The 57,671-nt window shown below is 36.6% G+C and carries 58 protein-coding genes (1 of these 58 running past the window's edge); 43 read left to right on the forward strand and 15 right to left on the reverse strand.

Annotated elements, in window-relative coordinates:
- The 4 genes from QEZ38_RS03375 to QEZ38_RS03390 form a co-directional block, all read left to right on the forward strand.
- Positions 1–2,352: mucin-binding protein (locus QEZ38_RS03375; protein WP_281335032.1), on the forward strand; the 2,352-nt coding region annotated here is incomplete at its 5' end.
- Between the two features lie 445 nt (positions 2,353–2,797).
- A complete protein-coding gene (locus QEZ38_RS03380) occupies positions 2,798–3,133 on the forward strand; it encodes a type II toxin-antitoxin system RelB/DinJ family antitoxin (RefSeq protein ID WP_281335033.1) in 336 nt (111 codons plus the stop codon).
- Positions 3,126–3,413 carry a type II toxin-antitoxin system RelE/ParE family toxin gene (locus QEZ38_RS03385; RefSeq protein WP_050234555.1) on the forward strand — a complete coding sequence of 96 codons (288 nt, stop codon included), beginning with the start codon at positions 3,126–3,128 and terminating at the stop codon, positions 3,411–3,413. Before QEZ38_RS03380 ends, QEZ38_RS03385 begins: the two co-directional genes overlap by 8 nt.
- Before the next feature lie 11 nt (positions 3,414–3,424).
- The gene (locus QEZ38_RS03390) at positions 3,425–3,709 is read left to right on the forward strand and encodes a hypothetical protein (protein WP_281335034.1); all 285 of its coding nucleotides are present in this window, start codon (positions 3,425–3,427) and stop codon (positions 3,707–3,709) included.
- Positions 3,710–3,816: 107 nt separating this feature from the next.
- On the opposite strand, the gene QEZ38_RS03395 is transcribed toward QEZ38_RS03390, so the two are convergent.
- Together QEZ38_RS03395 and QEZ38_RS03400 are read right to left on the reverse strand one after the other, a co-directional pair.
- On the reverse strand, positions 3,817–4,242 hold the full coding sequence (locus tag QEZ38_RS03395) for an ImmA/IrrE family metallo-endopeptidase (RefSeq protein WP_281335035.1): 426 nt from the start codon (positions 4,240–4,242) through the stop codon (positions 3,817–3,819).
- Entirely contained in the window at positions 4,229–4,576 is a 348-nt protein-coding gene (locus tag QEZ38_RS03400; protein ID WP_281335036.1) for a helix-turn-helix domain-containing protein, read from the reverse strand. Before QEZ38_RS03400 ends, QEZ38_RS03395 begins: the two co-directional genes overlap by 14 nt.
- A 1,057-nt stretch (positions 4,577–5,633) precedes the next feature.
- Between QEZ38_RS03400 and QEZ38_RS03405 the strand changes: the two genes are divergently transcribed.
- From QEZ38_RS03405 to tig, 26 genes are all read left to right on the forward strand, one after another.
- Complete coding sequence (locus tag QEZ38_RS03405) at positions 5,634–6,053, forward strand: helix-turn-helix transcriptional regulator (RefSeq protein ID WP_281335037.1); 420 nt, start codon at positions 5,634–5,636, stop codon at positions 6,051–6,053.
- A gap of 7 nt (positions 6,054–6,060) precedes the next feature.
- The gene (locus tag QEZ38_RS03410; RefSeq protein WP_281335038.1) at positions 6,061–6,360 is read left to right on the forward strand and encodes a hypothetical protein; all 300 of its coding nucleotides are present in this window, start codon (positions 6,061–6,063) and stop codon (positions 6,358–6,360) included.
- A 14-nt stretch (positions 6,361–6,374) separates the two neighbouring features.
- Positions 6,375–6,590: a hypothetical protein gene (locus tag QEZ38_RS03415; RefSeq protein ID WP_261021101.1), complete on the forward strand. Its 216-nt coding sequence runs from the start codon at positions 6,375–6,377 to the stop codon at positions 6,588–6,590.
- A 64-nt stretch (positions 6,591–6,654) separates the two neighbouring features.
- The gene (locus tag QEZ38_RS03420; protein WP_425445016.1) at positions 6,655–8,685 is read left to right on the forward strand and encodes an SEC10/PgrA surface exclusion domain-containing protein; all 2,031 of its coding nucleotides are present in this window, start codon (positions 6,655–6,657) and stop codon (positions 8,683–8,685) included.
- 162 nt (positions 8,686–8,847) lie between these two features.
- Positions 8,848–11,970, forward strand: a complete 3,123-nt coding sequence (locus QEZ38_RS03425) for an SspB-related isopeptide-forming adhesin (RefSeq protein ID WP_281335040.1) — start codon at positions 8,848–8,850, stop codon at positions 11,968–11,970.
- A 91-nt stretch (positions 11,971–12,061) separates the two neighbouring features.
- On the forward strand, positions 12,062–12,364 hold the full coding sequence (locus tag QEZ38_RS03430) for a hypothetical protein (protein WP_261013272.1): 303 nt from the start codon (positions 12,062–12,064) through the stop codon (positions 12,362–12,364).
- The gene (locus QEZ38_RS03435; RefSeq protein ID WP_281335041.1) at positions 12,364–12,825 is read left to right on the forward strand and encodes a hypothetical protein; all 462 of its coding nucleotides are present in this window, start codon (positions 12,364–12,366) and stop codon (positions 12,823–12,825) included. Before QEZ38_RS03430 ends, QEZ38_RS03435 begins: the two co-directional genes overlap by 1 nt.
- A 19-nt stretch (positions 12,826–12,844) precedes the next feature.
- On the forward strand, positions 12,845–14,599 hold the full coding sequence (locus QEZ38_RS03440; protein WP_281335042.1) for an FtsK/SpoIIIE domain-containing protein: 1,755 nt from the start codon (positions 12,845–12,847) through the stop codon (positions 14,597–14,599).
- A gap of 278 nt (positions 14,600–14,877) precedes the next feature.
- Positions 14,878–16,107, forward strand: a complete 1,230-nt coding sequence (locus QEZ38_RS03445; RefSeq protein WP_281335043.1) for a replication initiation factor domain-containing protein — start codon at positions 14,878–14,880, stop codon at positions 16,105–16,107.
- Positions 16,104–16,424 carry a hypothetical protein gene (locus QEZ38_RS03450; protein ID WP_281335044.1) on the forward strand — a complete coding sequence of 107 codons (321 nt, stop codon included), beginning with the start codon at positions 16,104–16,106 and terminating at the stop codon, positions 16,422–16,424. The genes QEZ38_RS03445 and QEZ38_RS03450 overlap by 4 nt, the downstream gene beginning before the upstream one ends.
- A gap of 3 nt (positions 16,425–16,427) precedes the next feature.
- Positions 16,428–16,871, forward strand: coding sequence for a helix-turn-helix domain-containing protein (locus tag QEZ38_RS03455; RefSeq protein WP_281335045.1), 444 nt, complete (start codon positions 16,428–16,430; stop codon positions 16,869–16,871).
- Between the two features lie 74 nt (positions 16,872–16,945).
- Entirely contained in the window at positions 16,946–17,218 is a 273-nt protein-coding gene (locus QEZ38_RS03460) for a hypothetical protein (protein WP_281335046.1), read from the forward strand.
- 56 nt (positions 17,219–17,274) lie between these two features.
- Positions 17,275–17,643 (forward strand): hypothetical protein, encoded by a 369-nt coding sequence (locus tag QEZ38_RS03465; protein WP_281335047.1) that lies wholly within the window; start codon positions 17,275–17,277, stop codon positions 17,641–17,643.
- A gap of 19 nt (positions 17,644–17,662) precedes the next feature.
- The gene (locus QEZ38_RS03470) at positions 17,663–17,875 is read left to right on the forward strand and encodes a hypothetical protein (protein ID WP_281335048.1); all 213 of its coding nucleotides are present in this window, start codon (positions 17,663–17,665) and stop codon (positions 17,873–17,875) included.
- A 17-nt stretch (positions 17,876–17,892) separates the two neighbouring features.
- Complete coding sequence (locus QEZ38_RS03475; RefSeq protein ID WP_281335049.1) at positions 17,893–18,366, forward strand: antirestriction protein ArdA; 474 nt, start codon at positions 17,893–17,895, stop codon at positions 18,364–18,366.
- Positions 18,363–18,836: a hypothetical protein gene (locus QEZ38_RS03480; protein ID WP_281335050.1), complete on the forward strand. Its 474-nt coding sequence runs from the start codon at positions 18,363–18,365 to the stop codon at positions 18,834–18,836. Before QEZ38_RS03475 ends, QEZ38_RS03480 begins: the two co-directional genes overlap by 4 nt.
- Positions 18,837–18,852: 16 nt before the next feature.
- Positions 18,853–19,782 (forward strand): conjugal transfer protein, encoded by a 930-nt coding sequence (locus QEZ38_RS03485; protein ID WP_281335051.1) that lies wholly within the window; start codon positions 18,853–18,855, stop codon positions 19,780–19,782.
- A 5-nt stretch (positions 19,783–19,787) separates the two neighbouring features.
- On the forward strand, positions 19,788–20,006 hold the full coding sequence (locus QEZ38_RS03490) for a TcpD family membrane protein (RefSeq protein ID WP_281335052.1): 219 nt from the start codon (positions 19,788–19,790) through the stop codon (positions 20,004–20,006).
- A gap of 9 nt (positions 20,007–20,015) precedes the next feature.
- Entirely contained in the window at positions 20,016–20,408 is a 393-nt protein-coding gene (locus tag QEZ38_RS03495; RefSeq protein ID WP_124788019.1) for a TcpE family conjugal transfer membrane protein, read from the forward strand.
- Positions 20,392–22,896, forward strand: a complete 2,505-nt coding sequence (locus QEZ38_RS03500) for an ATP-binding protein (protein ID WP_281335053.1) — start codon at positions 20,392–20,394, stop codon at positions 22,894–22,896. Before QEZ38_RS03495 ends, QEZ38_RS03500 begins: the two co-directional genes overlap by 17 nt.
- Positions 22,897–22,906: 10 nt before the next feature.
- Entirely contained in the window at positions 22,907–24,955 is a 2,049-nt protein-coding gene (locus QEZ38_RS03505) for a hypothetical protein (protein ID WP_281335054.1), read from the forward strand.
- On the forward strand, positions 24,955–26,058 hold the full coding sequence (locus QEZ38_RS03510; protein WP_281335055.1) for a phage tail tip lysozyme: 1,104 nt from the start codon (positions 24,955–24,957) through the stop codon (positions 26,056–26,058). Before QEZ38_RS03505 ends, QEZ38_RS03510 begins: the two co-directional genes overlap by 1 nt.
- 21 nt (positions 26,059–26,079) lie before the next feature.
- Entirely contained in the window at positions 26,080–26,862 is a 783-nt protein-coding gene (locus QEZ38_RS03515) for an LPXTG cell wall anchor domain-containing protein (protein ID WP_281335056.1), read from the forward strand.
- 78 nt (positions 26,863–26,940) lie between these two features.
- The gene (locus QEZ38_RS03520; protein WP_281335057.1) at positions 26,941–27,246 is read left to right on the forward strand and encodes a hypothetical protein; all 306 of its coding nucleotides are present in this window, start codon (positions 26,941–26,943) and stop codon (positions 27,244–27,246) included.
- 65 nt (positions 27,247–27,311) lie between these two features.
- Positions 27,312–28,451 (forward strand): tyrosine-type recombinase/integrase, encoded by a 1,140-nt coding sequence (locus QEZ38_RS03525; RefSeq protein WP_281335058.1) that lies wholly within the window; start codon positions 27,312–27,314, stop codon positions 28,449–28,451.
- Positions 28,452–28,623: 172 nt separating this feature from the next.
- Complete coding sequence (gene tig, locus QEZ38_RS03530) at positions 28,624–29,907, forward strand: trigger factor (protein WP_281335059.1); 1,284 nt, start codon at positions 28,624–28,626, stop codon at positions 29,905–29,907.
- A 47-nt stretch (positions 29,908–29,954) separates the two neighbouring features.
- Here tig and recD2 read toward each other — a convergent pair whose 3' ends face one another.
- From recD2 to rnhC, 3 genes are all read right to left on the reverse strand, one after another.
- Entirely contained in the window at positions 29,955–32,321 is a 2,367-nt protein-coding gene (gene recD2, locus QEZ38_RS03535) for an SF1B family DNA helicase RecD2 (protein WP_281335060.1), read from the reverse strand.
- Between the two features lie 100 nt (positions 32,322–32,421).
- Positions 32,422–33,036, reverse strand: a complete 615-nt coding sequence (gene lepB, locus QEZ38_RS03540) for a signal peptidase I (RefSeq protein ID WP_281335061.1) — start codon at positions 33,034–33,036, stop codon at positions 32,422–32,424.
- A gap of 3 nt (positions 33,037–33,039) precedes the next feature.
- Positions 33,040–33,921: a ribonuclease HIII gene (gene rnhC, locus QEZ38_RS03545; RefSeq protein ID WP_281335062.1), complete on the reverse strand. Its 882-nt coding sequence runs from the start codon at positions 33,919–33,921 to the stop codon at positions 33,040–33,042.
- Between the two features lie 87 nt (positions 33,922–34,008).
- On the opposite strand from rnhC, the gene QEZ38_RS03550 reads away from it, so the two are divergent.
- The 3 genes from QEZ38_RS03550 (at position 34,009) to QEZ38_RS03560 (ending at position 37,309) form a co-directional block, all read left to right on the forward strand.
- A complete protein-coding gene (locus tag QEZ38_RS03550; protein ID WP_281335063.1) occupies positions 34,009–34,311 on the forward strand; it encodes a cell division protein ZapA in 303 nt (100 codons plus the stop codon).
- Positions 34,308–34,856, forward strand: coding sequence for a CvpA family protein (locus QEZ38_RS03555; RefSeq protein WP_281335064.1), 549 nt, complete (start codon positions 34,308–34,310; stop codon positions 34,854–34,856). Before QEZ38_RS03550 ends, QEZ38_RS03555 begins: the two co-directional genes overlap by 4 nt.
- A 116-nt stretch (positions 34,857–34,972) precedes the next feature.
- On the forward strand, positions 34,973–37,309 hold the full coding sequence (locus QEZ38_RS03560; RefSeq protein ID WP_281335065.1) for an endonuclease MutS2: 2,337 nt from the start codon (positions 34,973–34,975) through the stop codon (positions 37,307–37,309).
- A gap of 23 nt (positions 37,310–37,332) precedes the next feature.
- On the opposite strand, the gene QEZ38_RS03565 is transcribed toward QEZ38_RS03560, so the two are convergent.
- The 3 genes from QEZ38_RS03565 to QEZ38_RS03575 all read right to left on the reverse strand — a co-directional run bounded on the left by QEZ38_RS03565 (position 37,333) and on the right by QEZ38_RS03575 (position 40,160).
- Positions 37,333–37,587 (reverse strand): helix-turn-helix domain-containing protein, encoded by a 255-nt coding sequence (locus QEZ38_RS03565; RefSeq protein WP_281335066.1) that lies wholly within the window; start codon positions 37,585–37,587, stop codon positions 37,333–37,335.
- 270 nt (positions 37,588–37,857) lie between these two features.
- Complete coding sequence (locus QEZ38_RS03570; RefSeq protein ID WP_281335067.1) at positions 37,858–39,696, reverse strand: N-acetylmuramoyl-L-alanine amidase; 1,839 nt, start codon at positions 39,694–39,696, stop codon at positions 37,858–37,860.
- A 110-nt stretch (positions 39,697–39,806) separates the two neighbouring features.
- Positions 39,807–40,160, reverse strand: a complete 354-nt coding sequence (locus QEZ38_RS03575) for a DUF3397 domain-containing protein (protein ID WP_065427051.1) — start codon at positions 40,158–40,160, stop codon at positions 39,807–39,809.
- A 251-nt stretch (positions 40,161–40,411) separates the two neighbouring features.
- On the opposite strand from QEZ38_RS03575, the gene QEZ38_RS03580 reads away from it, so the two are divergent.
- Both QEZ38_RS03580 and QEZ38_RS03585 read left to right on the forward strand, forming a co-directional pair.
- Positions 40,412–41,662: a dicarboxylate/amino acid:cation symporter gene (locus QEZ38_RS03580; protein WP_281335068.1), complete on the forward strand. Its 1,251-nt coding sequence runs from the start codon at positions 40,412–40,414 to the stop codon at positions 41,660–41,662.
- Between the two features lie 14 nt (positions 41,663–41,676).
- Complete coding sequence (locus QEZ38_RS03585) at positions 41,677–42,618, forward strand: ATP-grasp domain-containing protein (protein ID WP_281335069.1); 942 nt, start codon at positions 41,677–41,679, stop codon at positions 42,616–42,618.
- A 226-nt stretch (positions 42,619–42,844) separates the two neighbouring features.
- On the opposite strand, the gene QEZ38_RS03590 is transcribed toward QEZ38_RS03585, so the two are convergent.
- The 5 genes from QEZ38_RS03590 to mnmL are packed head-to-tail and all read right to left on the reverse strand — an operon-like array spanning position 42,845 to position 47,541.
- The gene (locus tag QEZ38_RS03590; RefSeq protein WP_281335070.1) at positions 42,845–43,708 is read right to left on the reverse strand and encodes a YihY/virulence factor BrkB family protein; all 864 of its coding nucleotides are present in this window, start codon (positions 43,706–43,708) and stop codon (positions 42,845–42,847) included.
- A 31-nt stretch (positions 43,709–43,739) separates the two neighbouring features.
- Positions 43,740–45,794 (reverse strand): cation:proton antiporter, encoded by a 2,055-nt coding sequence (locus QEZ38_RS03595; RefSeq protein ID WP_281335071.1) that lies wholly within the window; start codon positions 45,792–45,794, stop codon positions 43,740–43,742.
- Positions 45,795–45,805: 11 nt separating this feature from the next.
- A complete protein-coding gene (locus QEZ38_RS03600; RefSeq protein ID WP_075231833.1) occupies positions 45,806–46,060 on the reverse strand; it encodes a hypothetical protein in 255 nt (84 codons plus the stop codon).
- Positions 46,053–46,610 carry a tRNA 5-(aminomethyl)-2-thiouridylate-methyltransferase MnmM gene (mnmM, locus tag QEZ38_RS03605; protein ID WP_281335072.1) on the reverse strand — a complete coding sequence of 186 codons (558 nt, stop codon included), beginning with the start codon at positions 46,608–46,610 and terminating at the stop codon, positions 46,053–46,055. The genes QEZ38_RS03600 and mnmM overlap by 8 nt, the downstream gene beginning before the upstream one ends.
- Entirely contained in the window at positions 46,594–47,541 is a 948-nt protein-coding gene (gene mnmL / locus QEZ38_RS03610) for a tRNA modification radical SAM protein MnmL/YtqA (protein ID WP_281335073.1), read from the reverse strand. Before mnmL ends, mnmM begins: the two co-directional genes overlap by 17 nt.
- 200 nt (positions 47,542–47,741) lie before the next feature.
- On the opposite strand from mnmL, the gene QEZ38_RS03615 reads away from it, so the two are divergent.
- The 6 genes from QEZ38_RS03615 to QEZ38_RS03640 all read left to right on the forward strand — a co-directional run bounded on the left by QEZ38_RS03615 (position 47,742) and on the right by QEZ38_RS03640 (position 54,492).
- The gene (locus QEZ38_RS03615; RefSeq protein ID WP_281335074.1) at positions 47,742–49,928 is read left to right on the forward strand and encodes a PTS transporter subunit IIBC; all 2,187 of its coding nucleotides are present in this window, start codon (positions 47,742–47,744) and stop codon (positions 49,926–49,928) included.
- Positions 49,929–49,979: 51 nt separating this feature from the next.
- The gene (locus QEZ38_RS03620; RefSeq protein ID WP_153225620.1) at positions 49,980–50,798 is read left to right on the forward strand and encodes an endonuclease/exonuclease/phosphatase family protein; all 819 of its coding nucleotides are present in this window, start codon (positions 49,980–49,982) and stop codon (positions 50,796–50,798) included.
- Positions 50,799–50,947: 149 nt separating this feature from the next.
- The gene (locus tag QEZ38_RS03625; protein WP_281335075.1) at positions 50,948–51,673 is read left to right on the forward strand and encodes a CppA N-terminal domain-containing protein; all 726 of its coding nucleotides are present in this window, start codon (positions 50,948–50,950) and stop codon (positions 51,671–51,673) included.
- Positions 51,670–52,602, forward strand: a complete 933-nt coding sequence (locus tag QEZ38_RS03630) for a serine hydrolase domain-containing protein (protein WP_075231838.1) — start codon at positions 51,670–51,672, stop codon at positions 52,600–52,602. Before QEZ38_RS03625 ends, QEZ38_RS03630 begins: the two co-directional genes overlap by 4 nt.
- A gap of 9 nt (positions 52,603–52,611) precedes the next feature.
- Positions 52,612–53,523: a DMT family transporter gene (locus QEZ38_RS03635; protein WP_075231839.1), complete on the forward strand. Its 912-nt coding sequence runs from the start codon at positions 52,612–52,614 to the stop codon at positions 53,521–53,523.
- 270 nt (positions 53,524–53,793) lie between these two features.
- Entirely contained in the window at positions 53,794–54,492 is a 699-nt protein-coding gene (locus tag QEZ38_RS03640) for a CPBP family intramembrane glutamic endopeptidase (RefSeq protein WP_261676350.1), read from the forward strand.
- Positions 54,493–54,601: 109 nt separating this feature from the next.
- On the opposite strand, the gene QEZ38_RS03645 is transcribed toward QEZ38_RS03640, so the two are convergent.
- Both QEZ38_RS03645 and rsmG read right to left on the reverse strand, forming a co-directional pair.
- Positions 54,602–55,885 (reverse strand): uracil-xanthine permease family protein, encoded by a 1,284-nt coding sequence (locus QEZ38_RS03645; protein WP_075231856.1) that lies wholly within the window; start codon positions 55,883–55,885, stop codon positions 54,602–54,604.
- A gap of 409 nt (positions 55,886–56,294) precedes the next feature.
- Entirely contained in the window at positions 56,295–57,008 is a 714-nt protein-coding gene (gene rsmG, locus QEZ38_RS03650; protein WP_281335076.1) for a 16S rRNA (guanine(527)-N(7))-methyltransferase RsmG, read from the reverse strand.
- Positions 57,009–57,102: 94 nt separating this feature from the next.
- Between rsmG and QEZ38_RS03655 the strand changes: the two genes are divergently transcribed.
- Together QEZ38_RS03655 and htpX are read left to right on the forward strand one after the other, a co-directional pair.
- Positions 57,103–57,663 (forward strand): LemA family protein, encoded by a 561-nt coding sequence (locus tag QEZ38_RS03655; protein ID WP_281335077.1) that lies wholly within the window; start codon positions 57,103–57,105, stop codon positions 57,661–57,663.
- Position 57,664: 1 nt separating this feature from the next.
- Positions 57,665–57,671: the start of a zinc metalloprotease HtpX gene (htpX, locus tag QEZ38_RS03660; protein WP_281335078.1), read on the forward strand. Its footprint extends 893 nt past the window's final position; only the first 7 of its 900 coding nucleotides appear in the window; the start codon lies at positions 57,665–57,667; its stop codon lies off the right edge, out of view.

The following is a 57,671-nucleotide window of genomic DNA, read 5'->3' on the forward strand; positions in this document are numbered from 1 at the left end:
GATCCAATCAATCCAAAGGATCCAAAGAGTCCAAAATATCCTGCGGAAGATCAATGGAAGAAAGATGTAACATCAACAGTTCATTATGTGGTATCAGACAGTAATGCAACTGCTCCAGCTGATAAGGTTCAAAATGCACAATGGACACGTACCTTGATACTTGATAAGGTGACAGGTGAAGTTCTCTCATCTACTCAATGGGCAGCTAATAAGGCTAACTATGATGCAGTTCCAACACCAGGATTGACAGGTTACTACGCTGATAAAGGAAGTGTTGCTTCTAAGACAGTCACTCAAGAAAATCTTGAAGAAACTGTAACTTACAACCCACTTGGAAACTTGGTTCCAAAACCAGAGACACCAAAAGATCCAAACTTCCCATCAACACCAGAAGTGAAGTATCCAAATGATCCAACTGATCCAACCAAACCAGGTCAACCAGTTGTGCCTAATGTACCAGGCTACAAACCATACTTGCCAGATCCAAAAGATCCAAGCAAACCAGGTAAACCAGTAGAACCAGGAAAACCAATCACTCCTGATAAACCAGGTGACGACACACCAATCATCTACGTACCAATCGTAAATGATGTGAAGAAACCAACTAAACAAACAGTTAAGTTTGAAGGAGCAGGCGATAAGACTCCAGGAGACAATGTCCAAGATGACTTTACGTTTACTGGTAAAGAAAACAAAGCTTCTGGAACTACAACATGGAATGAGAAGAGTCATACTTACGGTAAGGTATCTGTACCAGTAATTCCAGGTTACTACGCTGATAAGACAGAAGCTGGTGGTAAGACAGTTACTCCAGAAAATCCTGAAGCAACAGACACAGTAACCTACAAACCACTTGGAAAATTGGTTCCAAAACCAGAGAAACCAAATGATCCAAACTTCCCATCAACACCAGAAGTGAAGTATCCAAATGATCCAACAGATCCAGGTAAACCAGGTAAACCAGTTGTTCCTAATGTACCAGGCTACAAACCATACTTGCCAGATCCAAAAGATCCAAGCAAACCAGGTAAACCAGTAGAACCAGGAAAACCAATCACTCCTGAAAACCCAGGTGACGACACACCAATCATCTACGTACCAATCGTAAATGATGTGAAGAAACCAACTAAACAAACAGTTAAGTTTGAAGGAGCAGGCGATAAGACTCCAGGAGACAATGTCCAAGATGACTTTACGTTTACTGGTAAAGAAAACAAAGCTTCTGGAACTACAACATGGAATGAGAAGAGTCATACTTACGGTAAGGTATCTGTACCAGTAATTCCAGGTTACTACGCTGATAAGACAGAAGCTGGTGGTAAGACAGTTACTCCAGAAAATCCTGAAGCAATAGATACAGTTACTTACAAACCGCTTGGTAGCTTGGTTCCAAAACCAGAGAAATCTGATGATCCGAAATTCCCATCAACACCAGATGTGAAATATCCAAATGATCCAACAGATCCAGGTAAACCAGGTAAACCAATCGTTCCAGACGTACCAGGCTACAACCCATACTTGCCAGATCCAAAAGATCCAAGCAAACCAGGTCAACCAGTAGAACCAGGTAAGGAGCTTCCAAACCTTCCAACAAACCCAGGTGAAGACACACCAATCATCTACGTGCCAATCGTAAATGATGTGAAGAAACCAACTAAACAAACAGTTAAGTTTGAAGGAGCAGGTGATAAGACTCCAGCGGACAACGTTCAAGATGATTTTACGTTTACTGGTAAAGAAAACAAAGCTTCTGGAACTACAACATGGACTGAGAAGAGCCATACTTACGGTAAGGTATCTGTTCCAGTAATTCCAGGTTACTACGCTGATAAGACAGAAGCTGGTGGTAAGACAGTTACTCCAGAAAATCCTGAAGCAACAGATACAGTAACCTACAAACCACTTGGAAAATTGGTTCCAAAACCAGAGAGACCAAATGATCCAAACTTCCCATCAACACCAGAAGTGAAGTATCCAAATGATCCAACAGATCCAGGTAAACCAGGTAAACCAGTCGTTCCAGACGTACCAGGCTACAAACCATACTTGCCAGATCCAAAAGATCCAAGCAAACCAGGTAAACCAGTAGAACCAGGAAAACCAATCACTCCTGAAAACCCAGGTGACGACACACCAATCATCTACGTTCCAGTTAAACCTGACACTCCAGTAGTCCCTAATCCAGAACCACAAACTCCTGCAAAACCAGATCCGAAACCTTTGGATCCTGAAAAAGTAGTGCAGGAATTACCAAATACTGGTACGGATTCAAATACGGTTATGACTGGACTTGGAATCATTGGAATGGCAACAACGCTATTAGGTTTAGCCCGTAAGAAAAAAGAAGATTAGAATAAATATTTAATCCTATTGAAATTACTTTGGACTAGATGATCGAGTCTATAGCATTAAGAGGGCAAACATTTTAAGAATGTTTGTCTTCTTTTTATATAATGGATTGAACCTAGAATAGTACGCGCCAACTCACCCAAAATGTGTTTTAGCCAGATTTGTCTACATTAGTCTAGCTTTTATCAATGGAAAATGTTATAATAGACTGTATTTAAAGAGGGAGTCAGATTTCTTGATTCTAAAAGGTTTTTAGCGTTAAGAAATTGAATAAAAAAAGAAATTAACCAAAAACTAACCAAGGAATGTATATTTTTAGTCAATGAATATAGAATAAAGTAGATCAGGAAACTGGTCTATTTTATTTTGTATTTATAGATAGAAAAAATTGAATTGTCTTTCTAAAAGTGATACAATAGACATACAGAATAAATTAAGGAGAATTACTATGTCACAAATTGCTGTAAGAGTAGATGATAAATTAAAAAAAGATGCGACTGAAGTTTTTAGTGAATTGGGTTTAGATATGACAACTGCTGTGAAGTTGTTTTTAAAACAAAGTGTGTTGACGAGAAGTATTCCTTTTGAATTGAAACTTAATGCAGATTATGAAATTGAGTTAGAAAATGGTGATTATATTCGTACAAGAAGTCTAGATGAATATAATGAAGTTACTCAAAATGCTTTCAAAGAGAGTATAGAGAAATATGAAAATGAAGGAATAACAAAATGTTCTGAAAGTGTAGATGAATATTTTGAAAGAATGGTAAGAGAAAATGCTTAGTTATGAGTTCTCGAATAGATATAATAAAGATTTGGCTAAAATAATTAAGCGTGGAATAGATGTAACTCCTATCAACGAAGCTGTTAAGAAAATAATAAATGATGAAGAATTAGGTTATGAGTATAAAAAGCACGTTTTAGAGCCTAGAAAAAGAATACCGAAGTTATGGGAAATCCATATTGGTGGAAGAAAGTCTGATTTACTTATGATTTATTATTATTTAGAGAGAGGTACTCATGTTGTTTTTGAACGTGTAGGTACTCATTCGGATTTATTTTAAGGAGATAGAATATGGAAATTAAAGAAATAAGTTATCAGGATAGAGTTCCCAAAAACATGATTTCAAAATTTAATTATTTTGTAAGAGATTTTCTGAAGGAGTATTCGGATCAGCTAGAAGAAATGGAAGCTGGTACAAGTATGACGGTTAAGAAAGAATATGAAGCTGATTTAGAAGTCTATTTTGTTGAATTTGATTTCAATAAAAAAGGTGGGGGATTTTTTACAGGGAATTTAGACAATCATTTATTTGTGACTTGTAATAATGAATTTTGGGGGAAAGTTATTTTAGAATAAAAAGCGAAGGAAAATTAAATGTTCCTGGATATTTGATTCGTTTTTTAGGTCAAAATGGGCGACCAGGTATTTGAAATTTGTTCGGAAATAGAAAAATAACACTATCATTAGATAATGTTATTTTTTTTGTTTTCATTATAAAAATTTGTAGCTATTTCTTTAACGTAGTTTTCATAGCTGGCTGGAATTTCAGCATTTTTAAGGTAGTCTTGATAGTTGAAGTGTTCATCTATTGGATATTCACTATTCACTAAACTCATAAAATCAAGGATTCGTCCTTTTTCACTGTTGTTTTCAATGTGATTTTTAAAAGTATCAATTTGAGAAAGTGAATTGTTGCAATCATCATTGATTAGATGGTGTTTTTCATGAAGAAGTACATTTATTTTTTCAATATCGCTTGTGTCGGAACGAAGAAAAATAAAGTGCTGGTTATTTACAAGAACATATCTTCCTTTAGAGTTTAAGTTTTTAAGAGTGATCACTTTACAATTTAATTGTTCTATCTCTTTTATAACTTTATTTAGGTTCATACTTATTTTTGTTTGCAAAATAGTCTTTTAGGAAGTCTTTGATGATTTCTCTATCGTTATCTGTGATTGGTGTACCATCATAAGCGACTGAATTATCAATAGCAGAATCAAGGTCAATATCTGATTCAGGTTCAGGAATGTCAGTTTTACCTAGAAGGTAGTCTGTTGAAACATTGAAGAAGTTTGCTAGTTTTTCAACCATATCATGTTTTGGTTTTCGTTCTCCTTTTTCATAAAAAGCGATATTTTGTTGACTTGTGTTTATAGATTCTGCAAGTTCCTTTTGAGTTATATTAGCTTTATTACGAAGTTCTTTTAGTCTGATTTCAAGCATATTTTATCTCCGAAAAAAAATAAAAAAATTTTAAAAAAACTATTGACTTCAAACAACAAAAGTAGTATTATATATTTAACAACAAAAGTTGTTAAAGAAAAAAGTTCTTTGAAAATTTAATAAAAAACGTGTCAGACAACAACGAATCATTGACTAACACGATTAAATGTAGCAATTTAATTATATGTGAATTTTGGTAAAATGTCAAGTTGTGTTTGATTGTAGATATTTGTCTACAAAACTTTATAGATTCTAAACTCTTTGCTGACTTTTCTTAGTAGGACTAAGGGAAAAACAGATAACGTACAATCGTATAGATTGTGCAAAAAGTTGTCATTTTTGGGTAGTATTCAAAAGATTTAATGTAAAGACGGACTAACAACTTCATAATGTTGTAAATGATGGATATTGTTTTAGTAATAATTTCAACCATAATGTTCTCTTTTCTAATTTTTTGAAAACAAAAATCCAGCAAAGTGTGTTTCCATCTTACTAAGCTGTTTACGATATTTTGTTTTTTTGTTGAATTGGTATTATTATACCATAAGTAAATGGAGTTGGTAAAGAGTTTAGAGTTTGTAAGGTTCATGTTGGGTTTTTCGTCCTTTCGCCTTAGTAGATAAGAAAAGGGAACTGATGGCTGTGGTGCAGTCAATGATACTTTGAAGAGGTAGCTAGAGTGAGATAGTGAGGCTTTATCGTATGGTCGGTGTGTAAGATGTAATTCTTGCTAATGCCTTTGGGTAAGGAAGAGGGGGTATTGAGTTATCCTTAAATCTGTGACCGTGGCGAAGGTAGTAAGCTGAAAAGCTGAAAGTATGCGAAGATAAGAGCATACATTTTATAATGCTATATTCTATTAAAAACATAAAAAGGCTTTGAAAATAAGCCTTTTTATTTTTGCAAAAATTAACAATAACTAGATTTTTATAAAACAGGTTATGTCCTGATAAAGATTGAAAGTATTGTTAGTTTTCACAAGAGAATAGAGAAGTATTCTTTTATGTAAACTAACAATATGAGTAGAGGTATAGAAAAAGAAAAAAGAGGTAAAAAAATGGTAAGTGTTTCAATGGCTCTTCGATTGCATAGAGAAATGTATAACAAGTCGAAAGAGGATTTAGCTAAGTATTTAGGGATTCAACCGAAAGCGTATGCTCGATATGAAACTGGAGAACGTGAACCAAGTCTTGAAAAGTTATATAAATTGGGAATGCTCTATAATTGCAAGGTTGATGATTTCTTTAATGTTGAAGAAAATTTTAGTGTTGATCGAGACGAGGTTATGTCAACTAAAGACTTAGACAATTTAGGCTGTCATCATCAGTTTTCTCATGGTTTGGTAACCATGTTGACAGAAGGTAAAAGCCATGAAGAAATGATTCGGTTTATTAAAGATGATAAGACTAAGTATGTTTTAAAATCTGAAGTAAAACAGTATTTATTGAATTTGGCAGATAAGATTGATAAGAATTAGAGGAGAGGTGAGTAAAATCGTATCTGTAGAATGGAAAGGGGAAGATGATGTAAAAACATATTCTGAGGAATGGATCAGGAAGGAATATTTAAGGATATACAGTAGATTCTGCTGGAATTTGAAAATATATGCTCATGTGAAAAGGGGCGCTGATGTTTATGCATCATCAAAAAAATGTTGTGAAGATTTATATAATAGATTGTATGCAATGGGTCAATTAACGAATAGATATTATCAGAAGATAGATCAGAAGATAGATCGTACTTATAATTGTTTTTTAGAAACAGGAGTGATTAAGGAATATTAGTTGGAGGTTATGGGATGAAATTGTATCCTTGTAAAAAATGTGGTGGAACAGTAGCAGTTATGAAACAAAAGATGTCTGGTTTCTCATATTATAGAGTAAATATTGATGGGAGTGTTGAAGATAATAGTGATATGTATGATGATTTAATGGTTAAGAATTGTTGGAAAAAATATAGATGTGAAAATTGTGGTTCAGTTTTGCCTGTTACAGGAGTGATTAAGGAGTTTTAGCAAAAAGTAGATAAGTTAAAGTATATTTGGTATAATGAATTTAATAATTCAAAAGGAGAAAATGATGAAAATTAAAGGTTCGATAGCATTACTTTCAACGGTAACATTACTTGCATTTAGCAATAGTGTAGTTCATGCTGATTCTGTAAGAGAAGCAAGAATTTCTCAATTAGAGAAGCAGAAAGATAGTCTTTATAGTGCAAATGCTTCTAGTGGTGTAACTGCAGATGGTCGCTGGTATTCATTAACACAAAGTGAAAACAAGATTAAAGAATTAGAACAACAAGTTTCTCAGTTAAATGTACCTTATTCAGAAAAGAATACAATCAAAGTAAGTGCTGAGTATGCAAAAGCTCTTAAAGATTATTTCAATTATGATAAAAGTGATGCTGAAAGAGATCGAGCAGAACAAATTTTGAAGTCAGAAAGCAGTAAATTACGTTATCAAGAAGACAATTTTATTTCTAGCGCTTCAGATCAAGTAGAAGTTTATGATATCAACAACCTTCCTAAAGAAGTTGTAGTTGAATTGAATTACTTTGCTTTAGATATGCTTAATCAAGTTCGTAGACAGATGGGGATGCCCCAGGTTTCATTAGCTAATTCATCTATTGATTTTTCTGATAAACTTTCAAAAAAAGTTCTTGAAGCTAATAGAAGTATTTATGATTGGCACTATGTAAAAGGTATCAATGATGTAGCTAGAGAATACGGCTTGCCTACTTCTAGTAAGAAAGATGAAGTAAGCGAATATGGAGGTCAGTACTATGAGAATTACTTTGCTGTAAGTGGAGTCTCAAGTGAAATGACTAAGGCTAAAATGAAACAATGGATTTATTATTCTATTGTAGATTTTTTATTTGATGGTACGGAGTTTCTTCATGCTCAATCTATTGCTGGTGTAAATTATGGAACTACTTATCAGAATGAGTATCTTGGAGTTTCACTTCATTATTTAAAAGATGGCTTAGGAATTAGTTATATTAAAGTTTCTAATGAAGATTTATCTAAAGCAACAAAGAGCGTTTTTAACACTTCTAGTCCGTCAAATACAACAGAAGGCAATCGACAAGCAACTTTAGCTAAAAAATCAAAAGAATTACAAGATGAAAAAGGTAAGTACGAGAAGTTACAGAGTGCTTATAACGAATATAGCAAAATTTCCAAGGAAATTGATTCTCTAAAAGCTCAGGAAGAAAAGGAGAAACAAGAAAAAGCTAAGAAGGATAAGGAAAAACAAAATACAAGTCCTGCTAAGCCATCTAGTCCTGCTCAAAAACAAGACAAGGATAAATCGAATAAACCTTCTCAAAAACAAGATACGAATAAACCGAGCAAACCTTCTCAAAATCAAAGTAAACCTTCTTCAAGTAAGAATGGTTGGGTTAAGGAAAATGGTTCGTGGTATTATTATTTGAATGGTAAGCCTGTTTCTAATCAGTTTCAAGATTCATATTATCTGAAGTCTGATGGTAAAATGGCAGAAAAAGAGTGGGTTTATGATTCATACTATGGCTCATGGTTCTATTTGAAGGAAGGTGGAGCTTATGTAACCAGTCAATGGTATAAAGTAGATGGTTCATGGTACTACTTTAAGTCAGGTGGCTATATGGCAAGAAATACCTGGCAAGGATCATATTATCTGAAGTCTAGTGGGGCTATGGCAGAAAGTGAATGGATTTATGATTCAAACTATAAATCATGGTATTATTTGAAATCTAATGGTGTTTATTTACGAAGTGCATGGCAAGGATCATATTACTTGAAATCAGATGGTAAGATGGCAGATAAAGAATGGATTTATGATTCTAATTATGGTTCATGGTTTTATTTGAAACAAGGTGGAACGTATGTAAATAGTCAATGGTATAAAGTAGATGGTTCATGGTATTACTTTAAGTCAGGTGGCTATATGGCAAGAAATACTTGGCAAGGATCATATTATCTGAAATCTAGTGGTGCTATGGCTGTAAATGAATGGATTTATGATTCAAACTATAAGGCATGGTATTATTTGAAATCAGATGGCTCTTATGCTCGTAATGAAATTGTTCAAGGCAAATACCGTGTTGACAATTCAGGAAAATGGGTTTGATATAGATAAAAAAGTCAGTTTAGTAAAAACTGGCTTTTTTGTTTGGAAAGGAAAAAGAAATGATTGAAATGATTTTTAAAAGATCTCGTTCCCCTTCGTGTCAACGGTAGTGAGTTCAAGATAATAAGAAAAATATTTTTTTAAAAAAGGAGAAAAGAAAGTATGTTTAAAACACAAGAAACAAAAGCGTTTGGTTCAATTCGCAAAATGAAGCATTATGGTGCTTGTGGTGTAATTTTGGGTATGGCTGCTCTTGCTATGGCATTTGCATCAGGTGGTGTTTCTGCTGATGAGGTGAATAGTAATAGCAATGTTGCTGTAGAAAAGAAAGCAGAATTTGAAGTTCCTATTTCACACGAAAAACTTGACAAAGCAGTTGCAGAAGCTAAAGATGCAGGTGTTAAAGTTGAGGTTGGAGTAGTTCAGGACAAAGGTGTTGCAACAACTGAAACAGTTGCAAGTAAGCAGAAAGAAGTCGAAGCTGATTATGTGAAGCAGGAAAAAGAGGTTTCAAAAGTTACTAGTGATTATTCTGCTAAAGTTGATCAAGTCACTAACGAACGTAGAGTGATTCAAAATGAAAATCAAGCGAAGCAAAAAGCGTACGAAGAAGCTGTAAATGAATATGAAGCAGAAGTTAAACGTATTGAAGCTGAAAACAAAGCTATTCTTGCTGATAATGATAAGAAGAAAAATGAAACTGAAGCTGAAAATGCACGAATCGAACGTGATAACGCTAAGAAGTTGGATGATTATAAGCAAGCTCAGTTAGATCAAGAAAATGCGAATAAGCAGATTGAAGCTAGCAATAAAAATGCTCTTGAAAAGTATGATGCTCAGTTAGCAAATTATGAAAAACAACTTTCAGCTTATAATAAACAGAAAGAAGAACTTGCTAAGAAAGGATTGAAGGCTGAAAAACATCATATTCAAATTTATGGTGATTATGATGAAAGTCAGCGTGGTAGTGTTAACTACTATAAGAATCTGACTGCTTCATTTGAAGGTGTTGATGATCTGATTGCTGTTAAAGATTATATTGGTTTGCATTCTGATACTACTATCAGTGGAAGTCGTGCTGGATTGCTTGCTGATAATGATGGAGTTTTTGCTGAAATTGTAAATCCAAAAGCTGGTGATTCATTTACGATCCATAATATTGCTGAAAGTAAAGATGGTAAGAAGATTTCTGCTAAGTTTACTTTTAAAGATGTTGAAGCTGAATGGGTAAAAGATGGAAAATCACTTAGTTCGACTAAAATCTTTATCAATAAGGATAATGGTAGTGGTTCTATTAACTTTGTTTATGGGAATTTAGTTCAATTTGATACAAAAATTGATCTTTTTTATGAAAAAACTGGAAAGAATACCATGATGGCTATTGCTTCTGTGTTTAATGATATTGATTATGGTCAAGAATTGAGTTTGACTTATCAAGATGGGTCAGAGGGAATTGTATTGAATCCTGATGGTTCAGAAGTTAAGAAGGTAAGTCGTGATGGTCGTTCCTATTATAAGGGTGAATATAAGACACCTTGGACTTATGATGTACCTGAATTGGGAGTGAAAAAAGGGGATCTTGGCTATGCTGGTGTAAGAGATGAAGCTGATATTCCTTTAGGTTCAATTTTGTCTGTTGGGTACGGTTCTAGTTTGAATTTTGCTTATCATAATGGGAGAGGAGTCCATAATGATAAAGAAATAGAAGAAAAACGCAAGGAAGTTGAAAGTATTTATGCTTCTGAAGGTAAAGATGTTCCTTCTGATGAAACAATTTTTACTGGTTATGGTTGGGCTGTAGGTATCTTTGGTAAATCAAGTGCAACTGTTCCTGTTAGTATTTTGACTAAGCCTCCTGTTAAACCTGAATTGAAACAAAAGGATACCAAGGAAATTCCTAAACCTAAATTGGAGCAACCAAAAAAGTTTGTACCTCGTACAACACTTCCAATTCCATTACCTCCAACTCCACCAAAGGAGAATAAAATTCCTGAAATGCCTTTAGTTCCTACTGTAAAAGTGAATTATTCACGTTTACGTGTTCAACCTTCAACTCCAAAACCTGTGAAGGATATTACTGATAATTTTGGAAACAACATTGATGGCGCAAGTACATTTGACAAGAATGTGAATTTCCGTTTGACAACTGATTATAGCCCTTATTCCACATTTACTGTTGATTCAAAAACTTATGGTAAGATTTTTGGGATGTTAGATGATGTACAAGACGGAGCATATACGGTAGATGATTCTAAAATCACTATGAATGATTCTGTTGGTAAAGATGTTAAGGCTTTGTTTAATATGTACCATGTTCTTTCTGAAGAGCAACGTACAAAAGAAATTCAAAACATTTTGAAAGAAGCTGGTTTGACACCTAAAGGCGAGTTTTACCTTTGGGTAGCGAAAGATTCTGCTTCATTCTATCAAAATTACGTTAAGCAAGCTAAGAATATCACGATTGATCTTCCTGCGCGTTTGCTGGTAGAAAAAGGACAGATTGTTAAAAATGATTTCCATCAAATTGATTTTGGAAATAGTTTTGTATCTAATTTAGTAACTGTTGAAGTTCCTGATATTAAACCTGAAAAACATGCTTTGGATCACAAAGATAACTCTAAAGTTCGGGATGGTCAAGAAATTCAAATTGGCGAATACCTACGTTATCTTTTGGACGGTGTAACTGTTCCTGCTAAACATGATACTCTTTACCAATATGACGGTGTTGATATGCTTGATTTGAAGCATGACAGATACACAGGTAATTGGTCTGGTGTTATTCGTGGTACAGAATACGTTGCTGAAAAAGACCTTACATTGAATTATGATGTAGTGCTTAAAGATGGTAAAGTGGTTAAGGCAGGAGATAAGATTTCCAAAGGTACAGCTTATGCCTTCTTATTTGAAGTGAACCAGGATACGGATCCTAACTTCCTTAAGAAAATTGTGACTGTTAAATGGGACGAAAAAGTAGGCAAATGGTCTTATGTTATCAACCAGGACTTCCTAAACTCTTTAGGAGTTAAGGGGAGCTTCGATGCGGACTTCTACATCGAAGTAGAACGTATCTCGGCTGGGAAGGTTGAAAATAAATTTGTGAACATTATCAACAGTCAAGAAATGGAAGCGAAAGTAACGACTCATACTCCTGAACCTGAAAAACCACAAGAGCCTAACAATCCATCATTGCCGAATACTGGTGCAGCAGCAAGTTCTCTTGGATTTGTTGGTACTGGAATTTTGTCTATGCTTGGTTTATTTGGCTTGAAGCGCAAAAAAGATTAAGATATTGTTGTTAGGACGATAATAAAACAGGAATTATCGTCCTTTGTTCTTTAAAAGAAAAAAATGTAAATAGAAAAGGAAATCTAAAAAAATGAAAATCGAAAAATTTAAATTCAATCCTGAAGCTATTGGGAAGGCAAATTATGTACGTTCTGAAAAAGCACCTTCTATTATTGAAGGTAAACCCTTTGATGGAACACGACATATTGTGATGAATGCGAAACATGGTATGTTTTCAATCATTACTCCAAAAGATATGGCAACTTATAAAGTAAATGAGGAAGTTGAAGCTATTGAACCAACTTTTTTGGAAGATTATGTTGAAGGTACAAATTTTTCTGCTTCGACAAATGTATTGGCTAAAGGACTTAAACGTGTAGGGGGTAACAAATAATGGCTAAAAATGGACTTGAACTTGGACAACGTGTAGAAATTTTCTCAAAGAAATATCGTATTTTGAATGATCTTTTGTTGAATCCGAAGGAAATTTTGGGTACTTGTAAATTTATTAAGAATGAAGGTGCGCAATTTGTAAATGTTGATCTTGAAACTGGTGAAGGTGATTATGATGGTGTTGAAGTTCTTGTATATTCAGAAGGACAAGAAGATACTGTTTTCTTGAAAGTGACAGAACAATCAGAAGAAGAAATCAATGCTTTGAATCTTGGCTATCAAGAAGCTATTGATTTTGATACTTTGCTGGTTGCTTATCATGGTATGCGTAAGGCAGATCGTAATCAAGTTGAACCTAACAAGCACCGTTTTGTGTTTGTAGTTGATAAACTTAAAAAAGTTGGTGGAAGTCAACCTAGACAAGAACAGAAACATGAACAAAAACAAGAACATAAAGGATAAGTTCTAAAGGAGAAAAGATATGAGTTTACTTCCTGCGTATAGAGGGGTTAAGATTAAGCCTTATATGGAAAATCTAAGATATTTTATCTTTTCTTTTTTCTTTTTGTTATTTAGTCCAATATTAGGATTTTATATTTATCAAAATTTAGAAAAACTAAAAAATGCTGATGTTCCTTCGATAGTGATTGTTAGTTTGATGGTGATAGTATTTAGTTTGATTAGTCTTTATTTGACTTGGTTTTCACAAGAACGTTTTTTCTTTTTTCAAAAGTTAGAAAGGCTTGCTAAACTTGCTTTTTTTCTGAAAGAAAATGGATATTCTTACACTAAGAAGATTAAGACGGATTCAGGAACAAGGGATAAAGTTGTTTTTCCATCAGTTTATATGAAGCAGAATCGCTATGATTTGGAAATTGCTTTTAAAATGGCTGGGAATAAGTTTCAAGATAAGTTTAAGAAGATTGGTTCAGATTTAGAAACAACCTTTTTTATGGACTTTATGGAAGTTCAGGACGATATTAAATTTAAAACTTATAAAATGGCTTATTCAGCGTTTCAAAATCGTATTAAGGTTAGTGATGTTGAATGTTCTAGTAAAGGTATTCAACTGATGAAAAACCTTTGGTGGAATCCTATTGATGATCCTCATTTGTTAGTTGTCGGTGGTATTGGTGGTGGTAAGACTGTACTATTAAGAACATTGATTCGTGCATTGGCAAAAGTCGGTGTCGCTGATATTGGTGATCCGAAACAAGCCGATTTTGTAACAATGGCTGAACAGAAAGCTTTTGAAGGGCGAATTTCATATAAGGCAGAAGATATAGTAGCTATGATTGAAAGAGGAGTAGATATTATGTTTGCTCGATATGCCTATATTCGTCAAAAGCGTGCTGAAAATGGCGACAAGGATATGAAGAAGTTCTATGAGTATGGTCTTGAACCTTATTTTTTAGTCTGTGATGAATATAATGCTTTGTGCGCTATGCTTGATTTTCAAACTAGACAGCGTTTGGATAATGCGATGGGACAATTTTTGCTTCTTGGAAGGCAAGCTGGCTGTTTTGGAATAATAGCTATGCAGAAGCCTTCACGAGAAGATTTAGGCTCAAAGTTACAAGCGAATATCAATTTCAGGATTTCTGTTGGTCGATTGGACGAGGTTGGATATGATTTAGCCTTCGGAGAAGTCAATAGGAATAAGGAATTTAAGTATGTGAAATATCTAGCTGGTAAGCGAGTATATGGTCGAGGTTATGCCTGTGTGTATGGAGAAGTAGCAAGGGAGTTTTACTCACCATTACTTGAAAAGAAATTCTCTTTCTATGATGAATATGAGAAGATCGAGCGAAGAGAAAATCCTTTCAATCCTTTAGAAAATCCTAGTGCTGTACTTTCAGAAGAAGAAAAACAAGTATTGCAGGAAGAAATGCAGGCTAAAGAAGAACTTGAAAAAGGAACTGTAAAAAAAGCTAGTTCTGAATTGGTTCAAGAATTGCTTTCCAGCAAACAAGAAGAAAAAGAAGGAGATGATGTTCCTTTGATGAAAGCAAGTGAGTTTTCTAATAAAATCGGTGTAAGTTTTTCATCTGTTCAGAATCTATTGAAAAAATTGGAAGAACTCAATAAAATAACGATTCTAAAAGAAGATGGGCTTATTGTATTGGATCGGTCACAAATTATTTTGTTGACTGACTTATTTGAATTAAAGGAAAGTGGAAGTCAGAAGTGGTCTGAAATTTTGGAAGATTTTCCTTTTGATGAATATGGACTGTGAGAATAGGGGGAGTTCTCCCTTTTCTCTATTTTATGGAAATTGGTATAGTCTAGCACTCTAGTAGCTAGTAGCAGAAGTGAGGAAGCGAAGCGACGAACGCCTGCGCTCACTAGCGCTCACTAGAGTGCTAGACTATGCTAATGAACCCACCTATTCTAATAGGTGGGTAACAAAAGTTACAAAATGCACTTCACGCTTACAGCGACAAGGGTTACACTTGTGTCCCTTTTGAGTTTTTTTGTGTCCCTTTTGGTAAAAAATGGAGTTTTGAAGGAGAAATGGAAGGAAAAGAGTTAAAAGATTTTAGAAATGAGCGAAAAATGACTAGAAAAGAGTTATCAATTAAGACTGGTATTCCTGTTTCTACGATAAAGGCTTATGAGAATGGTTATAGGACTTTGAAGAAAGAAGATTTCCTAGAGATAAAAAACCATTTTAGTTTGAAAAAGTGTGATACAGAATTGACAAGGTATATGATAGACTATTTCAGATTTACGCTTCATAAGGAGAATGATGTTTATTATGTAGCTAAAGAATTTTTTGGATTCGATATTATGTTGAATCCTGAAACAACTTCATTTATGAAATATGAATTGTTGTATCGTTATGGCGATATTTGGTTTTTTGGTTTTAATTCTTCGTATAGCGAAAATGGAGAAGATAAAAATAGAATTACAGTTCAGTTGAGTGGTCAAGGTTGCAGACAATTAGAAATGTATCTTGAAAGTAAAAATATAACGTGGATTGACTTTATAAAAAGGTTTCAAAAACGATATGGCGATAATTTTAGTGTTACTAGAATAGATATTGCAGTTGATGAAATGGCTAGAGAAGATACGAAAGAAAATTTTGATTTATCAACACTAGTAACAAGGTATTATAAACAAGACATTGTTTCGCCCTATTTAAAAAGTTTTTCATTTGTGGGTGGTGGTGGATTTGATTTTGAGAATCCAATGGAAACGGAAAATAGACAAGGATTATCAATCTATCTTGGTAGTCGGCAGTCTGAAATGTATTTTAACTTTTATGAAAAGAGGTATGAGATAGCGAAGAAAGAAGGAATAAGTGTATTAGATAGTGTAAGGCTATTTGGAATATGGAATCGTTATGAAGTTCGATTTTCACAAGGTAAGGCAAGGTCATTCATTTCAGAAGTTTTGGCTGGTGCTGAGATTGCTGAATTAACAAGGTCAATCTTTCAAGGAGCGATACAGATTTATGATGGTACTGATGAACATGGATTTAGGAAGTTTGATAGTAAATGGCAAGAATTATTTGGCAATAATGAAGCTATTAGGCTATCGGTTAGTCCTGAGCCATATTCAGTTGATAGAACGATTAGATGGTTGGTCGAAAGAGTTTCCAATTCATTGTTATTCGTATCTGAAATTGATCGGTTGTTTCTGCAAGAAAATATGAAGAAGATAATGGAAGCAGGTGAACTAACTTCACGACAACGAAAAGAATTAGAACTTCTTCAAAGTCAGTTAGGAAGGGTAGGATGATTGAGTATAGACAAATTGAGAAGATTGTATATTTAATTCCTGCAAGAAACTTTTATGATGGTCTAACAGATAGTAAGGTAGCAAGAGATTATCAAGCCTATATTGAGTTTCAATCTCAAATCTATAAGCAGACAAGGAAGCGAAGTGATTGGGTTAAGTTGAAACGATTGATTAGAGATTATGAAACATACCTAGCAGGACAAGTAGATGTTAAGAGGAAGTTGCTTTGGTTTGGGTTGTTAAGAAGGAGTAAAGAGGAAATGGAAATGGAGTGTTTAAAATTGATTGAACGATTTCATTTAGAGGAGTGGATATAAGATATGGAAAAATTTCATGAGAAATTAAAAGTTCTAAGGAAGAAGAAGGGACTTACACAAAAAAGTCTTTCTAATATGTTAAACATATCCCAAGGAGCTTATGCGCAGTGGGAAAACGGAAAGCGTGAGCCTAACTTTGAGAAATTAAGTATGTTAGCTTGTATATTTGATGTTTCTATTGATTTTTTGTTAAGTGAATATTTAGAAATATCAAAAGAAACATATTTAAAGTTAAAAGAAGAAAAAAAGAATTTATTTTCAGTCAGACTTAAAGAATTACGTTTACAGCATGGATTTAGTCAAGAAGAATTGGCAGAACAAATTGGTATAAAACGAAATACATATAGTGATTGGGAAAATGGTAAGTGTAAACCTAACTATGAAAAATTAGAAAAAATAGCTGATTTTTTGGGTGTTTCGTTAGATTGGTTATTTGGGAGAGAATAGATGAAAGTTAAGAAACGTTCTCCAGCTTTATAGATGAATATATAAAAAGCTAAAGAAAAAATGAGGTATAAAAAATGGCATTACAAGGAAAAGATAAACAAGTTATTGAACTGTCGAATGAACTTGCGAAAAAACTAAAATCGAAAGAATTTGATTTAGCGTGGAAGAATGCTGGTGAATTGAGTTCGCTTCTTAAAAATGATGAAGAATTGCAACTACCGTATCAAGTTATTGAGTGTATCAAGCGTGATTTGAATAGTTACTATGATATGAACAAGCAACTTAACAAAGTAACAACTCGTGCCTTTGCGATTGGTAGTAGTTTTGAGCGTAGTGCTTCAATTTAGTTAAAATGGTGAAGGAAGTCAAATATGGCTTCCTTTTTTATTTGGAAGGAGAAAAAATGAGTATTAAAGTTGTTTATGATAAGTTTTCTGATGTATGTAAACATTACACTTTTGGGAAAAAATTTCTTGATGAACCTGAGAAAATTATTGCTCGCCTAGATGAACATTTCGATGGTGTTGAGTTTGGGGAACTTGATGGTTCTAACCCTGATAATGTTTATATCAATTCGTTTACAGAAGTTGATACGCAGGAAGCATTGATTGATTTTGCTGGTATTTTGGATCGTGGCGAATATGAGCAGTTAGTGAATGAAGATCGTTTGTCTGCTTATGTAGAAGAACATGAAGAAGAAATTGCTAGTCGTTTAGGAGATTCCTATGTGTTTCTCGGTCATGAAGGCGATAGCTGGTATTTCTTGCAATAGAAAATGGCTGGTAGTGAATATGGCTTCAAAAGTATTGATTAAGAATCCCAAAAATGGAAGGCAGGCTTGGTTTAGCTTGCCTTTATATTTTGGAAAGTTGTCTGTGATTGGTTTGAGTGGTTCTTATGATGAACAGATTGAAATTGTTGATTATGAGGGCGATTCATTTATTGGATATGGTGTCTTTACTGTTGCTGATTTGGAACAGTTGAATAGACAAGTAGAAGGTTGATTAAGGAAGGAGAAGGTATGGAATTAACAGCTTTAATTATGGATACACGGTCAAAGAAAGTAAAACAATTTTCTTTACCTGCTGATGTGGAATATGTCGCTTCTGAGTTTGGATATGATAGAGAAGATGTTGTTTTTACTATTCAATCTATTGAAGAATTACCTACTTTGGATTGTGAACGATTGACCTTGGATATAGCGAATAATCTTGCTGAAGATTTGGAAGATGTAGATGAAGATATTGTTCTATCATATATTGAATCAAATAGCTCTGATCCAAAGGATTTAATAAATGCTGAATTTGATAATTGTTGTTTATATTATGAAGTAGAAACAGATAGAGATCTAGGCTTATATATTGTAGAAGATATGGGTGTTGAATTGTCAAAGGAAACATTACAAAACTATTTTGACTATGAAAAGTTTGGTCGTGATGTTCGTTTAGAAGAAGGTGGTAGCTTTGTTGATAAAGGTTACTTTGTATCAAGATGATAGCAAATATTAGAGTTCTGAACGAAGGGAATTTTGAATTTCTTTGTGAACTAGATATTATGAAGTACAGTCAAGAACAGATTCTTGAAAGAATGAAAGATAGAGGTATTAAAAAAGATAATTTTTTTATTTGTGGGATTTCTGATTGGGAAGTAGATAAGATTATGTCTTTAGATGAGGTTTACTTGCTGAAGAAAGCAGTGTTGGAATTATATGATGGTGATGAATACATTGTCAAATTTCAATTACAGCGTTATATTCCTGTGACAAAAATTGCAACGACTTATTATAGATTTTGTTCTAAAGATGAAGTTGATACAATTTTTGAATTGACGAAAGAGTTAGATTATAAATCGGTTATTGATTATTTTTTTAAGTGTGGGAATTGGGTGACAGTATTTCAAGGATTCATAGAGCAGGGAGAAATCTTAAATACTCCTATTGGTTTCTACAAGAAAGTTAATTTGTAAATATAGAAAGGAAAAAATGAGAAATTTATATTTAAAGAAGCCAAGAAAAGAAAAGCAAGTAAAAATGAAACAGATAAGTCAGAAAAAATCGAATCGTATTTTTTTAGCAGGCTTATCTGTTTTTGTTCTTTTCAGTGGTTTAACAATGTTTGTTTCTTTAAGGACAAGTTCAAAAATGTTGGATAGATTGTCAAACTCACCAGTTGTCGAATCGAAAAAAGAAACAGATCGTAAGTTGGAACAGTTCTTAGATGGATTTGTGAGTAGATATTTTACCTATAATTCACAAAATGGCTCTAGTGAAGATGATGTAGCGAAGTTGAATGAATACTATGGAAGTATTCCTGAAGTTAAGAACCAAGGTCAATCCAAGCAGGAAATGTCGGTAGTTAGCGCTCGTATGTTACTTGCTAAAGATGGTATAGCTGTATATCGTATTGTTTATGATACAAAAAAAGATGATAAGAATCAGCGTGTAGGTATAGAATTTTCGATTCCATACGGAGAAAAAGATGGTAAATACTATGTAGCTGGTTTACCTTGGTTCTCTCCTGTAAGTGATTTTAAGGCTGATGGTGTGGAAAAAGAAACTCATTTAGCATTACTTGATAATGATGAAATTGAGGAAGGCAAAAGAAAGAAATTAGTTTCATTCTTAGAATTGTTCTTTAAAAATTACACAACTAGTCAAGCGAATTTAGATTTGATTTCTAAAGATATTAAGTCTATTGGTGGTGCAACATTTAAGAGTTTAGATTATACCTACTTTAAAGAAAAAGATGGGAAAATCTTGGCTTATGCTCAGATTACTTTAGAAGTAGCTGGCTCAACTCATAGTGAGAATTTTAGCTTTGAGTTAAGAGAAGATAAAGATAGTTATTTTGTAGAAAAGATGGATCATACAATTCCATTAGACTACAGCAAGAAGGAAGAAAAAGGAGAATAAGATAGATGGCATTATTTGTTTTTTTAGTTTCTAAGTTTGGTGTTCCAGCAGTATCATTTTTTGCTGGTATGAAAGCATTGAAAGCATGGAAAGAACAGCAGTTAGGAAAATTGGTTGTTATTATTTTGGTTGCAGGATTTATTCTTTTCTTTTTAGAAAATCCTGAAACAGTTTTAAATGCAACTAAACCTATTTGGTCAAAATTGATTGAAGCAATTAAGTAGGAATGAAGAATGGAAAGAAAAGACAAGAAGCTGTATGTCTATACAACAGCATTTAGACAGCCTGTTTGGGTGCATAAATTAAATGAAGAATTTAGTTTACCATTTGCAATAAAAATGTCTGCGATTGTCTATTGCCTAGTGATTTTAGTGTTAGCGTGGTTTTTACTAGGCTTTATTCCTTCTCTTGATTGGGGTTGGCGCTTTATGGCTTCTGCATTTGCTGGCTGGAAACTTGGGAATCTGTTAGCTGATTATAAATTAGATGGTAAGACACTATTTAGATTTATTTATGAGTATTTGATTTTTTGGAAGGAATACGATAGTCAGCGAAAGAAAATATATATTTGTAAAGGAATAAAATATGAGAAAGTGAGAAGTATAAAACGTGGAATTATCAAATAATATTTGGTCGGTTGCTGATGGTTTGATTCTGTTAAAAGATGGAACGGTTTTATCCGTATTTGAAATTGAATCGCAAGTTGTCAATACGATTGAAGAAACGAAAAAGGAGACTAGTAAGGATATTGTTTATAATTGTTTAGCTAGTTTGGCAGAGTACAATGATCTAAGTATTCATAGCTTACATATTGATTTAGAATTGGCTAAGAAAATTGCTTTGTTATCACAAGATATTGAGCAAGGGCAGGGGACAAGTCCTTTAGGAAATTATATTGTATCTACAATGAAGTCACGATTGGAAGAAGAAGTAAGCTATCTCTTTGAGTATAAGCATTATCTTGTTGTTCCTTTGAAGTCAGTTAATGTAACCTCGGACTTTAAACTAACTGTTGAACAGACGATAGAAACGTATCGTAAAAATGTGATGAAAATGGTTGGTTTTGAAGAATTACCCAAAGTCGATTGGTGGAAGGCTTGGCAAAATCAGAAAGATGTGATTCAAACGAAGATTCATGCTTTGAATGTGACGGAAGTTTCAAAAGCTGATTTAGAATTATTGAATCGGCTTCATTTTCTTGGTGGTCAAACCTATGATAAAGAAAGTGAGTTGATTGCACTTGAGAATTCTATTGAGAATGTAGATGAAACAATTATTGAAGTAGTGGACGGAAATGCTTTGAAGTTGACCAATGGTCAGGAAACAAGTTATGTAGCGACAATTCCTGTTGTTTCTTATCCTAAGAACGTTTCTTATCTTCATCTACAAGAAGAACTTCAAAATCTTGAATTTCCTGTTGATAGTATGTATAAAATCCGTTTTTCAACTCAAAAAGGTTTTTTCTCACTCTTATCCAGGGCAAGAAACAAACGTAAGAATCTTGGGAATACGGTAAATGAAACAGCAGAAAATGATGATGTTCAAAAGATTGAAGTTTTGGAAAGCCATCAGTTGTTAGAAGATTTTCAGGAGAAACATGATAATAAAGAATTGATGATTACTTATCTTCATACCTTAACCATTACAGCAGATAGTTTGGAAGAATTGAATCTTAAATTTGATATTCTGTTTGCACGATTGAAAGAATTGGAAGTAGAAGTTGTCAAGGCTGTTGCTGATCGAATCTATCTATTCTATAAGAGTAGATTGACAGAAATTCTTGATAATAAAAAGGAATCATTTCTTCAATATGGAAGTCTACGTGGACTTTGTGAGAATCTAATGTTTACGACTAAGAAGGTTGGAACAGAAATTGGTTTTCCTATTGCTCGTGTTGACAATGAAATATCTTCATGGTATGGGGATTTTCAAAAGGCTCTTGATTCAAGTACCAATATTGTATTTTCAAATTTATTACAAGCGAATAAAGTTGGAGTAAAGGGTAAAGAAACAAGCAATCCTCATACAGCTATAACTGGTTCAACTGGGAATGGTAAGTCGTTCTTAACTAAGTTACTGTTTACCTATCATTCCTTATTGAAAACAAAAGTATTGTATATTGATCCAAAAGCAGAAATGAAAAGACAATATTTAACTGTGTTATCTGAATTGGAAGAAAATGATGAATTTTATGAACTTCAAGAGTATATCAAGTCAATTAACTTTGTGACCTTGGATATGAAGGACAAGAAGAATCAAGGTGTTCTTGATCCATTCTCATTCTTACAAGATGAAGCTGAACTGACAGAGTTAGCAACTGTACTTGTAGGCTCTGTATTGGATAAAGATACCTATATCAAGGTTCAACCACACTTGCTGGATTCGATTGACAAAGTGATTGAGCGAAGAAAAGCTGGTGAGAAAGTCGGTATGTTACAAGTCTTTGATGAATTGGAGAAAAATTCAAAAGAAGATGTTGCGACTGCTGGATATTTCTTAAAGAGAATTTCAAGAAATTCTTTATTGTCACTTTGTTTCTCTGATGGAAGTCAAAATGTTCTGAAGGTTGATAATAAAATTACAATCGTTGAAATTACTGGTTTGGATATGCCAAAAGGTACAGATAAAGATGAAATGACTGAAAGTCAATTAAGAAGTTTGACTGTTATGTATTCTCTAACCTATTTTTGTGCGATTTTTGGTGAACGTGAAAAGGACAAGGAAACAATGCTATTCCTTGACGAAGCATGGCAGATTATGTCAACTCCTGCTGGACGACAAGTAGTGAATCGAATTAAGCGTACTGGACGATCATTCAATAATTTCTTGGTGTTGGTAACTCAATCGGTAAGAGATTTGAAAACAAGTGAAGATGGAACTGGGTTTGGTACAGTATTTGCTTTTCCTGAAAATTCAGAAACAGAAGCTATTTTGAAGCATTTGCGTGTAGAGGATAACGATTCTTCTCGTTCTTGGCTTGAAAATCAAACAATGGGTCAATGTATCTATTATGATACGTTTGGAAGAAAAGAGCGTATTACAGTAGATGGTACACTTTATCCTATTTTAATGAAGTTATTTGAAACAGTAGAAACAGAATTGGTTGCTGTATAGGGGGAGGAATATGAGAAAAAATATTTTACTAGTGTTTATTTGTTCTTTCTTTCTTCTTCCTGCTTTTGTAAAAGCTGATTCTGTTACAGATATTCTTCCAAAAAATAACTTTGATATTATTGAATTTGATAGGAATACGAATAAGCCTAAACTGGTTGATCCTTCTGATAATGCTAAAAAAATAATAGATACGGTTAAGAAAGAAGCAGAAGAAAAAGAGAATCAAAAGAAAAAGGAAGCAGAAAATAGCAAATTGACTTATGAAAATTATAAGTCTAAGATGTCTGATTTAACAAGTAAAGTTTACTTTGATAAAAAGTTTTTTGGATTTGATTCCAATGTCAATTATTTCTTTAATTCTCTAGTTCAGTCTGTATTTTGGTTTGGGAAACTTGTTTTCTATGTAGTTGCAGAAGTTTATGTTGCTGTTGAAGGAATGAGTGATGTTAGTGGATTGTTGAATGAAACGGTAAGAAATTCTAGTAAGGTATTTTCTTCTTTGTTTAGTCAAGAGATTATTTATATGGTTGGTGCAAGTATGGCAGTTTATTTACTGTATCTATTTGCGACTGGAAAAGGTAGTTTCTTCAAAACATTGATAAAAATGTTATTGATTTATACTTGTATTGGAGTTTATTTCATTCAACTTAATGTAAATGGTCAAAACAAATATTTGATAACTCATGTCTATGATAGCTTTAGAACAACAACAATTACTTTAAATGGTGAAATTACAAAGACTTTAACTGGTGAAAGTAAAAATGGAGTAGAAACATATTTTTCTGAAACTTTGTTGAAGGGATATAAGTATATGAACTCTCCTGTAAATGAAGATGGTTCATTTCTTCTTTCTGAAAAAGAATTTGAAGATTTAGCTTCTTATAAGCAGGGGGATGGAGATCATTTAGTTGGCGATAAAAAAGTCAAAGATCTTGCAAAAGATAAAGATCCTGAAAACAAGATGTTGAAAAATGAGTGGGGCTTAAAATTTATGTATGCCTTTGCTTCTGATGTCGATATTATTGTGATGGGAACGATTTATTTATTGTTAGGGTTGTCACGATTCTTCTTTTTAATTGTTTTTATCTTTTTGATTGTACTGTTACCATTTATCCTTCTGTTAAGTCTGTTTCCTAAGATGGAGCATTTATTGATTGGATTTAATAAAAAAGGAATTTCAATGCTTGCTTTATCATCAATTATGCTTTTAGCAACTAGTATATTTTCCTTCTTTTACAATACTTTAACTGCATTTATCTCTACTGCTGTAGGTGGTGATTTACTAGTTACAGTCTTTTTAAAAGGTGTATTATTGTTTCTAATGTGGAAGTATAGACATTCGCTTCTATCAGCATTTTCAAGAGTAACCAATAGTCCTGTTGGTAAGATTGGTCGAGAAATAAGCAATTCTCAGTCTGTTCAAAAACTGAAAGAAAGATTGTCAGGTTCAGGTAAGGCAGGTTTACAATTAGGGAAAAGTGGTTTAAAAGTTGGTGCTCAATTCTCTAAAGGTGGATTGAAGATGGGTAAAGACAAGTTGAGTGAAAATCTCAAGTCTTTGCGCAGAAAAAGTCCATTGGTAGATAAGGTTGCTGAAAAAGGTGACGGTATTAAGAATCGAATGAATTCGATCAAGGAACATAAAAATAGTTCAGTCAATGCTCTAAAAGAAAAAGGCAATAGAACTCTAGCCAAACTTTATGGAGTGAGAGCCAATGCTTTTAAAGAAGGAAGATCTGAACGGAATGTTTTAGAAGAGAAACAGAAATTAAGAGATAAGGAAGCTAAAAAATTTGCTGGTCAGAAAAAGGCTTCTCGTGAGTCAATTCAACGGTTGAAGGAAGAGCGGTTGAAGAGAGGTCAGAAGCCATTTAAAGAGAATCAGGAAGGCTCAGTGAAACAGAAAATGCAGACTCCGAAAATGGTCAATTCTGAGGCTGTTGGAAGAAGAAAAACAGTTGTAAATAATCCTAAAAATGAGGAAAAAATCTCTAAGGTATTTAGAAGTAAGCAAACCAACAAATTGAAAGCTAAAAAAAGGAAAAAGGTTGAAATTTAATGGGTAAAAAAACAGCGAAATACTTTGGATTCTTTTTCGCAAGTCTTATACCTACGATTCTAGTGGTTCTCTTAATCATTTTAAGTGTTATTGGAGTTGTTTCTGCTGGTGGCTCATCTGATTCTACAACTGGAAAAAGAACACGATTAACAGCTCAAGAGGTGGCTCAAAAAGCGAATATCTCTGTTGAAAGAGCAGAAGATGTTATTAAGATTTTAAATTGGCAACTATCAAGAGAAAAGTTTACTTTAGAAGGTGCTAGTGGTTCGCTTGCCAATGCTGAAAGAGAAAGTGACTTTGATCCTAAACTAACGAATCCATCAGGTGGGGTTGCTGGCTACTTTCAATGGTCGGGCTGGGACGGTAACACAATCAATGGTGATCGCTGGAGAAATGCTAGTTCTCGTACTCTAGATAGTACGGTGGAACTGGAATTGATGTCCTATGAGTTAAATCATGGCTATAAAAAAGTCAAAGACTATATGCAGAAGGCAACTAATCCTTTTGAAAGTGCTAAGTATTGGTCAGAACATTATGAGGGTGTATTGCTTTCAGACGGTCAGACAAAATTAGAGAAGCTGGAGAAGGATAGTAAGAAGTGGTATGAGGTCTTTAAGGGAACGATTGAATCTGATGGTTCGTCAGGTGGGAATGCAATAGCTGGTAGTTTAGATATTGCTCCTGGAGTTGTCGCTATGGATATACCTAGTGGTTATTCGATTGATAAGGAAATTACCAAAGAAGGCTATATTACTCAATCTTATCCGTATGGTGAATGTACTTGGTACGTATTTAATCGTGCTAAAGAATTTGGAATTCATTTTGATCCATATATGGGAAATGGTCAGGATTGGGCGCATAAGTCAGGGTATGAAGTTTCAAACACTCCTACAAAACATTCTGCTGTTAGCTTCCAAGGAAGGCAGGCAGGTGGGCACCCAACGTATGGTCACGTTGCCTTTGTCGAAGATGTCAAAGATGATGGCTCAATCTTGATTTCAGAATGTAATTTTGTTCAAAGTGGACAAGGAACTGGAATCACAAACTATCGTGTATTTAGTGCTGATGAAGCAAGAAATTTTTATTATGTAATTGGAAAATAAAAGAAAGAAAAGGAAAAAAATATGAATAAGAAATTTGTAACATTGTTGTCTGTAGCTGTATTAAGTACAGTTGCTAGTGGAGTATATGCTGATGAATTAACTTTGGGTGGAAGTGTAGCTTCTAATGGAGATAATTCTGGATTGGTAGTTTCAGAACAACCAACAGAAACACAACCATCAGCAAGCGTAGAACATTCTGCTACAGAACTTGGTAAGGAGTCTGATAAGGAAGAAACTGGAGATCATACAGGTGTAGTTGTCGAGCCAACAACTCCAATAGAAAAACCAAAAGAAGATAAACCATCTGATGATCTTGGAAAAGACACTGATAAGAATCAGGAACATGATCATACAGGTGTAGTTGTCGAGCCAACAACTCCAACAGAAAAACCAAAAGAAGATAAACCATCTTCTGATTCAGAAAAAACAGAATCACCACAAGTTCAGGAAGATAAGAAAAAGGCAGAAGAAAATGTAGGTTTGAAGGAATCTGATGATCCTAAACCATTGAATGTAACAAAGGAAGAAATTCAAGAGAAACCTATTGAAACAAACACTGGTCATAAAGTAGTTTCTACGAATCAAGGAAAAGTAGTGATCGAAACTGACGAAGGAAATTATGTTGAAAAAGAGCCTTATGAAGTAGGTGGTGTTAAGCAAAAAGATGGTACAATCGCTGTGAAGGATAAAGAAGGACAACTAAAAGTTCTTCCGAATACTGGAACAGCAAGTACAATTTTTACAACCATTTGGGGTATTGTTGGTTTGATTGCGACAATTATTGGAAAGCGAAAATTTAACTAGAAATAAAAACGGCAAGTCAGGAATGGCTTGCTGTTTTTTGTCGTTTTATGGAGAAAAACTGAACATAAAGAAACCAGGATGGAATATAAAATTCGTATTTTAGGTCAAAAAATTCCACCAGGTATTCAAAGATTGTTTGGAAATAGGAGAATAAAAATGGAAAAATTATATAATAATTATCCTGATATTTGTGTGTCAAAGAAGGATTTAAAAGCAAATTATTTTCCTTCGATTAGTATTAAAACAATTGAAAGGAGATTAGACGAAAGTCAAAAGACGAAAGAATTTAAAGATATATCTTTTAGAACAGGACAAAAAGTATTGATTAATGTGAGAGGATTTTATTTATTTCTTCTGCATAGAGAGAGAGTTAGATATATTTGATTGGAAAAAAATGATATACTATAGTTATTGACTAGAGATATACTCATTTTTAAAAGGAGTATAAAATGTTTTTTAGAGAATTGGAGAATGGAAAATATAGATATTATGAAAAATATTTTGATTTAGAAGGGAATAAGTGGAAGCAAGTTTCTATAACTTTAACTTCTAAGACAAGGCAAGCTCAGAAACAGGCAAGACTATTGTTGGATGAAAAAATAGAAAAAAATAGGGAGAAAATAGAAAAGCAGAAGGAAGTAGTTAGGGATATTACAGTTAAACAAGCCTATGAAGAATATTTGAAAATTCGTGAAACAGAATTGAAAAAGAGTACGTTTAAGTCACAAAAATATACAATAATTGGGGAAATTCGGCAGTTGGAAAATTATTTGTTATTAGATGTGACAAGTCGAATTGTTCAAAATATACTATTAGAATTGTCTTGTTCGTCAGATCATAGACAAAATAAAAAAGTATTATTAAACTCATTTTTTAAGTATTGTTTGAAAGTTGGCTATATAATAGAAAATCCTGTTGAAAAGGTAGTTTTACCAAAAAGAAAAAAGAACTTGAAAGAAATTAGAAAAAAACAAAATAAATATTTAACAAGAAATGAAATGTTTCAGTATCTTAATTTTTTAGAGAAGGAAGAAAAGAACTATAAAAATCGTTTAATTGTTGAATTTATGTATTTAACAGGTTTAAGATTTGGAGAAGTTTTAGCTTTGACGAAAGATAATCTTGATTTTGAAAACAAAACGTTAGAAGTTAAATACACACTTCATACAAATGGAAGTAAGTCGGAAGTGTTTTTGGATAGTCCGAAAAGTTTGGCTTCATATAGAGTGATCGGTATTAGTGATAGAGTGATAGAAATTGTAAATGAGTATCTTCTTTTAGAGGAAGAAGGTGATTATATATTTACAAATAACGGTTCTCCCTTAATGATAACTAGTTTCAATAATTTTTTGAAAAGCAGTTTTAGGAAAAGTGAGATTAAGAAAGATGATTTTGTATTGACTACTCATGTTTTTAGGCATTCACATATAAGTTTACTTGCTGAATTGGAAGTACCTATAAAAGCGATAATGGATCGTGTAGGTCATACGAATGAAAAAATGACTTTAAGTGTTTATACTCATGTTACTGAGAAGATGAAGTCGAATATAACTGAAAAATTAAATCAATTAGTTTTGGAAAATGACTAACCAAAAAGTAACCAAAAGATGTCCAAAGTAGTCTAATATTGTCTATACTTTGATAGTGTTTTAGTTAGAAAAAGTGGCTTGTTGTCTATAATTGTCTACATTAGTCTAGCTTTTATCAATGGAAAATGTTATAATAGACTGTATTTAAAAAATTTTAAGGAGAAATGACAGAATGTCTGTATCATTTGAAAACAAAGAAACAAACCGTGGTGTCTTGACTTTCACTATCTCTCAAGACCAAATCAAACCAGAATTGGATCGTGTATTTAACTCAGTAAAGAAATCTCTTAATGTTCCTGGTTTCCGTAAAGGTCATCTTCCACGTCCTATCTTCGACCAAAAATTTGGTGAAGAGTCACTTTACCAAGACGTTATGAACGCTCTTTTGCCAAACGCTTATGAAGCAGCTGTTAAAGAAGCTGGTCTTGAAGTCGTTGCACAACCAAAAATTGACGTAACTTCAATGGAAAAAGGTCAAGATTGGGTTATCACTGCTGAAGTTGTTACAAAACCTGAAGTTAAATTGGGCGACTACAAAAACCTTGAAGTATCAGTTGATGTAGAAAAAGAAGTAACTGACGCTGACGTTGAAGAGCGTATCGAACGTGAACGCAACAACTTGGCTGAATTGGTGATCAAAGAAGGTGCTGCTGAAAACGGTGATACTGTTGTTATCGACTTTGTTGGTTCTATCGACGGTGTTGAATTTGACGGTGGAAAAGGTGAAAACTTCTCACTTGGACTTGGTTCAGGTCAATTCATCCCTGGATTTGAAGACCAATTGGTAGGTCACTCAGCTGGTGAAACTGTAGACGTTATAGTAACATTCCCAGAAGACTACCAAGCAGAAGATCTTGCAGGTAAAGAAGCTAAATTCGTGACAACTATCCACGAAGTAAAAGCGAAAGAAGTTCCAGCTCTTGATGATGAACTTGCAAAAGACATCGATGAAGAAGTTGAAACTCTTGCTGAATTGAAAGAAAAATACCGCAAGGAATTGGCTGCTGCTAAAGAAGAAGCTTACAAAGATGCAGTTGAAGGTGCAGCAATTGATAAAGCTGTAGAAAACGCTGAAATCGTAGAACTTCCAGAAGAAATGATCCACGAAGAAGTTCACCGTTCAGTAAACGAATTCCTTGGAAACTTGCAACGTCAAGGTATCAACCCTGACATGTACTTCCAAATCACTGGAACTACTCAAGAAGACCTTCACAAACAATATGAGGGTGAAGCTGAGTCACGTACTAAGACTAACCTTGTTATCGAAGCAGTTGCTAAAGCTGAAGGATTTGACGCTTCAGAAGAAGAAATCCAAAAAGAAATCGAGCAATTGGCAGCAGACTACAACATGGAAGTTGCTCAAGTACAAAGCTTGCTTTCAGCTGATATGTTGAAACACGATATCACAATCAAAAAAGCTGTTGAATTGATTACAAGCACTGCAACAGTAAAATAATCTTTACAAGATAAAAGCCCACCGGATTCGGTGGGTTTTCTTATACTTTATTTTCCGAAAATCTCCTTCAGGTCTTCTTCAGTAATCCCAATCATAGCTGGGATACTAGACCAGTTATCTTCGGTTAAGATGTAGGATTGTTCAGTGTCTGTAACTGGTGTAGCTTCAGTAGCTGATTTACTAGTTCCATCAGTTGATTCTATTAAGTCGCTGAAACGTTCAATTAGATAGGTCTTACGAGCCGTTCCGATGTGCTGAGTTGCATAGTCAAAGGCCTGTAATTCACCTAGTAAAATGAGCTTACTTTTTGCACGAGTGATGGCAGTGTAGATGAGATTACGCTCTAACATGCGTTTACTTGCGCTGGTGATAGGCAGGATAACAACAGGAAACTCGCTCCCCTGAGATTTATGGATGCTCATAGCATAGGCTAAGCGAATCTTGTACCATTCATTTCGAGGATAGGAGACCTCGTTACCGTCAAAATCAATCATAATTTCATCCTGCTTGGATTCAGTGTATTTTCCTGGAATCAAGTCTGTGATATAGCCTAAGTCTCCGTTAAAGACATTGACCTCTGCATCGTTGACTAGGTGAATGACCTTATCTCCTGTTCGATAGTGACACTGAGGAGCTTCAAAGCTAAGCTGGTCTTTTTGTGGAGGATTGAGTAGGTCTTGCATGAGCTGGTTGATGGCATCAATACCAGCAGTTCCACGGTACATAGGGGCAAGAACTTGAATATCACGAGCAGGGATGCCACTTCTGATAGCAGCACCTAGGATTTTTTCAATGCTAGCAGGGATATGGTTACTAGCAATTTCAAAGTAGGAGCGATCTGCTTTTTTCTGGGTAAAATCTGCAGGCAATATTCCCTGACGAATCTGACTTGCAAGAGTGACGATGGTTGATTCTTCGCTCTGACGGTAGATTCGTTCCAAACGTGTTTGAGGGATGGTTGGTATCTGAAGTAAATCTGCTAGGACTTGACCAGGACTGACAGAAGGCAGCTGGTCACTATCACCAACGATGAGGATTTTACTGGTAGAGGAGATATTGGAGAAGAGCTGGTTGGCTAACCAAGTATCTACCATAGAAAACTCGTCAACAATGATAAAGTCAGCATCCAGATAATCTTCCAGATGGCTGGTATCGTCGTCTCCAGTCATACCCAAGTGGCGGTGAATAGTTGCACTTGGTAGTCCTGTCAACTCATTCATACGACGGGCTGCGCGACCGGTGGGAGCGGCTAGGAGAATGGGCAGATTGCTCTTTTTCTTGAGATCCAGTCCTTCTAAGAGAGCATAGACAGCGATAATGCCGTTGATAACAGTAGTCTTACCTGTACCAGGTCCACCTGTAAGGATAAAGACCTTGTTCTGGATAGCATCGCAGATGGCCTGTTTTTGAATACTATCATACTCAATCCCCAGTTCTTCCTCAACAGTTGCGATATGTTCTTGAATGGTTTCTAGATCCTGTTTTTTACTCTGCCCTTTTTCGAGGATTCTGATGAGATGGCTGCGAATCCCTTCTTCTGCAAAAAAGAGGCTATTATCAAAGATTTTGGTATCAATCTGCTGGACCTTATCTTCTTCAATCAGATAAGCAAGTTCTTGGGCAACTTGACTCGGATCTAGTTCGACTGGACGGGAGGATTCTAGAAGATTAAGGGTTTGCTCCAACAAGTCTCTAGCTTCCATATAGGTATCTCCCGTTTCCATGCAACCTTGAAAGAGGCTATGAACGAGCCCAGCACGGAAGCGTTCGGGAGCTTGACTCTCAATCCCCAGTTCTTGGGCCAGTTGGTCAGCGATGGTAAAGCCCAAACCCTTGATATCCTCAACCAGTTGATAGGGATAGTTCTCGACAATCTCTAGCGTTTCTTCCTTGTAAAAATCTTGGATCTGAAAGGCTAGTTTATTTGGGATGCCGTAATTAGCCAGTTTGGCTAAGACCATCTCTGTTCCGTAATTAAGACGAAGAGTTGAGACAAAGGCCTCACGGTTTTTAGCAGAGAGTCCAGAGATAGACTGGAGTTTGTCTGGATTTTCTAAGATTTTGTCAATAGTGTTATCTCCGTAAATATCCACAATTTTCTGTGCTGTTTTGAGTCCAATTCCCTTAAAATGGCTGCTGGAGAAATACTTGACCAAGCCCTTACTAGTCGGCTTGGCTCTCTCATAGCGAGTCATTTGTAGCTGTTCCCCATACTTGGAGTGTTGGACAATTTGTCCCCAAAAGGTGTATTCCTCTCCTTCAATGATATCAGCCATAGTACCTGTGACAATGATTTCATAATCATCAAAGTCTTCAGCATTGGTATCATCAATATCTAGGAGCAAAATACGGAAAAAATTGCTGACATTTTCAAAAATAATGCGCTCAATGGTGCCTGAAAAATAAACTTCCATAAAATTCCTTACAATAATTTCTGAGAAAATGTGTCCCAGATTTAGTCAAAATAGAATGAGAAGAGGCTGAGATGGGAAATTCTCGGCCTCTTCCTAGTTTTTAAAATGTTCCGATACGTTTGAGTGGCCAGAAGCGGAATTTGGCTTCTCCAGTGATATCTTTTGCCTTAAAGGTACCAACATGTCGACTGTCGCTAGATACCAGACGGTCATCACCTAGGAGGAGGTATTCTCCTTCTGGGACAGTAAAGGTAAAGCTAGTGTTGTAATTAACATCTAGGGTAAATGCCTGAGCCTTTTGAGCTAAAGTTCTAAAGTATTCGCCCTTTTTGCCGTCCCAACCACTTCCAGTATAGGTACTTTGGAGCTTGTCTTCCTTGAAGCGCTTGAGGTATTCTGCTAAATAGGGTTCATCAGTTTCTTGACCGTTAATATAGAGTTTATCGTTGTCATAACGAATGGTATCTCCTGGCATACCGATAACTCGCTTGATGATATCCTTGTTTCCATCCTCTTCATGGGCAACTACGATATCAAAACGGTTGATTGGAAGATGTTTGACAACGAAGAGAACTTCTCCATCGGCTAGGGTAGGGTCCATAGAGTGTCCTTCTACACGGACATTTCTCCAAAGAAACATCCAACTAAGAGCAACAAGAGTAATGAAGAGGATAAAACTCCCCCACTCTTTTAAAAATGATTTAAAATATTTCATAATTTACCTTTCTAGCAGTTTTTTTGCTTTTTCAGTGTTTTTGAAGTGAAGTTTGGCGCAGAAGTTAAGTCCCTGCATACCATAAGCTTGAAGGATTTGGCTAGCTACCTTGTCAGAAGCCGTTCCAGCCCCACTTGGAAGTTGGTAACCAAGTTCTCGTCCCAGATTTTCTAAGTTTTCCAGAAAGAGATCACGCGCAATGATAGAGCTTACTGCGACTGCTAAGTATTTGCTTTCTGCTTTTTCCTCCAGACTAACTGGATTGGAAAAATGATTGGCTTCATTTTTTAAGTACTTTTCATAGTTTTGAGCACTCGTAAAAGCATCAATCACAATCTTTTCTGGCTGGACTCCCTTTTGGAGAAGGAGAAAAATGGCTTGATTGTGAAGAGCTACCTTGACAGACACAGCATTGTAACGTTCACCAATCACCTCATTATACTTGGTCGGTGACAGGAGGAGTGCTTGATGCTGAATTTTTTCTTTGAGAATAGGCGCAATCTGACGAATTTTCTGGTCGGTCAGGGTCTTAGAATCTCCGACACCAAGTTTTTGTAAGAAGTCATGCTGGTCAGGAGTCACAAAGGATGCTACTACAGCCAGACCACCAAAGTAGGAACCATTTCCTACTTCGTCAGTTCCAATCATCGGAAAGTTTTGTCCACTAGCTACTGGCCTGACCTGATAACCAAAAAAGCTGGCGTAACGTTCAGCAGCTTCTCCTTGCAAGAGCACTTTTCCTGATGTGTAGATGGAAACACTTGCCTGCGGAAGCTTGAAAAAGTAGCGAATATAAGGATTTTTACTAGGAGTCAGTGCTTGTTCATATTTCTGAACAAAGGTTTGGATTTCCTTTTCGCTCGGAGTTAATGTAATACTTGCCATAATTCTTATTGTACCATAAAAGCCGTAGAATTGGTAAAAACTGACAAATTTAGTGAAATTTGGTATAATATCGTGAGGTGAATTTTTATGGCAAATTTAAATCGATACAAGTTTACATTCGGAAAAAAAACATTGACCCTAACAACTGAGCATGACAACCTCTTTATGGAGGAAATTGCCAAGGTCGCAACAGAAAAATATGAAGCAATTAAAGAGCAGATGCCTGGAGCGGATGATGAGACAATCGCTATTTTATTAGCAGTCAATAGCTTGTCAACCCAACTCAGCCGTGAGATTGAATTTGATGATAAGGAACAAGAATTAGATGCCCTTCGTCATCAAGTTGTAGCAACTAAACAAGAGCATAGCAATATTGAGGATTCCCTATGATTTCCGTCCTTCTCTTATTGGTTCTTGCATGGAGCTTTTATATCGGTTATCGTAGAGGTTTGGTTCTACAGATTTACTATTTTGTAGCAACTGTGATTTCAGCTCTTCTTGCAGGAAATTTTTATCAATCTTTAGGGAAACAATTTGATTTGTTGATCCCATATGCCAATCCACAGGAAGGGCAGGGTACCTTTTTCTTCCCATCTGACCAGCTCTTCCAATTGGATAAGGTCTTTTATGCAGGTATTGGCTATCTATTAGCATTTGCCGCCTTTTATTGCATCGGTCGTTTGATTGGACTCTTTTTTAACCTAGTACCAACCAAAAAGTTTGGTGGCAAATATTTTCGCATCGGTGCGGGAGTCTTATCAGTTGGAGTGACCTTATTTGTCCTCCAGATGATACTGACTATTCTTGCGACTGTTCCTTTACAAATTGTTCAAAATTCACTTGAAAACAGCTTTGTAGCTAAACATATTATCCAGAGTGTTCCCATCACTACTCATATGATTAAACAACTCTGGGTAACCAAAATAATCGGATAAAAAGGGCGGGAACTATTCCTAGCCTTTTGTTTACAATTCCAAAAGTTAAGGAGACTTTTAAGAAAGCTTTAGAACTTGAATACAGGGTTCCTAGGCTTATAACTAAGGAAAAGAAAATGAATAAAAAAATACTAGAAACATTAGAATTTAATAAGGTCAAGGCTTTATTTGAGCCCCATCTTTTGACGGAACAAGGATTAGAGCAGTTGAAAGAACTTGCTCCGACTGATAAAGGAGACAAGATTAGACAAGCTTTTGTAGAGATGAAGGAAATGCAAGAACTCTTTGTCGAGCATCCTCATTTCAGCATTTCTGCAACAAAAGATATTGCAGCGACCTCCAAACGTTTGGAAATGGGTGCTGATCTCAACATCGAGGAATTTCTCCTTCTCAAACGTGTCATCTTTGCCAGTCGTGAATTGCAGAATTTTTATGACAATCTTGAAAATGTACGTTTAGACCACCTGGCAAGTTGGTTTGAGAAACTTCATGATTTTCCACATTTACAGGGAAATCTACAAGCAATCAACGAAGCTGGATTTATTGAGAACTTTGCTAGTGAGGATTTGGCACGAATCCGTCGAAAAATCCATGATAGTGAAAGTCAAGTCCGTGATGTCCTGCAAGATCTTCTCAAACAAAAAGCTCAGATGCTGACAGAAGGTATCATCGCAAGTAGAAATGGTCGCCAAGTTCTTCCAGTTAAGAATACCTATCGTAACAAGATTGCTGGTGTAGTACATGATATTTCTGCCAGTGGGAACACTGTTTATATCGAACCACGTGAAGTGGTCAAGCTAAGTGAGGAAATCGCAAGTCTTCGTGCAGACGAACGCTATGAGATGATGCGTATCCTCCAAGAACTCTCTGAAAGAGTAAGACCTCATGCAGCTGAAATCGCCAATGATGCATGGATTATTGGACATTTGGACCTGATTCGTGCTAAGGTTCGCTTTATTCAAGAGACGGAGGCAGTAGTACCTCAAGTGTCTGAGGGACAGGAGATTCAACTGCTTCACGTTCGTCATCCTCTTGTAAAAAATGCAGTCGCAAATGATGTGCACTTTGGGAAAGATTTAACAGCTATCGTCATCACTGGTCCTAATACGGGTGGTAAGACCATTATGCTCAAGACCTTAGGTTTGACCCAGTTGATGGCCCAGTCTGGTCTGCCAATTTTAGCTGATAAAGGTAGTCGTGTAGGGATTTTCGAGGAGATATTCGCAGATATCGGAGATGAACAATCCATCGAGCAAAGTCTCTCAACCTTCTCTAGTCACATGACCAACATCGTTGATATTCTGGGTAAGGTCAACCAAAACTCGCTCTTGCTATTAGATGAGCTTGGTGCTGGTACAGATCCCCAAGAAGGTGCAGCCCTTGCCATGTCTATCTTAGAAGACTTGCGTTTGCGTCAGGTCAAGACTATGGCAACCACTCACTATCCTGAACTTAAAGCCTATGGTATTGAAACTGCCTATGTTCAAAATGCAAGCATGGAGTTTGATACAGCTAGCTTGCGCCCAACTTATCGTTTCATGCAGGGAGTTCCTGGTCGAAGTAATGCCTTTGAGATTGCTAAACGTCTAGGCTTGTCAGATGTCATCGTAGGTGACGCTAGTAAGCAAATTGACCAAGACAACGATGTTAATCGTATCATTGAGCAATTGGAAGAGCAGACACTTGAAAGTCGAAAACGTCTTGAAAATATTCGCCAAGTCGAGCAAGAAAACCTCAAGATGAACCGTGCCCTTAAAAAACTTTATAACGAGCTCAACCGTGAAAAGGAAACTGAACTCAATAAGGCGCGAGAACAAGCTGCTGAGATTGTTGACTTAGCACTATCTGAGAGTGATGATATACTTAAAAATCTTCACAGTAAATCCCAACTGAAGCCACATGAAATTATCGAAGCCAAAGCTAAGCTCAAAAAATTAGCCCCTGAAAAAGTTGACCTTTCTAAAAACAAGGTTCTTCAGAAGGCCAAGAAAAAACGAGCTCCAAAAGTTGGAGATGATATTATCGTTTTAAGCTATGGTCAACGTGGTACCTTGACCAATCAACTCAAGGATGGACGTTGGGAAGCACAGGTTGGCTTGATTAAGATGACGCTTGAAGAAAAAGAGTTTGACTTGGTTCAAGCCCAGAAAGAAGCGCCAGTCAAGAAGAAACAAGTTAACGTCGTTAAACGTGCAGCAGGAAAAGGTCCACAAGCTCGACTAGACCTTCGTGGCAAACGCTACGAGGAGGCTATGGAAGCCTTGGATGCCTTTATCGACCAAGCCCTGCTCAACAATATGGCCCAAGTTGACATCATCCATGGTATCGGTACAGGAGTCATCCGTGAAGGGGTGACTAAGTACCTACAAAGAAATAAACAGGTCAAGAGCTTTGGCTATGCACCACAAAATGCAGGCGGATCTGGAGCAACCATCGTAACCTTTAAGGGATAAAGCAAAATGAATGAAAATTTGATTCAAGATAAACCACCTCTACCTGCAAGATAATCTGTTACAGTCTTTTCTTTTAACTCTGAACTATATTTCTTCCAGCTATGACGCTCCTTGAGCCCTTCTAAACCCTCTGTTTGATACTTACGAATCCAATTTCTGATTGTGTCACCATTTACTCCAAATGCTTTGGTCAAAATAGATATTGACTTCCCTTGTTCAAGGTAAAGATGAACAACTTCTAACTTCTCCTCCACTGATTTCGGACCTCTTTTTGCCATACGAAAAGTCTCCCTGTAGTTTCTAGTGAAATTTTGTTTTTTCACTATCCACTATAAGGGGAGTGTATCAAACTTTAGTAGTAAGCAAAAGGGGGGCAAAAATATTATAGTCAATTGAAACAAGAACAAGACTATATCATGCCACTTTCAAGTGGTGTAGTTATCGGTGCTGGAGTTCTGGCCTGTGTGGGGATTGGTTTTCTCTTTCCTGAAGCCAACAAGTAAGAAGAATAATACAAAAAATCTCGAGATTTTCTCGAGACTTTTTCTTTATTGACCTGCGTAATATTTTTGAATTCCCTTAACGATACCTGCAACCAATCTGTTTTGGTAGGCGTCACTGCGGACTTGTTGATTCTCATTGAAATTATCAATATAGCCCAATTCCAATAGAACAGCTGGTTTATCAGTTTCTCGAAGGACAGCAAAACTACTTTGTAGGAGTCCTGCATCCTTAGCACCAGTTTCAGCTAGTAGTGAAGAGTGGATATCTGCAGCAAGGCGATTGCTTTCACTGATACGGTCAGGGTGGTTATGCCAGTATGGATTGATCTTAGCACGATAGCCACTGTCTTCTTCGTAAGAGTAAGTTTGAATACCGGATCTCCCTGAAGCAGGATTTCCGCTTGCATTGAAGTGAATACTGATGAACATGTCTGAGTCCGTTTTGTTAACCATTTTTGAACGTTCAGTGACAAAGTCGACATAGACATCACTATCTCTCGAAGAAAGAACGGTATAACCAAGACCCTGGAGTTCCTTACGTAGTTTTTGATAAATTTGCATGGTTAGGTCTTTTTCCTGAGTATTATAATAAACAGCACCAGGATCTTTTCCACCATGTCCTGGATCTAAGAAAACAGTTTTCGTGTATTTTCCTTTTTCAAATCCACGACTTATAGGTACTTCACCAATCCATTTTCCATTACTTTGGAACTGATGTGCTGTTCCATCGATTTTTCGAGTTCCCGTGACATAGACACCATTTTCATCCACATAGTAACGGGCATTGTAGTAGCTGTCGTCAATCCATTCGCTCTTAGCCATGTAACCACCTGACTTGAGATAGTAAGAGCCGATCCATTCACGCGCTGCATATGCACCACCAGATTTTAAGTAGAACCAGCTATTATAGTTTTTATCGAAAATCCATTCTTTTTCGGCCATAGCTCCGCTAGCTTTTAGATAGTAGCTACCTATCCATTGGTTATTGGCCATAATACCTTCTTTGTTAAAATAGTACCACGAGCTACCGACTTTTTCCCATTTCTCTTGAGTTGGACGACCAGATGTTTGGGCGAAGTACCATTTTCCTTCTAAATAAACCCAGGACCTTTCAGCCATAGCTCCACTATTGGAGAGAAGGTATCCGTTAAAAATTGTCTTACTTAGCATGATACCATCTTTGTCAAAGTAGTACCAAGAACCACCAATTTTTTCCCACTTGTTTTTGATGACTTTACCAGAAGCAAGTGCATAGTACCATTGTCCATCTTGTTTTACCCAAGCACTCTCAGCCATGGCTCCACTATTCGTTATCAGATAGCCGTCAAAAATTGTGTTGCTGAGCATGACACCGTCTTTGTCAAAGTAATACCAGACACCACCGATTTTTTCCCATTTTTGTTGAGAAATTTTTCCATAAGCGTTAGCGTAATACCATTTATCTTGGAGTTTACTCCAACCAGAATCGACCATAGCCCCGCTACTAGTCAGGATATATCCATCAAAAATAGTATCGTTCAACATGATTCCATCTTTGTTGAAGTAGTACCATTTCCCGTGGATTTTTTTCCAGTTTAGAACAGGGGCATTATTTTCATAGAAGCGCCAGATATTTTCCTCGAATACCCAACCATCTTTTTGGACTTCAGGAGCCTTGTCTTCTTCTTTCTTAGCTGGATTTGTTGTTTGATTGGCATTTGCCTCAGTTGAAGGTTCAGTTTCCTTGGCTGGGAGACTGTTTTTCTCCACTTTGTCAGTAGAGGTTTCACTGTGTGTTGTTTCTACTGGGGTAGACTGTGCTTGGTTTTCCTCAGCATAGCTAAGGTTGCTTGTTAGACCAAATACTGAAAGCGTAATGGCACTTGCCAAGAGCGTTTTTTTCACTTGATTTATCTCCTATTTTAACTTTTTTATAATTTTATCAGAAAAGTGCCTCAGATGGAACATTTAGTGGCCAAGATCGAGGTGCTGGTGGGCTATATTGTAATAGTTGACTATTTCATCACGAAAATTTGAACAATCATGATGATATAGATGAGCAGTGTTAGTAAAAATCCAGCTCGCCAAAAGAATTTAATAAATTTTGGATAATAAAAGCTACGTCTTTTGTTTAAGAAGAAAAAGACTAACACAATTGCTAGTATTGATAAGGCTATTCCCAATACGGGAAGTTGATTGTGTGTAAACATCTTAGCCGTAATCAAATAATATTCAAATATTAGAAAAGGAAAAGCTAAATCAGCAGCATTGATGCCCCTTTTCTTTAACTTAAAGAGTCTGCTTAAAATAATCGCCAGAGCTAAGGTTAGTACCAAAAGCAAGATGGAAGCAAGTTTCATTAAAATCATACCATTATTGTATCATAAAATTTTGAGAATAGAAAAGTAAATTCCGTGATTTATCACTGTTTTAGCAAAAAATCATTGGTAAGAAACAGGTTTTATAATTCCTGCTTGAACAGAATGAATCATGTGTTCGGTACGATGATAGTTTGAACTCTCAATATAAATCTTTTTTATGGTGACCATAGAAAAGATATATTAGTCAGAAAAAAAGAATAGTAGTAGAATGAGTAGCAAATAAAACAAAGGAGTTTCTTATGAAATTAGTTACGTTATGGTCAAAACTCTCACTAGGAATCCAATTATTGGTGGCTTTGGTCTTGGGGGTGATTGCTGCAGTCATCTGGCCACAATTTGCAGGCTTTTATCAATTTTTAGGACAAGCCTTTATTAAATTGATCAATATGGTTATCATTCCGCTAATCTTCCCAACCATCGTTGTTGCAGTAGCTGGAGTTATCGGAAAAAAATCTTTCGAAAAAATCTTGGCCAAGAGCTTGGTTTACTTTTTTGCCGTAACAACTGCCATTACTCTTTTGTTTGTATTTGCTAGTTACTTTTTGGGATTTGGACAAGGTGTGAACATTGGTCAAACTGGTGGAAACCTTGATGGGATTGCGAACAATGTCAAGTTCAGCGAATTTTTGCTTGGTTTTATTCCATCAAACATCGTCAAGTCTCTTTCAGAAGGTGCTCTTTTGCCAATTATCGTGTTTGCTATCTTTCTTGGTTACGGAATTGGGAATCTTAAATCTGAGAAATCTCAGAAGATTATCGAAGGTTTCCAAATCTGGATTGAGTCCATCTACAAGATTGTTACAGTGATTGTCAAACTATCACCGATTGGAATTTTTGGTTTTATCGCCAAAGATGTTGCAACTACTGGCCTTGATAAATTGATTGGGCTTGGTCAATTTGTAATCGGAACTTACTCGGCTTATGCTGTATTGGTTCTCCTTATTTTTCCTTTGATTGCTCTATTCTTTAAAGTACCGTATTTGTCAGCCTTTCGTGAAAATTGGAGTCTATTGACTCTGGCCTTTGTTACGGGTAGTTCCAGTGTTGTCTTGCCATCCCTTCTTAAAGATTTGAAAAAACAGGGGCATGACGAGCATACGATTGATTTAGTTGTTCCTTTAGGATATACTTTTAACTTAGAGGGAGCAGCGGTTTACTTCTCAGTAGCGACAATCTTTATTGCGCATGCCTACGGCATTCAATTTTCATTATCAAGTCTCTTGTTTACTGTTTTGCTTTTGACCTTGATTGGAAAAACTGCGGCAACCGTACCATCAGGAGCTATCGTGGTTCTATTAGCTGCAGCACCTCAACTGGGCTTGCCAGTTGAAGGAGTAGCCTTGATCTTTGCAGTTGATTTCTTTGTCAATGCTGGCCGTACTATGATCAATGTTTTAGGTCAAATCTTAACAGTCGGCGTTATTGAAAAAACAGAAGGATATATTTTAGAAGAAGAAAAGGAAAGCCAATTATCAGTCAGCTTTTTTTAAGGAGTTTATAAGTAATGAGTGAAGCAAAAGTTTATGTAATTCATGAGAATCTTGAATGGACCCAGCATTTGGTCAAATGGTTGGAAGAACTAGGAGTCCCTTATGAACTGTGGGATTTATCTAGTGGTATATTGGACCTTCAAAGCCCACCACCACAAGGTATCTTTTACAATCGCATGTCTGCGTCTTCTCACACCAGAGGACATCGCTATGCACCAGAATTTACAGAGCAGGTGATTACTTGGTTAGAAGCACATGGACGCAAGGTTGTAAATGGAACTGGTGCCATCAACCTAGAGATCAGTAAAGTCAAACAATATTTGAAGTTAAACGAGTCAGGCATTGAGACTCCTGCGACAGTTGCAGTTCTGGGCCAAGAAAATATCATTGAAGCAGCAAGAAAATTGAACATCTATCCTTTGATTACTAAGCACAATCGAGCAGGTAAGGGATTAGGCGTTCAACTCTTCCAAAATGAAGAAGAACTGGAAGCTTATGTCAATAGCCCTCTCTTTGAACCATCAGTGGACGGGATTACCTTGTTACAAGCCTACATCAAACCAAGTGATGGACGCATCCGTCGTTCAGAGTTTATCAATCAGAAGTTCCTTTATACTGTTTCAATCGATTCTTCAGATGGTTTCCAATTGTGCCCAGCAGATGGTTGTCAAATTGGCAAGAGACCAGAACAACTAGAAACGTCTGAAAAATTCCAGATTACAGAACCTCTACCAGATTCTCGAAGAGAAGCTTATGAAAACTTCCTTAAAAATGCTCAGATTGAAGTTGCGGCTATTGAATGGGTTCAGTCAGAGAGCGGTGATATTTATGTTTATGATGTAAATACCAACACAAACTACAATCCTACCGCAGAAAAGAATGCCAATATTTTTGCTCACCAACATTTGGCTCACTATCTAAAAACAGAATTGCAAGCCCTAACGAGTGGACAATAAACTATGAAATTCAAAAATCCCCCAGTATCAAATAACTGGGGGATTGATTTGTTTATACTCTTCGAAAATCTCTTCAAACTACGTCAGCTTCCATCTGCAACCTCAAAATAGTATTTTGAGCTGCCTTCGTCAGTTCTATCCACAACCTCAAAACGGTGTTTTGAGCAACCTGCGGCTCGCTTCCTAGTTTGCTCTTTGATTTTCATTGAGTATTAATCGATAAAAATTATTGCTTTGCTTTAAAATCTGGATCCTTAAGGCTTTGAACACTGGCATTGATCACTGCACCGATAATCAATATCTTGGCAATAATTATAAACCAGAACATCATGACAACAACGATGATGGAACTGAAAAATCGAACGTCGACTAGATAGTTAACATAATTGTTGAAATAAGCTGAAAAGATTGTTAATAGAGATATGAGAGTAAGAAGTACGAATAGACTTCCAGGAAGGACGTAACGAATACGACCGATTTTCACGTTTGGAAGGAAATAATAGAGCATGATCAAGATCGCAAACAGAAAGACATAAATCAGCGGTCCTGTAAAATCCTGTAAATATGCAAATAGAGAACTTTCGGATTTCCAGTAGTTTTTTATCAGATCCAACAACATATGACCAAACATACTTAGGAATAAGGCAAGAGCAAAGAGAATTTGAAGTCCCAAACTAACTAGGAGACTCATCAGTTGGTGTGAGATAATTCCTCTATTTTTTGCGATTCCATAGGCTTTATTAAAAGCCTTTTGAAGAAAATTCATGGATTTTGAAAATGTCCAAAGAGCTGATATCACCGCAAAACTCAAGAGTCCAGCAGATGGTTGTGTCAGCACTTCACGAGCAATCTTTGCTACTACATCATAGATCGTATCTGGTAAAAATTCCTTTAGTGTGATCAAGAAATCAGAGATCGGAATTTGAAAATAAGGCAAGATATTGACGGCTATCATAAGTAAAGGGAAGATTGAAATCAACCAATAATAAGCCACAGTTACACTGGTTAATTCAATATCTGAAACATGATAGTAGTGTAAAAAAGCTTTCAATAAGGGCTTATTAGTTAGTTGTTTCCACAACTTTTTCATTGCATAATCCTCCACAATAGTAACCTAAATCTTAATTTCTGCGAACTAATTCCATCATATCATAAGGCAGTGTGTTGGCTGATTCTTTTAGAGAATAGGTTTCTAGGTTGTTCACATTTTGTCGCAGTTTTTTAGCATACTGGGCTGAAATAAGTTTTTGTTTCTCGTATTCAAAGATAGACTTACGTTCTAGATAGTATCCTCTCAACATTTCGTCGATATTATTGGGTTTGATACGATTGATAACCCGTTCCACAAAGGCACCACTGGTAATATGACTGGTTTCACGGAGACGCGATTCCTGCATAAAGCTAATTAAAGAACTCTTATAAATCCCTTTGAGGTTTTCCAAACTTTCGATGATGATTTCAGTGTTGGCTAGATAGAGTTCAGCAATCTGGTCATAGTCAATGGCCAGAAGTCTTTGGGTTTCTTTGTTCTTCAAGGAACGGAGGGGTTTGCCAAATGTGAGCAACTCGTGTAGGAGAAAACGTACAATCCGAATAGAAACAAGGAAGTAGTAGGTTAGGTGAGAAGCAAAGTTTCGCTTAATATTTTTTTCCATGCTTTTCAAGTACCGTTGATAAACACGATAACCTCTTTCACCGATTTTGCCCTCTTCATAAGCCTGTTCCAAACCATCGTTCTCGATACTGAGAATCAAGAGTTTAAGAGCTTCCCAGTCTTCTTGGATTTCTTTATTTTCTTGGCTGAGGATGAGATTTTCAATCCGTCCATGATAGTTATCAATCGCAGCATAGAGTGGAACCTTGTTTTTAGTATGGTCCAGATCTCTCTCTAACTCCATTGCAACATCATTTAGGATAGCGATGTGCATGAGATGATCCTTAGATGGCTCTTGCTCTTCAGAAAGGTGTGGCAAGACCAATAAACCAGTAAGAAAACTGACCAGGGTTACACCAGCTACGAGGAAGAGAAGGAGCGGATATTCCTGCTCTAAGTTAGACGGTATCAAGAGGATAGTAGCAATAGAAACTGTTCCCTTAACTCCAGAAAAGGTAAGGAGAAGCATATCTTTGACATACTTGTGGAGACTTTTTTGAAGTTTCTTTATTCGAAACGCGTAAAAGCCGTAAATCATTAAAAATCGGATGGCAAAGAGTAGGAAGGTTAAGAGGAAGATAGTGATGAGAAGAAGCACATTGTTATAAAAAGCACTCTTCAGAATTGGCTCCGCAATCATCTCCAGTTCCATTCCTAACAGTACGAAGACAGAACCATTGAGCATAAAGGTTACAGTGTGCCAAACGGTCTCGGTAACAGTATCAACCTGGGCTTCAAGCAGATTGATTTTTTTAAAACGACTGGCTTTTAAAATACCAGCGACAACGACTGCGATAATTCCAGAAACGTGAATCTCTTCAGCGATGAAGAATGTTAAAAGTGGTAAACTGAGATCTAACAGAAGTTCACTGGCTATATCAGTAGCCCGAACACTGAGTAGAAAAGTATGGAGGAAACGATTGATTAAGGCTGTTATAAAGCCGACTGCAAACCCTCCCATGATGGAAATAGCTAGGGAAATTCCTGCTTGAGCGATTGAAAAGGTTCCCGTTGTCCATGCGATGAGAGCAACACGAAAAGCAATTAGCCCAGAAGCGTCATTTAACAGGCCTTCCCCTTTTAAGATATTTGAAATTCGTTTTGGAAAGGTAAATCGTTCAGAAAGGGAAGCAAAGGCAACCAGGTCAGTAGGACCAAGTGCAGCCCCTACGGCTAGGCAGGCAGCTAATGGTAAGCTCGCCCAAAGAACATGGGCAAGTCCTCCCATACTTAGAGTAGATATAAAGATGACAGGGAAAATTAGATAGAGAACGATTCTCCAGTGCTTTAGGATAGAGGTTACATCTGCTTCTTGAGCTTCACGAAAGAGTAGTGGACCAATGACTAAAGCTAGAAACAACTCAGTATCTAAGTGATATTGGTTGTTGGGTAAGCAAAGACCAAGTCCGATTCCCAGAAGAATCTGAATCAGGGGCATGGGTAGGAAGGAAAGAAGTTTATTGGTCGTACTCGAAACAATGAGAACAAGTAAAAATATCAAGAGATAAAAAAGTAAATCCATCTTCTACCTCCTTATTTTTGTTTTCGACAAGCTTCAAAAAGTTCCTTTTGTTCTTGGATTTTTTGATCAATTTTCGAGCAGTCCTTGTGCTCGATTTTCTTCTGACAACGCTCCATTTCAAGTGTTATCATTTTTTTTTTGATTTTCAGCATCTTCTTGCTCATATGAGCTTCATCTAACATACCAACTGCCCGTTCATGTTGAGTTGATTCGACAAAGTTGTGACGTAGAGCTTCTATTTTATCTCGTAGGTATTGTTTATCCATGTAGATACCTTTCTAATTTTTCAATCATGACTAAAAACGGTGGATTGTTGATCTGGTTGAGAGTGCGATAGATCGTAGCAGTATATTCTTGTTGTGGTAAGTGACTGACAAAATCCATGACTGCATCCCGTTCAATATCTCCGCCTTCATGCCCGTAATAAATCATGATGGCTATTCGTCCACCTTTAACTAGCATTTGGCAAAGTTTATCCAGTGCTTTAATAGTTGTTTGAGGTTGGGTGATAATGCTTTTATCAGCTGAAGGAAGATAACCAAGATTAAAGATAGCTGCTTTCACCTCGGTTACAAACTGATCCACGGTTTCATGACCTTGTAGGATTAATTCTGCGTTGGTCAAACCAGCTTCTTGTAGACGTTGACTAGTCTTTTCTAGAGCTTGTTCCTGGATGTCAAAAGCATAGACTTGTTTAGCTAACTTGGCAAGAAAAAGGGTATCGTGGCCATTTCCCATGGTCGCATCAACGACAATATCCTCTTGGGTGATGACTTGGGCAAGAAAATCATGCGCCATTTCAAGTGGTCTTTTCATTCATAAACTCCTGTTTTACAGCCTTGCATCCTTGGACGCTACCGCGTCGTCTCATTTCAGCCTCAATGCTATTTAGAACTTCCCATTTATTGAGACTCCACATAGGACCAATCAGCATATCCCTAGGCGCATCACCCGTAATCCGATGGATGACAATATGCTTGGGAATAATTTCTAGTTGGTCACAGATGACCTTGACATATTCATCCTGACTCATGAGCTGCAAACGACCTTCATGATAATCCCTTTGCATCCGAGTGTTGGTCATGAGGTGAAGTAGGTGAAGTTTAATCCCTTGGATATCATTGTCCCTTACACAACGCCGAACGTTTTCCACCATCATTTCATGAGTTTCACCGGGCAAACCATTGATCAAATGGGCAACAATCTCAATCTTCGGATACTTTCGAAGTCGTTTGACTGTCTCCACGTAGAGTTCATAGGAGTGGGCGCGGTTAATCAATTCTGAAGTTTCTTCATAAGTAGTTTGTAAGCCTAACTCTACGGTAACATGCATTCGCTCTGATAATTCTGCCAAGTATTCAATTGTCTCATCAGAAAGGCAATCTGGTCGAGTTCCGATATTGATGCCGACAACCCCAGGCTCGTTGATTGCTTGTTCATAGCGCTCGCGAATCACTTCCAGCTTTTCATGAGTATTGGTAAAATTTTGGAAGTAAACCAAATACTTTTTAACATCTGGCCACTTACGGTGCATAAAGTCAATTTCCTTATAGAATTGCTCGCGGATAGGAGCATCAGGAGCAACGATTGCATCTCCAGAACCGGAAACCGTGCAAAAAGTACAGCCCCCATGTGCTACAGTTCCATCGCGATTGGGACAATCAAAGCCAGCATCAATAGGGACTTTAAAAGTCTTTTCTCCAAATAAATTTCGATAATAATCATTCAAGGTATTATAGGATTTCATAGCTAATATTATAACAAAAAATGGCAGTAAACTCAAAAATGGTCAGTAAGAGATAGCCTACCAGAAAGTGAAGTGAAAGAAAAAGTCAAATTTTTTTTATAAAAGCCTTTACAAAAAAATAAAAAGTGGTAAAATTAAAACATAAACATGCGCAAACGTTTTCGTAAAACGTTTGCCGAATAAATATAAAGGAGATTTGAATGATGAAAGATACATTCAAAAATGTCTTGTCTTTCGAATTTTGGCAGAAATTCGGTAAGGCTCTAATGGTGGTTATCGCTGTTATGCCAGCGGCTGGATTGATGATTTCAATCGGTAAGTCACTTGCAATGATTGACCCAAACCTTGCTCCCCTAGTTATTACTGGTGGCGTACTAGAGCAAATTGGTTGGGGAGTTATCGGTAACCTTCATATTTTGTTTGCCCTTGCTATTGGAGGAAGCTGGGCTAAGGAACGTGCTGGTGGTGCTTTTGCGGCAGGTCTTGCATTTATCCTTATTAACCGTATCACTGGTACAATCTTCGGTGTATCAGGGGATATGTTGAAGGATCCTAACGCTATGGTTTCAACAATCTTTGGTGGATCTATCAAGGTTTCTGATTACTTCATTAGCGTACTTGAGGCTCCAGCCCTTAACATGGGGGTATTTGTAGGGATTATCTCAGGTTTTGTTGGAGCGACTGCTTTTAACAAATACTACAACTTCCGTAAACTTCCTGATGCACTTTCATTCTTTAACGGGAAACGTTTTGTACCATTTGTAGTTATTCTTCGCTCAGCAATCGCTGCAATTCTTCTTTCAGCTTTCTGGCCACTGATTCAGACAGGTATCAACAACTTCGGTATCTGGATTGCCAACTCACAAGAAACTGCTCCAATCCTTGCACCATTCTTGTATGGTACTTTGGAACGCTTGCTCTTGCCATTTGGTCTTCACCACATGTTGACTATCCCAATGAACTACACAGCTCTTGGTGGTACTTATGACATTTTAACTGGTGCAGCTAAAGGTACTCAAGTATTTGGTCAAGACCCACTTTGGCTTGCATGGGTAACAGACCTTGTAAACCTTAAAGGTACTGATGCTAGTCAATACCAACACTTGTTAGATACAGTACATCCAGCTCGTTTCAAAGTTGGACAAATGATTGGTTCATTCGGTATTTTGATGGGTGTGGCTGTTGCTATTTACCGTAATGTTGAAGCAGACAAGAAACACCAATACAAAGGAATGATGATTGCGACAGCTCTTGCAACTTTCTTGACTGGTGTTACTGAGCCAATTGAATATATGTTCATGTTTGTTGCAACACCTATGTATCTTGTTTATTCAGTAGTTCAAGGTGCTGCCTTTGCTATGGCTGACGTGGTTAACCTGCGTATGCACTCATTCGGTTCTATCGAATTCTTGACTCGTACACCAATGGCGATCAATGCGGGTCTTGGTATGGATATTATTAACTTTATCTGGGTAACAGCGCTATTTGCAGTTATCATGTACTTCATCGCCAACTTCATGATTCAAAAATTCAACTATGCTACTCCAGGACGTAACGGAAACTACGAAACTGCTGAAGGTTCATCAGAATCTGCTGCTTCTGGTGAGTCAAAAGTTGCAGAAGCTTCTCAAGCTGTTAACATCATCAACCTTCTTGGTGGACGTGCTAACATCGTTGACGTTGACGCATGTATGACTCGTCTTCGTGTTACTGTAAAAGACGCTGAAAAAGTCGGAACAGAAGAACAATGGAAAGCTGAAGGAGCTATGGGACTTGTCATGAAAGGGCAAGGTGTCCAAGCTATCTATGGACCTAAAGCTGATGTTTTGAAATCAGATATTCAAGACCTTCTTGACTCAGGTGAAGTGATTCCTGAAACTCTTCCAAGTCAAATGGCATCATCTTCTAAAAATGCTGTTGTATATAAAGGTGTAACTGAAGAAGTTTATTCAGTTGCTGACGGTCAAGTGGTTGCCTTGGAACAAGTAAAGGATCCAGTATTTGCTCAAAAAATGATGGGTGATGGATTTGCGGTGGAACCAGCAAACGGAAACATTGTATCTCCAGTATCAGGTACTGTATCAAGTATCTTCCCAACTAAACACGCTCTTGGTCTTGTGACTGAAGCAGGCCTTGAAGTACTTGTTCACATTGGTTTGGACACAGTAAGTCTTGAAGGAAAACCATTTACAGTTCATGTTGCTGAAGGACAAAAAGTTGCGGCAGGTGATCTTCTTGTCACAGCTGACTTGGATGCTATCCGTGCAGCAGGACGCGAAACTTCAACAGTAGTTGTCTTCACAAATGGTGATGCGATCAAATCAGTTAAATTAGAACAAACAGGTTCTCTTGCTGCTAAAACAGCAGTTGCAAAAGTAGAATTGTAATATTTAGGAGGTTGGAAGCTGTTTCCAACCTCTTGTTTATAGGAGAAAAGCATGAAGTTTTTAACACTCAATACCCATAGTTGGATGGAAAAAGATCCTGAACAAAAGTTCCAACTTTTACTTCAAGATATACTTAAAAACAGTTATGATTTGATTTGTTTTCAGGAAATCAACCAGGAAATCACCTCAGCGCAAGTAGAAGCTGGTGCACTTTATCAGCCATTACCATCGGCTGAGCCGATTCATCAAGACCACTATGTGCGACTTTTGGTAGAGAAGTTGGCTGAGCAAGGTCAAAACTATTATTGGACTTGGGCCTACAACCATATCGGTTATGATCGCTATCATGAGGGTGTGGCAATCCTATCTAAAACACCAATTGAAGCTCGTGAAATTTTGGTTTCAGATGTCGATGATCCGACAGATTACCACACTCGTCGTGTTGCTCTAGCAGAGACAGTAGTTGAAGGTAAAGAACTTGCAGTTGCCAGTGTCCATCTCTCTTGGTGGGATAAAGGCTTTCAAGAGGAATGGGCGCGCTTTGAAGCAGTTCTGAAAGAATTGAATAAGCCACTCTTGCTAGCAGGTGATTTTAATAATCCTGCAGGTCAAGAGGGCTACCAAGCTATTTTAGCTAGTCCACTAAACTTACAAGATGCATTTGAAGCTGCAAAAGAAAGAAGTGGTAGCTACACCGTTCCACCTGAAATTGATGGTTGGAAGGGAAACAGCGAACCTCTTCGAATCGATTATATCTTTACGACAAAGGATATGCAGGTAGAAAACCTTCACGTGGTCTTTGATGGTAAAAACAGCCCACAGGTGAGCGACCATTATGGTCTCCAAGCAGAATTAGCTTGGAAAGACTAAATAAGGTATTTTAGTAAAAACAAACCAGTCCCCCTTCTATTAGCAGAAGGGGTTGATTTATTTAAGGAGTTAATATAGTTAAAGTTTTTTATTGAATAACTTGTAAAAAAAGATAAAATCCTTTAAAATAAAAAGTGTTGGAGGAATTTATGATTGTAAATCAAATAAAGCGTATGATCCCGACGCTAAAGGTAAATAATAGAAATCTAAATGAATCATTTTATATTGAGACTTTGGGGATGAAACCTTTGCTTGAAGAGTCAGCCTTCTTATCACTAGGAGACCAGTCAGGCATTGAAAAGTTAGTTTTAGAAGAGTCACCGAGTATGAGGAGCCGTAAGGTTGAAGGGATTAAAAAATTAGCTAGATTACTTGTAAAGGTAGAGAAGCCATCTGAGATTGAAGCACTACTAGCTAGAATGGAAGAAATTTCTCAACTCTATAAGGGAGCTAAGGGATATGCTTTTGAGCTTCTTTCTCCAGAAGGGGATTGTATTCTTATTCATGCTGAAGATAATATCAAAGATTTGAAAAAAGTTGAGGAAGAAGTCACTTTTTCAATAGATGAGAAACTGAGATATTTGACAGCCTTTGAAATCTCGGTGGAAATCAACTTGCCAGAAAAGACAGCTAGCCTACTTGAAAAAGAAGAAATCGAAAACCGACTAGCTTTTAATCAAGCTCAAGGGAGCGATTTACTGGTTGAAAATAATATAACTTGGGACTTGTCCATGTTGAAATTTCAAGTAGAGAATCTGGATCTTGCTGTATTGCGTCAGCGTTTTAAAGAAGCTGGTTACTTTATTCCAAAATCGGAGAAGTTTTTCCTAACTAAGGATACCAACAATATTGAATTGTGGTTTGAAGCAGTATGAAACAAAAAATCATTCAAAAAATAAAGCAACAAATTGAGGCAGGGATTTATCCTGGTGCCTCTTTTGCATATTATCAGGATGGCGTTTGGTCTGACTGGTATCTAGGAGAAGCAAATCCAGAAATTGGTGAGCAGACTCGTGAGGGCTTGGTCTATGATTTGGCAAGTGTCAGCAAGGTTGTTGGAGTAGGAACAGTCTTATCTTTCTTGTGGAAGGAAGGTAAGATTGAGCTTGATAACTCCATAAGAGACTATCTTCCAGAAGTAGATTATCCAGACATCACTGTTCGTCAACTCCTAACGCATGCGACGGATTTGGATCCTTTTATCCCAAATAGGGATCAGCTCTCAGAAGACCAGTTGAGGAATGCCATGTATCATTTGAATCGCCGAGAGAAGAGAGCCTTTCTCTACTCGGATGTGCATTTTCTCTTGCTAGGTTTTCTCTTGGAAAACTATTTTGAAAAGGACTTGGATCAGATTTTACAAGAGCAAGTTTTGGATCCTTGGGGAATGAAGGAAACTCAGTTTGGTCCAGTTAGCCGTGCTGTTCCAACGGTCCGTGGACAGAAAGCAGGAGTGGTCCATGATCCCAAGGCTCGTTTGCTTGGGAAACACGCAGGTAGTGCAGGCTTGTTTTCAACAGTTCATGATTTAAAAATCTTCTTAGAGCATTATTTGCAGGATGATTTTGCTGAAGGATTGAGTCAGAATTTTTCGGATCTGAGTGATAAAGAACGCTCATTGGCCTGGAATCTTGAAGGTGATTGGCTGGACCATACAGGCTATACTGGGACCTTTATCATGTGGAATCGTAAGAAGCAAGAGGCGGCAATTTTTCTATCTAACCGAACTTATGAAAAAGATGAGCGTGCTCAATGGATTTTGGATCGTAATCAGGTCATGGACTTGATTCGAGAGGCAGACTAGGGAGGAAGTATGTCAAAAGCTTTAAAAGGAACTCTTTATACAGTCATTGCAGGTATTGCCTGGGGCTTATCGGGAACCAGTGGTCAGTACTTGATGGTTCACGGGATTTCAGCCCTCGTTCTGACCAATATCCGTTTGATAATCGCTGGATTACTCTTGGTTCTTCTGGCCTATACTAAATCGAGGGATAAATTTATGGCCTTTCTGAAGGATAAATCAAGTCTGTTTTCTCTCTTGTTATTTTCTTTATTTGGTCTTTTTCTAAATCAATTAGCTTATCTATCAGCTATTCAGGAGACAAATGCTGGGACAGCGACAGTTCTCCAGTATGTCTGTCCAGTTGGAATCCTTGCTTACACTTGTATCAAGGATAAGGTGGCTCCGACGCTTTCAGAAATCATCTCTATGTTTTTAGCTATAGGTGGGACCTTTCTCATTGCAACCCATGGGCAATTGGATCAACTCTCGATGACTCTAGCTGGTCTATTTTGGGGTTTGTTCTCGGCCCTGACCTATGCTCTTTATATCATTTTACCTATAAAATTGATTCAAAAATGGGGGAGCATATTGGTTATTGGTGTTGGAATGACCATTTCAGGTATACTAGCAGTACCTTTTACGGGGCTTATCGGGGCCAGTATTCCCATATCTTTTGATATCTTTCTAGCTTTTGCCGGCATCATTCTGATTGGAACAGTCTTTGCCTATACAGCCTTCCTCAAGGGAGCCAGTATGATAGGACCAGTCAAGTCTAGCCTTTTGGCTTCGATTGAGCCTATCTCGGCAGTATTTTTTGCCTTCATGATTATGGGAGATATTTTCTATCCGATAGATTTTATTGGAATGGCTATGATTTTATTAGCTGTAACAATTATTTCATTGCAGGATTTAATGCTTGAAAAGAAACATCATTCCGTTTAATGTATTAAAACAGTCTTTGATAAGGCTGTTTTTTAATCTTCCAGCAAGTTGGTTCATATAATTTTTTTATAATCAATCCATATTATAGTATATTGAATCTAGAACAGTACACTACAACTGCTAAAAATATTTCTAGAAATTAGTTTGAATTTCCTAATCTCTCTGTTCATATCTTATTTCAATCCACTATATTAAAGATAAGGAGGGAATATGAAGTTTCTACAAAGTATTCATCCTGCTAGACCTTGAAAATACTTAAAATAGTTTGATATCTTAATCGTTACTGTTCTAATGTTTGGAGAGTTTATCATTCGTTCTCCCCAACAATTTATGGGGAGTTTGTCGCCTTTAACTCTTACTAGCGTCGCAGAGACTACGACAAATGTAGCAAGTGATGGGGCAGCCTATTCTAGTAATTTCAATTTTCAATTGATGATGTTAGGGATTACCTTCCTTTATCTTGTGATTCGAAATTATGATTTTAAACAGCTTCCTATACGTTGGAGCTGGTCTGTTTTAATTTGGGTTCCCCTTATCTTTGCTGTAGTTGGGATATTCGGTGATATCATTACAACCCTTAGTGGTGAGTATAATTATTTCAATCCTCAACTAATTCCTTTTATAGACCCTATGGAAATCATTCGAAAATTCATGGCTTTAACGCCGATGGCGATTTGCTATGCTTTACTAAATGGTTTTTATGAAGAATTTTTCTTCTTGGGCTTGTTGACTTCAGTAAAAGAAGAGCACAAGTGGTTGGCTCTAGTCTATTCGGTAATTATACGGATTTCTTTCCATACCTATCAAGGCTTACTCTGGGCCTTGGTGATTGGGCTTGTTTATGGTCTCTTTTATTATTTCTTGTACAAGTATGTAGTCAAGAATTTACTGCCATTTTTTCTCATGCATGCTCTAGCAGATATGTTTGGTTCAAGTCTCTTGTATCTCTTGATTGCTTGGGGAAATTAAAAAATCAAACTTTTTGACAACAGTCAAATGAGTCACTGTATCAAAGTCTTCTTGTTCATAAAAACGAGGTCGGGATTTCGGTCCCGACCTCTTGTTGATTCTATATGGATTAGTCTTTGTTTTCGTATGGCAAGATTAGGTTTAAGAGGATACCTGTCATAGCTGAAAGAGCAGTTCCTGAAAGTGTCACTGGACCGAGTTTAAGGATTGCGCCACCAAGTCCAAGTACCAACATGGCACTTGCGATGATAAGGTTACGCATTTGACCGAAATCAACACGTTCTTTAATCAAGACTTTCAAACCGTTGCTGGCGATAACTCCGTAAAGAAGGATTGACATACCACCAAGTACAGCGTTTGGAATTGTTGAAATCAAAGCAGTAAATTTACCAAGGAAGCTGAGGGCAATTGCGATAAAGGCAGCGTTACGGATAACTGAGACAGAAGCGATACGAGTCATACCGATAACCCCTGTATTTTCACCGTAAGTTGTATTTGCTGGTCCACCGAGGAAGGCAGAAACTGAAGTTGCGATACCATCACCAAGAAGAGTACGGTGTAGACCAGGTTCTTTCAAGAATTGGCGTCCACAGATTTGACCTAAAACGGTATGGTCTCCGATATGTTCAGAAATCGTTACGATTGCGATTGGTAAGATGGCAATTGTTTCAGGACCGAAGTATAGATCGTATTGTTTGAATGCACCACCTGTATTGAATGGTAGGTAGAAACCAGGGATTTCAAACCAGTTAGCTTCAAGAACAGGAGTGAAATCAACTAAGCCGAGAGCTAGGGCAAAGAGGTAACCACCGATAATGGCAAAAAGGAATGGGATGATTCGTAGGAAGCCTTTTCCTTTTGTATTGATAAAGGCAGCAATCAAGAAAGTAACAACGGCTACAAGAGCGTTTTTCCAGTTTCCGTCAGCTACAAGACCAGCGTTGGTAACAGCTGAACCTGCAAGTCCAAGACCGATAACGATGATCATAGGACCGATAATGATTGGAGGTAAGAGTTTGTCGATCCATTTTGTACCTGCAAAGCGAACACTTGCAGCAACAAGGACATAAACAAAACCAGTCAGGATAACCCCTGTCTGAGCAGCAGATACATCGCCTCCCATTTCTTTCATGGCAAGTGACATAGCTGTGATAAAGGCAAAAGAAGAACCCAGATAAACTGGAACTTTAAAGCCAGTAGAGATCATGTAAATGAGTGTTCCTACACCTGATGCAAAAAGGGCAACCGATACAGGCATTCCCAAGATCAAAGGTACCAAGATGGTTGCACCAAACATGGCAAATACGTGCTGGAAGCTAAGAAGAATTCCCTTTCCAGCTGAAGGACGTTGGTCAACGTCTAATAACAAATCAACAGTTGATTCCTGTTTCATATTAACCTCACTTTTGGGCATCAAAAAAGAGCCCATTATTTTATAGCAATAGGCTCCCAGAGTAAGACCTCTCTAAAACAAGACTCCTTTATCAAGTTTTAAAGAGTTTTATATAGATCTGCGCCTTCGTCACCTCACGGGATGACATTAAAAACCTTTGCTTAGGATAGTATAGCAGAAAAAAATGATTTTGTAAATCATTTTTTCCCAAGCTTTGAAATAAGAAAGCGAGGTATGATTTTGTAAATCATTTTTTCCCAAGCTTTGAAATAAGAAAGCGAGGTATGATTTTGTAAATCATTTTTTCCCAAGCTTTGAAATAAGAAAGCGAGGTATGATTTTGTAAATCATTTTTTCCCGAGCGTTGAAATAAGAAAGCGAGGTGTGAGTTTGCAGATTTTTAATCTTTCTAAAGCGGACGTTTGTTAGGCATACCTGCTTTTCTTGGATATTTGTTTGGAGTTTCCTTTTTCTTTTCAACAATAGTGATAAAGCGAGGGTCTCCGTTAGGAAGTGTGTAACTGAGATTTTCTTCAACCTTACTAAAGAGAAGATTGAGGGCATTTTTAGCTTCAGTTAATTCCTCAGGAGCATTACTTGCCTTAAGTGCTAGCAATGTTCCTCCGACTTTCAGGTAGGGGATAGTCAACTCAGATAATATCTGCATACGGGCAACAGCACGAGCCGTAACAATATCAAACTGAGTACGGAAGTTCTTATCTTGTGCGAAGTCTTCGGCACGTCCATGATAAAAGTGAACATTTTCTAAACCTAGTTCTTGGGCTAATAGATTAAGAAAGTTAATTCGTTTATTGAGGGAATCAATAATAGTCACATCTAGCTGAGGATAAATGATCTTCATAGGAAGGCTAGGAAAACCTGCTCCAGCACCGATGTCTAAGAGTTTAATGGGCTGGTTTTCAATCAATCCCTGTAAAATAGGAGCTATGGAATCATAGAAGTGTTTGAGATAGACTTCTTCTTTTTCTGTAATAGCAGTCAGGTTGATTTTTTCATTCCATTCAACCAAGAGTTCAAAATAACGCTCAAATTGAACTTTTTGCTGGTCAGAAAGAATAATATTTTGTTCAGCAAGTAATGTGTAAAAAGTTTCTGGTTTCATAGTAGTTTCCTTCTTTAGTATCATCTTATTTTACCACAAAAAGATAGAAATTTGATATACTGGTACTAATCTAAAAACAGAAAGGAGATATCAGATGAATTGGATTATTCTTGGAGTTCTTGCTCTTATTGGTATCTTTGTGATTCTTACCTATAATGGATTGGTTAAAAATCGCATGCAAACTAAGGAGGCATGGAGTCAGATTGATGTTCAGTTGAAACGTCGTAACGATCTCTTGCCAAACTTGATTGAGACTGTAAAGGGATATGCAAAGTATGAAGGTTCAACACTTGAAAGAGTTGCAGAGCTTCGCAATCAAGTAGCCGCTGCAACATCACCGGCAGAAGCTATGAGAGCTAGTGATGCCCTTTCACGCCAGGTATCAGGAATTTTTGCTGTTGCAGAAAATTATCCAGACCTAAAAGCGAGTGGCAACTTTGCTAAATTGCAAGAGGAGTTGACCAATACTGAAAATAAAATCTCATACTCTCGCCAACTCTACAATAGTGTTGTTAGCAACTATAATGTTAAATTAGAAACATTCCCAAGTAACCTAGTTGCTGGACTCTTTGGTTTTAAAGTGGCTGACTTCCTTCAAACTCCTGAAGAAGAAAAGGTAGTACCTAAAGTCGATTTTAGTGGTTTAGGTGACTAGAATGTTGT

Origin of the sequence: Streptococcus taonis (genome assembly GCF_029948085.1) — a bacterium.
In the GTDB taxonomy this organism is placed as follows: Bacteria; Bacillota; Bacilli; order Lactobacillales; family Streptococcaceae; genus Streptococcus; species Streptococcus taonis.

Bases quoted from the DNA above. Each gene is read 5' to 3' on its own strand.
- QEZ38_RS03585 (WP_281335069.1), top strand. From the start codon at position 41,677: ATGAGTGAAGCAAAAGTTTATGTAATTCATGAGAATCTTGAATGGACC.
- QEZ38_RS03425 (WP_281335040.1), top strand. From the start codon at position 8,848: ATGTTTAAAACACAAGAAACAAAAGCGTTTGGTTCAATTCGCAAAATG.
- QEZ38_RS03390 (WP_281335034.1), top strand. From the start codon at position 3,425: ATGGAAATTAAAGAAATAAGTTATCAGGATAGAGTTCCCAAAAACATG.
- QEZ38_RS03470 (WP_281335048.1), top strand. From the start codon at position 17,663: ATGGCTTCAAAAGTATTGATTAAGAATCCCAAAAATGGAAGGCAGGCT.
- QEZ38_RS03385 (WP_050234555.1), top strand. From the start codon at position 3,126: ATGCTTAGTTATGAGTTCTCGAATAGATATAATAAAGATTTGGCTAAA.
- QEZ38_RS03480 (WP_281335050.1), top strand. From the start codon at position 18,363: ATGATAGCAAATATTAGAGTTCTGAACGAAGGGAATTTTGAATTTCTT.
- QEZ38_RS03435 (WP_281335041.1), top strand. From the start codon at position 12,364: ATGGCTAAAAATGGACTTGAACTTGGACAACGTGTAGAAATTTTCTCA.
- QEZ38_RS03475 (WP_281335049.1), top strand. From the start codon at position 17,893: ATGGAATTAACAGCTTTAATTATGGATACACGGTCAAAGAAAGTAAAA.
- QEZ38_RS03575 (WP_065427051.1), bottom strand. From the start codon at position 40,160: ATGATTTTAATGAAACTTGCTTCCATCTTGCTTTTGGTACTAACCTTA.
- QEZ38_RS03430 (WP_261013272.1), top strand. From the start codon at position 12,062: ATGAAAATCGAAAAATTTAAATTCAATCCTGAAGCTATTGGGAAGGCA.
- QEZ38_RS03485 (WP_281335051.1), top strand. From the start codon at position 18,853: ATGAGAAATTTATATTTAAAGAAGCCAAGAAAAGAAAAGCAAGTAAAA.
- QEZ38_RS03620 (WP_153225620.1), top strand. From the start codon at position 49,980: ATGAAGTTTTTAACACTCAATACCCATAGTTGGATGGAAAAAGATCCT.
- QEZ38_RS03405 (WP_281335037.1), top strand. From the start codon at position 5,634: ATGGTAAGTGTTTCAATGGCTCTTCGATTGCATAGAGAAATGTATAAC.
- QEZ38_RS03515 (WP_281335056.1), top strand. From the start codon at position 26,080: ATGAATAAGAAATTTGTAACATTGTTGTCTGTAGCTGTATTAAGTACA.
- QEZ38_RS03550 (WP_281335063.1), top strand. From the start codon at position 34,009: ATGGCAAATTTAAATCGATACAAGTTTACATTCGGAAAAAAAACATTG.
- QEZ38_RS03380 (WP_281335033.1), top strand. From the start codon at position 2,798: ATGTCACAAATTGCTGTAAGAGTAGATGATAAATTAAAAAAAGATGCG.
- QEZ38_RS03595 (WP_281335071.1), bottom strand. From the start codon at position 45,794: ATGGATTTACTTTTTTATCTCTTGATATTTTTACTTGTTCTCATTGTT.
- QEZ38_RS03555 (WP_281335064.1), top strand. From the start codon at position 34,308: ATGATTTCCGTCCTTCTCTTATTGGTTCTTGCATGGAGCTTTTATATC.
- QEZ38_RS03395 (WP_281335035.1), bottom strand. From the start codon at position 4,242: ATGAACCTAAATAAAGTTATAAAAGAGATAGAACAATTAAATTGTAAA.
- QEZ38_RS03400 (WP_281335036.1), bottom strand. From the start codon at position 4,576: ATGCTTGAAATCAGACTAAAAGAACTTCGTAATAAAGCTAATATAACT.
- QEZ38_RS03645 (WP_075231856.1), bottom strand. From the start codon at position 55,885: ATGAAACAGGAATCAACTGTTGATTTGTTATTAGACGTTGACCAACGT.
- QEZ38_RS03520 (WP_281335057.1), top strand. From the start codon at position 26,941: ATGGAATATAAAATTCGTATTTTAGGTCAAAAAATTCCACCAGGTATT.
- QEZ38_RS03490 (WP_281335052.1), top strand. From the start codon at position 19,788: ATGGCATTATTTGTTTTTTTAGTTTCTAAGTTTGGTGTTCCAGCAGTA.
- QEZ38_RS03635 (WP_075231839.1), top strand. From the start codon at position 52,612: ATGTCAAAAGCTTTAAAAGGAACTCTTTATACAGTCATTGCAGGTATT.
- QEZ38_RS03525 (WP_281335058.1), top strand. From the start codon at position 27,312: ATGTTTTTTAGAGAATTGGAGAATGGAAAATATAGATATTATGAAAAA.
- QEZ38_RS03630 (WP_075231838.1), top strand. From the start codon at position 51,670: ATGAAACAAAAAATCATTCAAAAAATAAAGCAACAAATTGAGGCAGGG.
- QEZ38_RS03615 (WP_281335074.1), top strand. From the start codon at position 47,742: ATGATGAAAGATACATTCAAAAATGTCTTGTCTTTCGAATTTTGGCAG.
- QEZ38_RS03505 (WP_281335054.1), top strand. From the start codon at position 22,907: ATGAGAAAAAATATTTTACTAGTGTTTATTTGTTCTTTCTTTCTTCTT.
- rsmG (WP_281335076.1), bottom strand. From the start codon at position 57,008: ATGAAACCAGAAACTTTTTACACATTACTTGCTGAACAAAATATTATT.
- QEZ38_RS03590 (WP_281335070.1), bottom strand. From the start codon at position 43,708: ATGAAAAAGTTGTGGAAACAACTAACTAATAAGCCCTTATTGAAAGCT.
- QEZ38_RS03625 (WP_281335075.1), top strand. From the start codon at position 50,948: ATGATTGTAAATCAAATAAAGCGTATGATCCCGACGCTAAAGGTAAAT.
- lepB (WP_281335061.1), bottom strand. From the start codon at position 33,036: ATGAAATATTTTAAATCATTTTTAAAAGAGTGGGGGAGTTTTATCCTC.
- recD2 (WP_281335060.1), bottom strand. From the start codon at position 32,321: ATGGAAGTTTATTTTTCAGGCACCATTGAGCGCATTATTTTTGAAAAT.
- QEZ38_RS03445 (WP_281335043.1), top strand. From the start codon at position 14,878: ATGGAAGGAAAAGAGTTAAAAGATTTTAGAAATGAGCGAAAAATGACT.
- tig (WP_281335059.1), top strand. From the start codon at position 28,624: ATGTCTGTATCATTTGAAAACAAAGAAACAAACCGTGGTGTCTTGACT.
- mnmL (WP_281335073.1), bottom strand. From the start codon at position 47,541: ATGAAATCCTATAATACCTTGAATGATTATTATCGAAATTTATTTGGA.
- QEZ38_RS03580 (WP_281335068.1), top strand. From the start codon at position 40,412: ATGAAATTAGTTACGTTATGGTCAAAACTCTCACTAGGAATCCAATTA.
- QEZ38_RS03565 (WP_281335066.1), bottom strand. From the start codon at position 37,587: ATGGCAAAAAGAGGTCCGAAATCAGTGGAGGAGAAGTTAGAAGTTGTT.
- QEZ38_RS03510 (WP_281335055.1), top strand. From the start codon at position 24,955: ATGGGTAAAAAAACAGCGAAATACTTTGGATTCTTTTTCGCAAGTCTT.
- QEZ38_RS03600 (WP_075231833.1), bottom strand. From the start codon at position 46,060: ATGGATAAACAATACCTACGAGATAAAATAGAAGCTCTACGTCACAAC.
- QEZ38_RS03440 (WP_281335042.1), top strand. From the start codon at position 12,845: ATGAGTTTACTTCCTGCGTATAGAGGGGTTAAGATTAAGCCTTATATG.
- QEZ38_RS03495 (WP_124788019.1), top strand. From the start codon at position 20,016: ATGGAAAGAAAAGACAAGAAGCTGTATGTCTATACAACAGCATTTAGA.
- QEZ38_RS03415 (WP_261021101.1), top strand. From the start codon at position 6,375: ATGAAATTGTATCCTTGTAAAAAATGTGGTGGAACAGTAGCAGTTATG.
- QEZ38_RS03450 (WP_281335044.1), top strand. From the start codon at position 16,104: ATGATTGAGTATAGACAAATTGAGAAGATTGTATATTTAATTCCTGCA.
- QEZ38_RS03560 (WP_281335065.1), top strand. From the start codon at position 34,973: ATGAATAAAAAAATACTAGAAACATTAGAATTTAATAAGGTCAAGGCT.
- mnmM (WP_281335072.1), bottom strand. From the start codon at position 46,610: ATGAAAAGACCACTTGAAATGGCGCATGATTTTCTTGCCCAAGTCATC.
- QEZ38_RS03420 (WP_425445016.1), top strand. From the start codon at position 6,655: ATGAAAATTAAAGGTTCGATAGCATTACTTTCAACGGTAACATTACTT.
- QEZ38_RS03655 (WP_281335077.1), top strand. From the start codon at position 57,103: ATGAATTGGATTATTCTTGGAGTTCTTGCTCTTATTGGTATCTTTGTG.
- rnhC (WP_281335062.1), bottom strand. From the start codon at position 33,921: ATGGCAAGTATTACATTAACTCCGAGCGAAAAGGAAATCCAAACCTTT.
- QEZ38_RS03460 (WP_281335046.1), top strand. From the start codon at position 16,946: ATGGCATTACAAGGAAAAGATAAACAAGTTATTGAACTGTCGAATGAA.
- QEZ38_RS03455 (WP_281335045.1), top strand. From the start codon at position 16,428: ATGGAAAAATTTCATGAGAAATTAAAAGTTCTAAGGAAGAAGAAGGGA.
- QEZ38_RS03465 (WP_281335047.1), top strand. From the start codon at position 17,275: ATGAGTATTAAAGTTGTTTATGATAAGTTTTCTGATGTATGTAAACAT.